Source organism: Nitritalea halalkaliphila LW7 (assembly GCF_000265075.1).
GTDB lineage: Bacteria > Bacteroidota > Bacteroidia > Cytophagales > Cyclobacteriaceae > Nitritalea > Nitritalea halalkaliphila.
This window is the reverse complement of the sequence record NZ_AJYA01000015.1, coordinates 1-57,671: the sequence shown is the minus strand read 5'-3', so window position 1 is coordinate 57,671 and position 57,671 is coordinate 1. Positions and strand designations below refer to the sequence as shown.

Below are 57,671 nucleotides of genomic sequence, written 5' to 3'. Positions count from 1 at the left end.
CAGCTCAAACTGGCCGCCCGCGGAGACGATGAGGCCATGGCCATGGATGAGGACTTCCTCCGTTCCCTGGAGTACGGCATGCCTCCTACCTCTGGTTTGGGCATCGGCATCGACCGCCTGACCATGTTGCTCACCGATAACAGCACCATCCAGGAGGTGCTTTTCTTCCCGCAAATGCGTCCGGAGAAAAAGGTAGAAGTGGCCAGCGATGCCCAGCTGCAGGAAATCGGCGTCCGCGCGGAGCTGATCCCCGTGCTGCGCAAGCTCAATCTCTACACGCTACAGCAGATCGCCGAAGCAGAGCCGAACAAGTTGTTTAATGACAGCTGCGGCATGCGCAAGAAGCTGAAGCTCAGCATCGATAATCCTTCTAAGGAGGAGGTCGCGGGCTGGATCGCGGCTGCGGCGGGTCAGCAGGCTTAAGTTGAATGCGAGCGCCTTTTGGGGGCTTGCTAAAGCGGCGTTGCTTTTAGGGGCGCCTGGGCGCAAAGGTTGGTTTTTCTCACCAGTTTTTGCGTCCTTTACCTATATTTTTGTTTGTAGTTAGAGGAAACGCATACCGGCTAAGAGGAGTGAAAAGGCTTTTTAGCTGATTCTCTCTTGGAATAGGCATCCAAAGCTATTTTAATCTTCGTTTACTAAAGTATGAGTCTGTATCGTGTTGCCTGTTTGCTGGCTGTCGTATTTTTCTTGTTTGTTTCCGAGATCTATGCTCAGAACCTGTATGGCTACCGTTTCCGCAAGCAGGAATTTGTGGGAGTTCAGACCGGAATCGGGATTCCCTATTCTGCTGGATTGGGGCACTACAGTCCACTCCGTTTGCCCGTCGCACTGGCGGTGAGTGTTTTTTATGAGAAGGAGTGGACGCCTCGTGTGTATTACCGCTTTCAGTTCTCTGGTCAGCAGCTTCGTTCATTGGCGGAAAGACGATGGGACCCAGATGTTTTAGCTGAGAAAAAAGCGGCTGGTGATCCTTTGCGCGTTCGGGGTTACATGCAACAGCTGGAATTTAATGTACCTATTTATTTGCTTCCAAAGTCCCCCTACTACGGCGGTAATAAATGGAACATGTTCCTGGCACCAGCCGTGGGGGTGATGGGGGTTTGGCGCTCCTTTGAGGTGAGCGGCGTAGATGAGCGGCAGCGCGCCTCTGAGGGACTGGCCTTTGCAGGACTTCGGCTGGGTGCCTGGTGGCAAGTGCCCGACAGCCCTTGGCGCATCGGTTTCGAGGGGAATGTGCAGGTATTAAGCCGAAATGGCATGGGAGGTATAGAAAGACCCACCCGCCTAGGGCCGGATATGAACGGCACCTTTCAGGTAACGCTACGCCGCAAGGTGGATTTTGGTAGTGAGCCGCTGCGCAATCAGTTTTATTACTTTTTCAGTCCACAGCAAAACCCAGGGGCTCAGGAAAAGCGCAAGCCTTCTATGCGATAGATACTTATTTATTACGGTTCTTTTCCACGTGGCTAGGATAGCTTGGATTTCGCTTTTAAAATGGCTTTCTTTGTGGTGTTAATTTTTTAACATTGTTTATGTCAGTACATTTAGAGAAAAAAATCTACATCGCCGGACATCGGGGCATGGTAGGTGCAGCCATTAAGCGCGCGCTGGAGCGCAAAGGATACCAAAACATCATAGGAAAAAGCAGTCAAGAGCTGGACCTCCGCAATCAAGCAGCAGTAAATGCTTTTTTTGCCACTGAAAAGCCGGACATCGTCTTAGATGCTGCCGCCCGGGTAGGAGGGATTTTGGCGAACAACAGCTACCCTTATCCCTTTCTTATGGAGAACATGCAGATTCAGAACAACCTGATCGATGCCTCCCTGAAATCGGATGTAGAGAAGTTCATCTTCCTCGGCTCTTCTTGTATATATCCCAAGCTCGCTCCGCAGCCTTTAAAGGAGGAGTACCTGCTGACCTCTTCTTTAGAGCCCACGAATGAGTGGTATGCGCTAGCCAAGATTTCAGGTGTAAAAGCCTGTGAGGCGATTCGCAAGCAGTACGGGAAGGATTTTATCTCACTGATGCCCACCAATTTATACGGTCCTTTTGATAATTTTGATCTGGAAACATCGCATGTGCTGCCTGCCATGATGCGCAAGTTTCATGAGGCTAAAGAAAACGGGCATGCGCCAGTGACGCTTTGGGGATCAGGAACGCCTATGCGCGAATTCCTCCACGTAGATGATATGGCCGAGGCCACAGTTTTTGCGATGGAAGAGCGTTTCGATGACAATTTATATAATGTAGGCACGGGAACAGACGTTACCATTAAGGAACTGGCCTTGCTCATTCAGCAGATCGTCGGTCATGAAGGACGTCTGGTCTGGGATGCGAGCAAGCCTGACGGCACGCCGCGTAAGTTGATGGATGTCAGCAAACTGGCCGCCAGAGGCTGGAAAGCAAAAATCGATCTGGAAACAGGTATTCGCGAGACCTATGACTGGTTCCTCGCCCATAGCGATCGCTATAAAGAAGTGAAAATTTAACACAATCATTTTTTTGATTCGATAAACACATGAAAACTGCATTAATTACCGGCATCACCGGACAAGATGGCGCCTATTTGGCCGAACTGCTTTTAGAAAAGGGCTACAAAGTACATGGCATCAAGCGTCGTGCTTCTCTTTTTAATACCGATCGTATCGATCACTTGTACCAGGATCCACATGAAAAAGATCCACGTCTGGTCCTCCATTATGGCGACTTGACAGATTCCATGAACCTGACACGTATCATTCAGGAGACGCAGCCGGATGAGATCTATAATTTAGCGGCCATGTCGCATGTGAAGGTGAGTTTCGACACGCCGGAGTACACGGCAAATGCGGATGGTATCGGGACACTTCGTATCCTAGAGGCTGTACGTCTGCTCGGCATGGAGAAGAAAACCCGCATCTATCAGGCCTCTACGTCTGAGTTGTACGGCTTGGTGCAGGCTGTTCCTCAGTCGGAGACCACTCCTTTCTATCCACGCTCTCCTTATGCCGTGGCCAAGTTGTATGCGTACTGGATCACGGTAAACTACAGAGAAGCCTATGGCATGTTCGCCTGTAACGGGATTCTCTTTAACCATGAGTCGCCACTGCGTGGGGAGACCTTCGTGACCCGTAAAATTACACGCGCGATTTCTAAGATTGCCCTGGGCATGCAGAAAGACCTGTACATGGGGAATTTAGATGCCAAGCGGGACTGGGGCCATGCGAAGGACTATGTGAAAGCCATGTACCTCATCTTGCAGCAGGATGTAGCAGAAGATTTTGTCATTGCCACCGGTGTGACCACGAAGGTGCGTGATTTTATCAAGATGGCAGCCGCTGAAGTAGGGTTGATGCTGGACTTTTCCGGAGAAGGCGTCGATGAAATCGGTGTACTTGTGGGGATTAATGAGCCGGTCTTCGAGCGGGCTACCGGTTGTGGTAGTGATGAAACGGGCGCACGTGCACGTATCGGAGAGACCATCGTACGTATCGATCCACGCTATTTCCGTCCTACGGAAGTAGATTTATTAATTGGTGATCCGACCAAGTCGAAAGAAAAATTAGGCTGGGTGCCGGAGTATGATTTGAAAGGTCTGGTAGAGGACATGATGCAGGCAGATGTGAAGGCATTCCGTCGGGATCGGGATCTTATTCGGGCGGGTCACAGTATTCTGAATCAAGCAGAGTAAGTATTTTAAGGCCATGAGGGAGTTGGTATACCCTCATTCCTTACGGTCTTCTTAAGTGAAAAATTAGTTCGGGTCACTTCTCTAAGAGAAATAATGTCCTTACCTATAATGTCTGCTTTTAAGTGAAAACAATCCATGATCTGCTCTATCGAGGGGTTTAAAAAAAATTAGGCTTCGCCTTTGTTTTGATGAGAAACCTCTATATTTGTGCGATGTATATTTTTCCCATAGGTTCGTTTGCTTTTTAACTCTTCAGATAATTACCCAAAATCTACTTCGCAGTTAAAGAGTAAACGTACGATAGCCCTGTTTGTTCAGGTAGTCCAGTAGGTCTTGGTTTTCATCCATTAGTAAAGTTGAAAACTGGGACTGAGAGGGCGAAGCTTTGGGAACTGTTGAAACCACCGATTGAACTAAATTTCTTACTCAATAATTGACTTATTACCCTCTATCATGCCCAAGCGCTTTATTCCAATAAACTTTATCCTCTTTGCAGGATTGCTACTGCTAGGAAGTAGTTGCATTTCCAATAAACGCATCATTTACATGCAAGACCTGGGTGATGCTAGGCCTGTTGCTACCGAAGGTCCCATGGCTGTAAACAAGGAAGAAATGTATAAGCTCCAGTATAACGATGTAGTAGATATTCAGATTCAGACTACCTCGGAAGAGTTAAATGCAATATTTGGAATTTCCGTACAGCAAGGCCAGATGGCCATGGCCGGTGTACAAGGGGCTAATAACGGTGGTGATATTTTCTTTATGCAAGGGTACACCTTGGATGAGGAAGGTAATGTGGATTTACCGCTAATAGGTGCAGTAAATTTGTTAAGTCTCACAGTACAAGAGGCTAAGCATAAAATTGAAGAACTTATGCTCGCTTACATTCGAAAAGACGATCTTTACGTTAGGGTTCGTTTAGGTGGGATACGATTTGCTACGTTGGGTGAATTCGTCTTTAATGGAAATCATACGATTATGGCGAATAGAGTCAATATTTTTCAAGCCATAGCGCATGCAGGTGATATGACACCTGTAGCTAAGCGACATGAAATCGTTTTAGTTCGACAGTACCCAGAAGGCACTAAATCCTTTAGGATTAATTTAAATGATAAACGAATAGTCGAATCTGAATTCTTTTTTTTACGCCCTAATGATATGTTATACGCTGAACCACTGCGCGTCAGAGAGTTAGGAGCAGGCGTGAACTTTGTTCAAACCCTACAGTTTACGGTTTCCATTCTTACGGCAGCCTTATTAATCATTAATACAGTAAATTAACCCTTCCATGCAAGACAATATCAATCAACTCCCGACACAAGAAGAGGATTTCGAGCTTGGTCAATTACTCCGAAGAATTGTGGAAATATGGCCTTACATTCTGTTATCCATCGTATTTGCGCTGGGTTCCGCCTATCTTTATTTACGTTTTCAAGTACCTACCTATCAAGTAGAAAGCAAGTTCTTCGTGAAAGAGAAGGAGAATTCACTTGGACTATTTGAAAGTAGTCTTGACTTTATGCAGGATATGGGACTAAATAATCAAATGATTATTATGAAGTCCAGGCCTGTAGCAGCGGCAGCGCTAGATAAGGTTGACTTCTCTGTTGAATATCATCGGCAAGACTTCTTTCAGCGAAATGAACTTTACCCGTCATCTCCCATTGGAGTGGAGGTAGATTGGACACATCCTCAGCTGTGTAACGGGGATATAGTCATCAGCTGGTCGGATGTGAAAAAATTCCAAGTCCGCTATACGGATGAAGAATACGCACAGGTGTGGCAGAGCGAAAATCGTAGACAGACTGTGGAAAATCCGATTTCACCTGAAGGAACTTTTCCATTTGGGGAGTTTATCACATTAGCTGGAAACAAGTTTAAAGTGGAGCTTACAGGAGTACAAGAAGAAGGCGAGATAATTCTTCGTTTGCGTGATAAGGAGTCCTTAACGAATCAGTATGCTAAAGCACTTCGCGTAGAGCCAGAGGAAAAACAAGCGAGTATCGTTATCATCTCGTTAGTTACCCAGACACCTGCTAAAGGAAGAGCATACTTGAATGCATTACAGGAGGTTCTACTAGATCGTGAACTTTCAGAGAAAAATGCTGTGGCAGGTAACACAGTGGAGTTTATAGATAAGCAGCTTTTACTCTTATCGGATTCTTTATTGTTTACAGAAAACCGCCTACGTGACTTTAGATCGACGAATGCCACCTACGACTTAAGCTCGGAAGGCTCTCTTCTTTTCACGGAAATGTCAGCACTTGAAAGACAGCTGGGAGAGGAGCGCCTGAAGCGTAACTATTATCGTCAGTTAAAAGATTATTTGGTCCGGGAGAATTACGATAACATCGTTGTTCCATCTGGTATAGGCATTCAGGATCCGATTTTGAACTCGCTAATTATGAACTTGATCGATTTACAGGCTGATAAGTCGATGAAGTTAGCTAAACTAACAGAAACTTCTCCACCAGTTCGAGAGGTAAATCAGAAAATAAGAGACTTAAATAACTCCATCCGCGAGGTGCTTAATAATGTGGAAAGTAATGCCGAGTTAACAATTAATGATTTACAAAGTCGAATTAACCGGATGGAAGGGTCCTTTACAGCCTTACCAGAAACGGAACAAGGTCTTGTTCGGATTCAGCGGGAATTCGCTTTAAATGAAGGACTTTACACGTACCTTTTACAGAAGCGTGCGGAAGCAGCCATTACTAAAGCCTCGAACATGCCTGCTAACAAAGTTATCGAAGAAGCCAGAATGATGGATGGATTCGTATCTCCTAGACCGGTTCGTATTTTCGCGTTGGCACTGTCACTGGGAATGATAATTCCAGTAGGTTTTGTATTTGGTAAGATGAAGTTAAATACTAAAGTTATAGAACCCAAAGAGCTCGAAAGACAACTAAAAATACCACTGATAGGTTCTGTAGGGCGTGGTAAGGATAAGGAGCCTCTAGTAGTAATGAATAGTCCAAGATCTGTTGTGACAGAATCATTTAGGTCATTACGGGCAGATATGAGTTATTTAGTACCTAGACAAAAAGAAAACTTAACACTGTTGTTTACATCTACCATTTCAGGTGAAGGGAAGACATTTTGCTCCATTAATATGGCTTCCGTATATGCCTTGTCTGGTAAAAAAACGATTGTGGTTGGGTTAGACTTACGAAAGCCTAGAATTGCAAATGAGTTTGGTCTCTCAAATGATAAGGGCATGTCAAACGTGCTAAGTCAGCAAGCGGACTGGCGTAAATTGGTAAAGTCCTCCCAGTATGATAATCTTGATTTACTTCTTTCCGGACCAATTCCTCCAAATCCAGCTGAATTAATTTTACAAGATTATATGGCTGAGGTTTTAGATGAAATCAAAGCTGCCTACGATGTTGTTATTTTAGACTGTCCTCCTGTGGGTCTTGTCTCTGAAACACGTGATCTCTTTAAGCTAGCAGATGCATCCATTTTCGTTTTCCGACAGAATTATTCGGAAAAAGCTGCTATTGAACTTCCGAACAGCTTAGTAGAAAAAGGAGGGGTCAAGAAGCTATATGCTGTACTTAACGACGTGCACCTAAATACTGGCTATGGTTATGGTTATGGTTATGGTTATGGTTATGGCTATGGTTATGGTGAGAAATCCGGTTATTACGAAGAAACTAAAAAATAATAAGGATTCATTTCAGTTCTATAATAAAAATAGAAGTGCAAGTCACTTCTATTTTTATAATTTAAAGTCCCTATTTTAAATTAACTAAATAAGTGATAAAAGACTATCTGAAAAAAGCCTTTACTAATTTCTATTGGTTTTTTACATATTTAAACTATAAAATTTTTATAGGAGTTCTACTTTCCTTATTAGTCGGGGTTTTGGACGGTTTTGGGCTTACCATGTTCTTACCCCTTTTACAAATGGTAGATGGGGAAAGTAGTATTTCTGGTGAGAGTTTGGGGAATTTAGATTTCGTTCTAAACTTTATTGAAGGGTCTGGCCTGCAGTTAACGCTTAGTAGCGTATTAGCCTTCATGGTCTTGTTTTTTGTCGCTAAAGGAGCAGTAAAATACATAAGTTTGATTTATCGCGTAGCTTTACAGCAAGAGCTGATTCGTAAGATTCGACTACGCATGCTACATGCCTTAAATCATGTGAAGTATACTTACTTTGTAACATCCGATGCTGGTAGAATACAAAACACCATGACGGGTGAGGTCGATAGGATTCAACGCGCATACGATAGTTATTTTAAAGCGATGGAACAGCTTATCCTTGTCTTTGTATATATTGGATTTGCTTTCTTCGTTGATTTTCAATTTGCTGTTTTGGTAACCATTGGTGGGGTAATCACTAATTTACTTTATACTTCCGTCTACAAGCACACGAAGGGAGCTAGTCAAAAGTTTACTGACGACAGTAATGTGTACCAGGGTCGCGTTATTCAGCATGTAGCTAATTTTAAATACTTACGTGCTTCTGGCACGACTGAAAAATTTGCGAATCAACTTAAATCGGTGATCATTAAGATTGAAGAAAGTAGAAAAAAGATAGGTGTACTTAGTGGTTTGCTCGAAGCATCTCGGGAGCCAATTTTAATCGTCGTTGTAGCGCTGGTTATCGTTATACATGCCCTTGTTTTAGGTGGAAGCTTGGGGCCCATACTACTTTCACTTTTGTTTTTTTTATCGGGCCCTTACAGCATTGACTGGGATGCAGTATGCTTGGAATAAATTTTTAGAAGTTTCCGGTTCTCTTGTTAATCTTCAAGATTTTCAAAACTCATTGAAAGTAAACCAAGAATATAGCGGAAAGCTTGACTTTTCTAATCTTAAGAATGAGATAAACGTTAAAAACGTTTCTTTTAGCTATGGTGAAAATGGAATTTTAAACAATATAAATCTTTCTATCCCTAAAAATAAAAGTGTTGCCTTTGTAGGAGAGAGTGGTAGCGGTAAAACCACTTTAGTAAATCTGCTTTGCGGTTTAATTCCTCCCACCTCTGGTCAAATATTAATCGATGACTTGAATCTAAATGAATTAAATAAATTGCAGTTTCAGCAGCGAATCGGGTATATAACTCAAGAGCCTGTAATTTTTAATGATACTATTTTTAATAATATCACATTTTGGGCCAAGCGAACTCCTGAAAATGAAATGCGCTGCATAGAAGCCTTAAAAAAGGCTTCAGTTTACGAGTTTGTATATGCACAAGCTGGTAAACTAGATACCGTGTTGGGAAATAATGGTATCAATCTAAGTGGGGGGCAAAGACAGCGTATATCTATTGCGAGAGAATTGTATAAAGAAATTGATATTTTAATTATGGATGAGGCTACTTCGGCTTTAGATAGTGAAACAGAGCGGGCTATACAAGAAAATATTGATGCTTTGAAAGGTCAGTACACTTTGCTTACCGTGGCGCATAGACTATCTACCATTCGGAATGCTGATACTATCGTTCTTTTAGAGCGTGGCGCTATAAAAGAGCAAGGTAATTTTTCCGAGCTTTTAGAGCGAGTACCTAAGTTTAAAAAAATGGTACAGTTACAAGAAGTATGAAATTTGGTTATCACGCGCACAAATTGGTTTGTTTTTCATCGCAAATCTTACATTCTAGTATCGGGTGTGCCGCTTTAGTTTAATCATGAAAAAAAAGAGTATATTAATTATTTGTAAGGGATTTTATCCAGATGAAAGCCCAAGATCCTACAGAGCTACTGAGCTTGCTAAGGAATTAAAGCGCCAAGGCATCGGGTTACAATTATGTGTCCTTCGAAACCGGGTTTAGTTGATTTTCTTAATCATTGGGAAATGGACTTCATTTCGTTAGGAGAGATGTCTTGGAAACCTATTAACTTTAGAAGTAAAGTAAAACTTGTTTATACGATTGAAAGACTAATCTATCGATTTTTATCGCTGGGTTTTGATTATCCGGATAGTGAACTCTTTTTGAAAGTGAAGAAGCAAATTACTTCATGTACAGACAAATTTGATGCAGTCATTTCTATAGCTGTACCTTATGCCATCCACTGGGGTGTGGCTAGCGTGTGGAGTAAAATCCCAGCAAAAAATGTAGCACCTGTCTGGATAGCAGATTGCGGCGATCCATTTTATGGTAGTGAAAATGATTCTTTTAAGCTTCCTTTTTATTGGGCCTGGGTAGAAAAGTGGTTTATGAGAAAGGCGGATTTTATCGCGGTTCCTACACCTACCTCCCACCTTGGATATTTTCCTGAGTTTCATCCAAAAATTAAAGTTATTTCTCAAGGGTTTAAGTTTGAAGATTACTCATTCCAAGTAATTACAAAAAAGAATACCACCCCTGTTTTTGCGTATGCTGGTCTTCTTATTCCAAATAAACGAGATCCTAGGGCTTTCTGTGAGTACCTTTTGTCTACGGGTAAAGATTTTCGTTTTCATATATACACTAAAAATTATACGCTATTAAAACGCTTTAATGAACTGGCACCTGATAAGTTTATCCTTCATAGCTTTATGCCTAGGGTAGAACTTTTAAGGAAACTAAAAGAAGAGGTTGATTTTGTGGTGAACTTTGAAAATTCAGGTCCGCGACAAACACCAAGCAAACTCATTGACTATATTCTTATTGATAAACCTATATTATCTGTGAATTCGTCTGAATTGGATTTTCAAACCATTAACGAGTTTCTTGAGCACGACTATGGTAATGCGCTAAATATTCCAGATAGGGATCAATATAAAATAGAAAACGTGACCTCTAAATTTTTAGATTTAATAGATTAAATATGTGGTTTGTCTATTTAATGCATCCTTTTTCGGCGTTTATTTGGAGTTTTCAAAATCTAGATAAACGACATGCTGATAATATATTATGGATGTTTGTTACCTTCGTAGGGCTTACGTGGTCTCTTGTTCCAGGCTCTACCTCAGATAGCGTGCGCTATATGGCGAAAGTTCAGAAGTATCATTATTCTACTCTTTCTTTTTTTGAGCTTTACATGCAGGGTGATGAAATTGATGTTTTTTCCGAGCTACTGATTTATTCCGTTTCCCGTTTTACATCTTATGGGTGGGTGCTGATGGTCTTTCAAGCCGTGGTTTTTGGATTTTTCTTTTCTCGTAATATGGCCTATGTATTTAGAAAGTTAGAAGGTGAAATGAAGCCACTAGTTTGGATTCTTTTTCTTACCTTTTTCGTGATCGTGCCTATTTGGAGTTTTAACGGATTTAGGTTTTGGACTGCTACGCATATTTTTGCCTATGGCTTATTACCCTACCTGTTCGAGGGTAAAAGGAAGAATTTAATCTGGTGTTTTGTTACTCCATTTATATTCCATTATGCGTTTACCGTCCCATTATTTATACTTTTAATCTTTTTTGTTTTTCGAAACAGACTACATATATATTTTGGATTGTTTGTTTTCTCTCTTTTTTTCGTTTGAATTCGATCTTGAAGTTTTTAATAATTTTGTTGAAGCCTATTGCTCCTCAGCAGTTTCAAGATAGAAGTATTAGTTATCGATCTGAGGCTAGCTTAGAAAAATTTGAAGAGGGAAAACAAGAAGATGAGCGATCACTACATGCGGTTCTTTATGAAAAAGCCTTATCCTGGTCTATTTATATATTTATTTTTTGTTTTTTATTTTAAAAACAAAAAGATTTCGACTTTGAATCCTCGGTTGGTTTATTATCTAAGCTTTATTTTACTCTATTTGGCCTTTGCGAACTTTTTATCTAACCTCCCTTCGGGTAGTCGTTACTTAGTTATATCCTACTTTCTGATTTTTCCTTTGATTTTATACGTAGTTACAAATGTTGAGTACGATAAATGGATTTACAGAGTTAATTTGCTTACATCTCCGCTCTTGTTATTCTTTTTTCTGGTTAGAGTAAGAGAAGGTTTTTACTTTGTAAGCTCCACTACCATTTTTGGTAATCCTATTGTGGCCCTCTTTACGATGGGAGATAATGTTCCATTGGATGTGTTGATTAAGTAAGGAATAGGATGAACGCACTAAAATCCACACTGTGGAATTGGATGGGTGTTAAAGTTCCATCTAAGATTATTGTTATTGAAAGCGATGACTGGGGTGCTATGCGAATGCGTGATAAACATTCGTTTACACACCTAATTAAAGAGGGGTTCGCTGTTGATCGTACGTATTATAACTCTTTAGATTGCCTCGAAAACAAGGAGGATTTACAAAACCTTTTTAGTGTTATTGGGTCTTTCCAAGATTTTTTAGGTGCTAAACCAGTATTTACGTTTAATACGGTCCTAGCAAATCCTGACTTTGAGCGGATAGCAGAAGAACAATTTGAGAAGTACTACTATAGAGATCTTTTTTTCAAGCTATGTGTATTATCAGGGAGCGGATCTGCGCACTATCTGGAAATATGGTATAGCTAATGGCTTTATAAAGCCTCAGTTTCATGCACGAGAGCATCTTAATGTACAACTTTGGATGAGGGATCTGAAAAGTAACTTTACTACCGTTCGAAAAGCTTTTAAATATCATTTTTTTGCTCAAAATGTAGTGACTTCCTCTGCATTACAAAAACATTATTTAGCAGCTTACGCTGCCGAAACTGACGCTGAATTTTTAGTCCTTAAAGATATTATAGCTGATGGTCTTAATCTCTTTCAAAGTTTTTTCGGGTTTAGATCAGAATCTTTTATTGCAGCCAACTATGTTTGGCCTCAGGAATTAGAATCATTTCTAGCAAATAAGAAAATTCGGTTTATTCAAAGTCAAAGAGGACAAATAGCTCCTGTTCTTAATCTGAATAAACGTAAAAATCTTTATCATTACTTTGGTCAAAAAAATAAATACAACCAGCGTTTTTTCTTGCGTAATGTGCTTTTTGAACCTTATATCAATCAAGACTATGACTGGGTTGATGCAGCTTTAAAGGAAATAGGTAATGCTTTTCTTTTTAATCAGCCTGCGATTATCTGCTCGCATAGAATAAACTATGTAAGTGGTATGTCCGTAGAAAATCGCGATAAATCCTTGTTTAAATTGCGATCACTTCTTAAAGCTGCGCTAAAAAAGTGGCCAGATGTGAGGTTTATGAGTAGTGATCAGTTAGGTAGGCATTGTTTTCCTAGTTCAACCGTTTAATTATTTCCTGTGTTTTCTAATAATTCTTCTCCTTTATTAATTGCAGAAATTGGTGGTAATCATGAAGGTAATTTCGATTACGCACTTGAACTTACCCGGCTAGCACTGAAGTCTGGTGCTGATGCAGTGAAATTTCAAATCTACACGGGAGACACTCTAGTCTCTTCTGTGGAAAGTCCTGATCGGAACTCACATTTTAAAAAATTTGAGCTTAGTAGGGATCAGCATTTAGCGCTGGCTAAGATGGTTCTAGATGCAGGTAAATTTTATGTTGCTTCTGTCTGGGACCTTACCAGTCTGGATTGGATTCATCCCTATATATCTTTCTACAAGATTGGTAGTGGTGATCTTACTGCCTATCCTATGATAAAAGCGATTGTTGCAAAACGTAAACCGATCTTGTTATCTACTGGGTTGGCTACGGAAGATGAGGTTAAAAAATGTGTTCAGTATATTAGCGATAGTGACACTTTTTATAAACTACCAGGTAATTTAGCCGTGTTACAGTGCACAAGTATGTACCCTATAACTCAAGGTGACGCTAATCTCCACGTGATGTCTCGTTTTCAAACACTTTTCAATTTACCTGTTGGGTATTCTGATCACACGGAAGGTTCCCTAGCGCTTGAAGTGGCTGTCGCCATGGGAGCTCAAATCTTAGAGTTTCATTTTACTGATTCAAGGGAAGGTAAATCCTTTAGGGATCACCGTGTGTCTTTAACATGTGAAGAGGTTATAGAACTCAGAGCAAAAATAGACAGTATTCAAGCGTTAAAGGCTCTTATGAAAAAGTGCCCCTACCAATAGAAGTCGACAATGGTCATGTAGTATCTTTCCGCAGAGCTATTTACCCTCTAGAGATATTTCAGAGGGGGAGATTTTAAATGAAGAGAATTTAACCATTCTACGTCCTTGTGTGGGTATTGATGCTCGTGACTTCGATAAACTTATTGGACGGAAAACGCTTCGTAGTTTTAAAAGGCATGAAGCCTTAGATTGGAATTTTATTCAAGAGTAAAAACATTTGTCATGCAACCTGCCATTACCGTATACATTACCTGTTATAATTATGCTGCTTTTGTTAGTCAAGCAATTCAGAGTGTTCTAAATCAGACTTTTCAGGATTTTGAGCTTCTTGTAATTGATGATGGTTCTACTGATGGTAGTAGAACTGTGATCGAACACTATCGTGAGCATCCGAAAGTCAATATTATTTATCAACAAAATAAGGGTTTAAACGCTACAAATAATGTCGCTATAAGTTTAGCCAAAGGAAAGTATATTGTTAGATTAGATGCCGATGACTATTTCGAGCCGGAGGCGCTAGGTATCATGTATGCTATCATGGAAAGTGATGAAAAACTCGGACTTGTCTTTCCTGATTATTTCTATGTGGATGCTGCTGGTAACCGTATTGGGTCCCACAGAAGGCACTTTTTTGATGACGAAGTCACCTTATACGACCAGCCCGCCCATGGAGCGTGTACGCTGGTAAGATTAGATTATCTAAGAAGGTTAGGGGGATATGATGAAGCCTTTTCTTGTCAAGATGGTTTCGAATTGTGGATTAAGTTTATCACCTTTCATAAAGTGACGAATATAAATCGCCCTTTGTTTTCCTACAGGCAGCACAGTGGTAGCCTGTCTTCAGATAGCGATAAAATTCTGAAAACCAGAAGGCAAATTAAACGCGGATTTGTTGAAAAATACCTTTCATCACCGAATACATTAGCGATCATTCCTGTCAGAAATAGAGTGTATAATGGTGTGAGCTGGCCCTTATTTTCTTATAACGGTAAAACAGTGCTCCAGCATAGAATTGAGAGTTGTTTACAGTCTAAAAATATCGATCACCTCGTCGTGACTGCATCTGATTCGGCCATTCTTGCGTACCTAAAGGAGAAGTATTCGGCAGAGTCTACTATTTCGATTATGGAGAGGCCTGAGGCACTTTCTGCATTTGACATCAAGCTTGATGATACGATCCAGTTTGTTTTTAGAACGCTTTGAAAAAGAACCAGAAGCTATTGCGATAGCATCTTTAGAGTACCCTTTTTTAAGTACAGCGCTTATCGATGAAGGTCTCGATACGCTTACTATTTTTAACTCGGAATCGGTTATAAGTGTAACGTCCAATAAGGGGCCTTTCTATAGACATACAGGTAAAAGTTTGAAGGCTATCTTCGATCAAGATAAGTACACCTCTTACGAGCGTGAGTCGCTGTATCAAAGTGTCGGTGGTCTTATGGTAGCTACTTACCTCGGTTTTAAAAAACACAATCGCTTAATTGGCGAAAGAGTTTCACATTTATTAGTGAATGAGGAACATAGTTTTGGAGTTTTGAGTAACTTCCAGTTTGAATTGTTTAAGCGTATTGTTGATAGCGAAAAAATGAAACATCAGGGTACTGCGGACCTCTTATCTTTACACTCTCTTTAAAGCTTTTAGCCACTTTGTAATAAAATCGTAATTAAATTAGTTAAATGAATATTTTAGGCATTCGATATGGCGGACATGATTCCGCCGCTACCTTAATGGTAAACGGTGTCATCGTAGCAGCTTCTTCACAGGAGCGTTTCGATCACCAAAAGCACTCTCGTGCATTTCCCTTAGATGCTGCCAAAGATTGTCTTAAAATGGCAGGACTTTCTATGGATGACGTTGATGAAATTGCTTTTGCGAATGACTCTCTTTTTCACGTCAAGGAGTTTTACCTTAAACAAGCCTTGGAAAGCGACGAGCGCATCGGCTTTTTAATTCGTGATATAGATCGTCTGAAGCAGGCCTATGAAATGGAGAGTATTGTACGTGAGTATACGGGCTTTAAAGGACCTATTAATTTTTACCGGCATCATCTATGTCACATGGCCAGCGCTTATTATCCTTCGGGCTTCGAAAACGCTATCTTGATGAGTCTGGATGGAATGGGAGAAATCGAGACGGGCATGTACGGATTAGGTAAAAGTGGAGAGATAGAAATACTATATAAGGATACTATTTATCCAAACTCCTTAGGACTCATCTATTCTGCCATGACGTTTTATCTCGGATGGCGTAACCATTGTGATGAAGGTATCATCATGGGACTTGCCTCTTATGGTGATCCACATGCCACCATACCGAACAGCGACAGGACGTACTATGACTTATTTTCTGAAATAATTCAGGAAGAAGGAGACCTAGGGTATCGCATCAATAAAGATTGGATCGTTTACGATAAAGTCCGAAATAAGTGGGTAAGTGATAAGTTCTATGACCTCATGGGGCCTAAAAGAAACTGGGAAGACAAGATCACACCACATCATCAGCATATTGCCGCAGCGCTTCAACTTAGACTTGAAACGATCGTTTTAAAGCATCTACGTTTTTTAAGAGAAAAAACAGGTGTAACCAAATTATGTATCGCTGGTGGGGTAGGGCTTAACTGTTCCTTGAATGGCGTAATCGAGCGCTCCAGGATTTTTGATGAGATCTTTGTTCAGCCAGCCAGTGGAGACGATGGTTCTACGTTAGGCGCTTGTTTTATGGCAGCTAAAGCAGCTGGTCTGCCTATTGTTCCAGAAAAAAATCACAACTATTATCTAGGAAGCGGTGCTACAGATGAAGAAATACTCCAGGCGTTAGAAGAGTCAGGAGCTAAGTACACCAAACCAGTTGATCTTTATGCCACGACTGCTCGACTGCTGGCAGAAGGTAATATCATTGCCTGGTTTCAGGGAAGAGCTGAGTTCGGGCCAAGAGCTTTAGGCAACAGAAGTATCCTCACTAGACCTTTTCCTGCTTCTATGAAGGACTATGTGAATAATAAGGTGAAATTTAGAGAAGAGTTTAGGCCATTCGCTCCAGCGGTTCTAAAGGAACATTGTTCAACGTATTTCGATATTCGTCAGGAAAGTCCCCACATGCTGATCGCCTGTAAGGTTCAGCCAGATAAAAAGGAGCTTATTCCCGCGGTGGTCCATGTAGATAATACATGCAGAGTTCAAACCGTAGGAGAAGAGAACAACCCGCGGTTCAGAAAGTTGCTCGAAGCCTTTCAAGCAGAAACGGATGTTCCTGTTTTAATGAATACTTCTTTTAACGTGAAAGGACAGCCGATTGTAAATACTCCTGAAGAAGCGATTAAATGCTTTCAAAATACGGCCATAGATCACTTGATTGTGGGCGATTATTTACTAAGTAAAAGTTAAATCCTAAAGCTGTTTTTTGATGTCAAAGAAGCCTGCTATAGATTCTAATCAAATAACGAATTGTCCACTTTGTGGGAGTGAAAAGCATGCTTTTCACTCCCATTCACTCCCTAATCTGTACTCTGAAAAGATAGCGGGTATGATCGGTTTGTCCGAAGAGTCCGTCATAGATGCTTACGTAAATGTTTCTTGTTCGGACTGTGGACTTATCTATAAACAAAACTGGTTTACATCCGCACAATTGGACGCTCTTTTCAAACAGGGGGTGCCGATGCACCCCAAAGGATGGGATGTAACCTCAGGTAGATTTTCAGCAGATAATTTTTTAAAAGAGACTAAACTCTTCGAAAAAGCGATAAATGACAAGGATAAAGAAAATATCAACCGATACAAGCGCGCTTTAAGCTCTATTCTTGACTCTGTAGACGGTTTCTTAGAAACGCCGGAAGGGTCTCAAATATTGCAAGCTATTCAGCAGGAACGTCCCGAAGCTATCTATCCGTTGGAAGACCTTTTGCAGCGCGTCATTCAAACTCCCGCACCTTTCAAGCGGTTTTCTGGCTTTTCCGCAGTTTCTCTTTGGAATTTTATAGAGAAAAAATGTGGTCCTATTCGTAATTATGCCGAATTAGGCTGTCCCTTGTGGGGACTTCTGCCTCTCGCTGCTCAAAAACAAATCCCTACAGCGTTTTTAAAACGAAATGAGGTTAACTACTGGAGCGACAACTGCCAACAAGGGGGACAACACTGCACTGCCTTTTTGAATTCCAAATTTCAAGTACCCTTAAAGCCTTGGACGGAAAATCCTAAGGATAAACAGCATGTTATCGGGTTTTTTCAATACTTGGATCACTTGGAAAAACCGATGGAATTTATGGAAGAGGTTTTCGAGTACTATGAGGTGGCCGCAGTTATTTTAGATGGTGTCGATCAACCTCTCGCTATTCAGCATTTTACTGGTTTTACCGAACAGTCGCTGCAGTACATAGCAAATAAATTTGGTAAACAAATTCACACAGATTTTAAGGATATACAAGCTAGTGGTAATGTTCTTTACTTATTTACTTAGGTAGAGCAGCTCCTGATTTTATGTTAAATGTAGCAGTATAATTTTGGAAGAAACGAAAGAAAATAGTGTTTGCATGCTCGCGCTGATGGAGCGCCTATGGCCTATTAATAGAAGTATTACCGGAGCTGGCTTAAGAGAAACCCTGCAGATAATAGCAGAGTACCTACCAGGACTTAGAACAATAGAAGTGCCGAGTGGACAGCAAGTTCTAGACTGGCAGATCCCAGAGGAATGGGAAATTACCGATGCTTTCCTAAAAGATCCTGACGGAAATATAGTCGCTGATTTTAAAGAGAATAACCTCAGCGTGTTAGGTTACAGTACTGCGATAGATGCTAGACTCAGCCTAGAAGAGTTACTGCCTCATCTGCATACCCTACCCGAGCAGCCTGATGTGATTCCTTATGTTACCTCCTATTATCAAAAAAACTGGGGTTTTTGCATAGCGGAATCAAAAAAGCAAGGCTTGAAACTTGGAACTTATCATGCCTGTATCAAAGCGAAGCACTTTAAAGGTAGCTTAACGTATGGAGAACTTATTTTGCCAGGAACTTCAGAAAAAGAAGTGCTCATCTCCACTTATTGCTGTCATCCTTCTATGGCAAATAACGAGCTTTCAGGTCCATGTGTGGCAGTAGGCTTAGCATCTTGGTTGCAGGGGTTATCTCATCGACACTATACCTATAGATTCGTTTTTATTCCGGAAATGATTGGTTCAGCGGCCTACCTCGAGGCGAACAGCATACACTTAAAAGAGCACGTCATCGCCGGATTTAACCTAACCTGTGTGGGTGACGAGAGAACTTGGTCTTTTTTACCTTCGCGATTAGAGAATACGTATGCAGATAAAGTCGCCTTATATGCACTTCAAACGTACTGCGGTAGTTATGACCGCTACGGTTGGAAAGATAGAGGCAGTGACGAAAGCATGTATTGTGCCCCCGGAATAGACCTGCCCGTGGTTTCTGTGATGCGTTCTAAATATGGAACATATCCCGAATATCATACGTCCTTAGATACCATAGGAGGAGTAGTTACGGCCGAAGGGCTTAATGGGAGTCTTGACCTGCATAAACACATCGTGCGAATCCTAGAAAATGACTGTTATCCTAAAAGTTTAGTCCTTGGGGAGCCGCAGTTAGGAAAGAGAGGCCTGTATCCGATGATTAGCGCTAAGGGAAGTACGGCTCCTGTTAAAAATCGACTCAACCTAATCTCCTATGCAGATGGAAATCATTCTCTGCTGGATATAGCAGTTAAGTGTGACATACCCTTTGAAGAACTTATTTCGGAGGTCGCACTGTTAAAAGAAAACCACATTTTAAGTTCGCTGCCAGTATGAATGAAAGGGGAGTTAAGCAGGGCATAATCGTATTTTCAAGAATGACATCCTCACGATTACCGGGTAAGGCTATGCTTCCTGTACTTGGAGACACGTTAGTGGCGCGAGTTGTTCGGCGGGCGCAATTGACAGGATACGAGGTGATAGTAGCCACCTCGACAAATCAAGAGGACGACATTCTGGAAGCAGAAACGAAACGCCTACAGGTGGGCTGTTACAGGGGGAGTGAGTTAGATGTGCTGAATAGAGCCGTAGAAGCAGCAGAGGCATTTGGCTTCGATGCATTCGCCCGCTTATGTGGAGATCGTCCGCTTTTTTCAGTAGATGAGATGCGCTTTGCACTTCAGGAGTGGGAAACCAGGGCGCCTGATCTGATAACCAATAACTATTTAACCAAAGCCATTCGAGGGCTTACCACGGAAGTGATTCGGACGGAGAGCTTAAAAGAGCTCTTAAAGAACGAACCCACTGCAGCGCAGCGAGAACACATTACTTCCGGTCTTTTAGAGCATCCAGAAAAGTATGAAATCCTAAATCTTAAAAAGCGTTACCACATCTGGAATAATCATCCTGGATTTGCGGTAGATACTTCAGATGATTATAAATCCATCGTAAATTTTATCCAGCAGTTTCCTGCTCTCGACTATGAACTTGACCAAGAAAGCCATCCAGGTTTTACTCTTTAATCTTATTTAAGCTATAACCATGTCTTTACACCAATTTACTGCCACTCAGCCCGCCCAAACGAATTTACAGCTGTACATGCAAATGCTTCGAGAAGGCTACTCAGAAGCTGATGTTCAGCAAATTAATGAGGCCTATTTCTTTACGCTGAAGAAAGTAAACGGGATGTATAGGGGTTCGGGCAAGCCTTTTATCTGCCATTTGGTGGGTACAGCTAGTTTGATGGTACGCTGCCGGCGTCCCCTTGATGTGGTACTAGCAGCTTTGATGCATGCACTTTATCAGGATAGGGTGCCTTTCGAAGGCTGTGCCTCTATTTCCGAACGTCGTACCCAGCTTGCAAGCTTGTTTTCTGCTGAATGCGATAGACTGGTGCACCTGTATACGCACTTCGAAATGACACGTATTACTGAAATAGATCCCGCTGACACCAGTTTAGATGAAGATGTATTACTCCTACGCTTAGCCGATGAGTTAGAAGATCTCGTTGATTTTTCTCTTTGTCTGCATGGGAAACTCGGAGATACAGAGAAAGTGGGTGGAAGCTTCTTATCTAGAAAAGCAAGAAAGCAGCAGGAACTCGCGGTCCTAAAACGAATCGCTAAGCAGCTTGGTGTGGACGAGTTATACGATGCGCTGGATTATTGGATGGATTTTAGCAAATACGAAACCTATCCTGCTCCAGTGAAATCGGGCTATTACAGTAGCTTTGAATTGTAAAGGCAAAATAAACACAAAACTTAAGCGAATTATCTTTTCATGCCTTCTAAAAAAAGTATCATCTTAGAATTAGATTCATTCAGGATTCACAATGTGAAAAAGTGGCTTAGCCAGCATAGATTTCAAGATGATTATACCCTATACATACTCACACAAGCACCTAGCAGCCGCGCCTGATGCGAGAGCTAGCCGAGGTACCCGGAATTCATTTTATTACATACGATACGATTTTTGAGTATCAGCCTATGCATAAACTGGATCCTGAACGCTATCATGAGTTTGTGAGTGGTTATCTGAATAATCACCTGACAGCTCGTTTACTAGATCGGGAGGGATACTTACCTAAGTATGGAATCGGTATCCATAATGCTTTTACGTATTACACGCAAGCGGCCTATCATATTCTCTCCTTTTTAATAGAAAAAGAAATCTCTTTTATCTACTTTCGCTTTACTCCTCATGAGTCCATCGAGTGGATTTTAGGAAATGCAGCAGAGTTTCTTAACATCGATGTCTATGCTACAGAAGTGTTTATATTTCCGTGGCTGTATACCTTAAAAAAAGGCTTTATGCGTCATACAGTGGATGTCTTTAAAGAACTTCACAGTGAAGATACCGAAGAGAGCTATCGTGCGCATATAAGGAAGTACGTAGGCATCATTAAAGGTAACTACGATAATGCAATGCCCTCTTATGAGAAAAATCGCTTTGGAAAGGGACCCTATAAATATTTTAACCCCTTTAATGACCCCAAAGGAGTGATAACTAAGCCACATAAATTTTTAAATACCGCCTACAATTATGCTTTTTATAAAAAAAGAAGTGAGTTTTTAGACTTAAAGAACACGAATTACGCTGTATTTTTTCTGCATTATCAGCCCGAAAGAACCACAATGCCTGAAGGATATGAATTTGTGGATCAAGTGTATGCTGCAAAAATGATTAGCTTACTGCTTCCAGAGGGGACTCGTTTACTTGTTAAAGAACACCCTTCCATGTTTACTCGGCAGTCGGAGCCAAAGTTTCGCAGTGTTAAGAGTTATCAACTACTGGCTGACTTACCGAATGTTTCTTTATGTCCAATGGAACTGGATAACTTTAGCCTAGTCGATAACAGTCAAGTGGTGATAACCATAAACGGTACCGTGGCACTGGAGGCCTTTATTCGAAAAATACCAGTGATTACACTGGGAAGAAGTAACCTGAAAGTCGAAGGGGTGCATAGCTTCAGCACTATTCCCGAGCTTCAAAAATTCGTTCATGCAGTTTTTTCAGGAAAAATTCGCATTTGGAATATCGAAGAACAATTACTAAGTTTGACGTTTGGAAATAGTATATCTGGACTAGAATCTTCAGCAGAAGACACGGCAGATTACTATCTTAAATATGATTTCCAGGAGGTTGCGAATTATAAATTACTTACAAAGTTGTTGACGCAAGAGGTAAAATGGCCCGAAACAAGCTAGTAAATCATGGTCAAGTGACAGAACGCGCAAGCTTAATTGTCTTACATGTTTAAAAATTCTCAAGAAGAAAATATACTTTATTTGATTCTAAATCTACTTTTATTGAACCACTCTAAGCTGTTTCGTATTAATGCCTAATGATTTTATGAATTTTCTAAAAAAAATTAAAAAATAGCGCGGACTTCGAACGCATGACCATGAAATTTGTTCGATCTGTTGAGTTTGATACAAATAACCTACTGAAAGCGAACGCATTCGATCATGAGGCCGCACTCAATTTATCTAATGGAATAGCCACAGAATGGATGGATTGGCACACACAGGCGCAGACGATGAATCTTCCAGAAACTGCCTTAGGGGTCAATCCCGGTGATCGTCGTGCACTTTTTTCGCTGATTCGTTATTTTAAACCTAACTCGGTTCTGGAGGTTGGGACACATATTGGGGCGTCTACCTTGAGTATTGCTACAGCACTCGATGAAAATTTCAAACAGTCGAATCGAAAAGCGAAATTCAAGACCATCGATATTAGGGATGTAAATTCGGAGGAAATGAAACCTTGGCTCAAGTTTGGTGCTCCTTATTCTCCTCGTGAAATGATGCAGCGTTTGTCGATTAAAACAGAGGTCACTTTCGTTAGCGGCGATTCCTTAAAGTTTCTTAGACAGACTCAAGAAACCTTCGATTTTATTTTTCTCGATGGTGATCACTCCGCGAAAAACCTTGTACAAGAAATTCCTGAGGCCCTTAAAAAACTTAATCCTAACGGGGTTATCGTGTTACATGATTATTACCCGAAAGGGGAACCGATTTGGCCTAATAAACCTTCTATCGTAAACGGTCCATACATTGCGCTAGAAAGCATCATGGAAAGTAATACGACCTTAGGTGTCCTACCCCTTGGAAATTTACCTTGGGAAACAAAGTTAGGCTCTCAGGCAACTAGTTTGGCTCTACTTTTGAGAAAATAGCTCTTCAATTAGGTTTGGCCTGATTTTTAAGTTATTTGGTGTTTAATTTTAATCAAAACTCTATAGTTCACACATACTTTTCAACTCTATCACTCTCTCCGCAAACTAATTACGTTTTAGTATGAAAAAAATTGCCATACACGATAGTCCCAAAGGGTTTCATCCAAGATGGATCAGCTATTGTGAAAAAAATGGAATACCTTATAAACTAGTGAATTGTCATGCAAACGACTTAATCTCGCAGTTAGATGGCTGCAGTGCGCTTATGTGGCATTTTAGCCATGAAAACCACACGGATAATATCATTGCGAAGCAGATTATGTTTGCATTAGAGCATACCGGTTTTATCGTTTTTCCTGATTTTAGAACGATGTGGCACTTTGATGACAAGGCAGGTCAAAAGTATCTTTTTGAGTCCATCCAAGCGCCCTACGCGAAAAGCTACGTGTTTCTAGAAAAAGAAGAGGCCCTTAAATGGGCCAGTGAAACGAAATTCCCAAAAGTTTTTAAACTGAGAGGGGGAGCGAGCTCAAAAAATGTACGTCTTCTAGAAACACGTGAGCAGGCAGCGCGCATGATTCATAAAGCCTTTAGTAAAGGTTTTTCCAAATACGATGGTCTCGGTAGTTTACGAGAAAGATGGTATAAATACCGTAAAGGCAAATCTGATTTTTTTGATGTATTTAAAGGGGTTGTACGCCTTATCTATCCTCCTGCTTTCGCTAGATTGGGAGGACACGAGTCGGGCTATGTCCTATTTCAAGAGTTTCTTCCCGAAAATGATTCGGATACGAGGATTATCGTGATAGGCAGCAAGGCCTTCGGACTGAAACGCTATGTGAGAGATAATGATTTTAGAGCTTCCGGAAGTGGAGATTTTGCCTGGGATAGATCTCTCTTTGATGAACGCTGCATTCAAATTTCATTTGACTTGTGTAAAAAATTAAATCTTCAAATCGGAGCCTTTGACTTTGTCTTTGATGCCCAAAATAACCCACTCGTGATCGAGCTGAGTTATGGGTTTGTCTCCGAGGTATATGATCCATGTCCTGGATATTGGGATGAAAGTTTAACCTGGCATGAAGGTACGACTACCAAAGAGGATTTTATGGTGGAAGTGGTTCTTGAAAAAGTCAAACGGGATGGCTTACTTAATTCTTCAAATTAAAACCTACTTTTTCCCTAATGCTTTTAGGTAATCTAAAAAATGCAGTGCGGCAAACAAAAGCCGCTATCGCAAATATCCCAGGCTTTCGTACGAATAGGAAAATTATTGTTTTTGAAAGTGATGACTGGGGAACTCTTCGCATGAGGGATAAAGATGCTTTCAAGCTACTTTTAACAAAAGGATACCCCGTCGATAAATGTCCTTATAATCGTTTGGATAGGCTTGAAAATAACACAGATATCACGATGCTGGCGGAAACACTTCTCAAGCATCGTGATAGCAGGGGGAATCCCGCTAAATTTACGCTAAACTATATCAGTGCAAATCCTGATTTTGAGAAAATTCGTGCTGCGGATTTTACATCCTTTCATTTCGAACCATTTTTGACCACCTTGAAACGATATAGCGATGCGGATAAAGTGGAAGCTCTGGTAAAAGAAGGCATTCACAATCTGGTATTTCAACCACAGTTTCATGGTCGTGAACATGTAAATGTGCCACTTTGGTTAAGCCGCCTACAAGCAAAGGAAAAGCGCTTCCTAGACGCTTTTCAGCAGGGCATGTTTACAGTAGCAGGAAATGAAGTTGTCTCGGGAAGAAAAGATAACCTAGATACCTACGGACACGTGAAGACCGATACCTCATTATACGACCTTGAGCAAAGCATTCGAGAAGGGCAAATTATATTCTGTTCTACCTGGGGCTTCCATGCGACCACATTCATCGCTCCCTGTTATGTATGGCATCCGAATTTAGAACCCTTTCTCTTAAAGCATGGCGTAAAAGGAATTCAAGGTACACATGTACAGTGCGTACCGCTTTCGAGCGGCTTTGCCATCAAAAGGAAGTATCATTTTACCGGACAAAAAAATACACTTGGGCAAACCTATCTAGTTCGGAACGTTTCTTTCGAACCAGCAGAACGTCCCCAGGCTGATCAAGTAGATCGTGTACTTAAAAGCATCCAAAATGCTTTTTTCTGGGGTAAGCCTGCGATCATAAGTTCACACCGCCTAAACTTTATAGGTAGTTTACATAAAGAAAACAGAGAAAAAAATATTGAAAAATTAGATATGCTGCTAAGTCAAATACGTAAAAGATGGCCTGAAGTAGAATTCATGTCCTCTGATCAACTTTTAAGCACGATTAGCGCATAATATGTGCGGAATTGTAGGGTTTGTCGATCTTAAAAGACAAACAAAACGGACTCACTTAGCGTCTATGGTTGCCTCCCTCACGCACAGAGGACCAGATAGTCAAGACCAAATTATTTTTGAGGAAGAGCATGTGGTCCTTGGATTGGGACACACCAGACTTTCCATTATAGATCTCTCCAGTTTCGCTAACCAGCCCATGCAGCTAGGGCCCCTCTATCTCGTGTATAATGGTGAAGTGTACAATTACCCCGAAATTAAACAGGAGCTGAGTCTTCTAGGACATCAGTTTACTACGAACTCGGATACAGAGGTTATTTTACATGCCTATCAGCAGTGGGGACAGGAAGCTGTAAAAAAATTTAGAGGCATGTTTGCCTTCGCTATCTACGATAAAAATAAAAAGGAACTGTTTTTATGCAGAGATAGAGCAGGTATTAAACCTCTTTTTGTCTACCATAAAGACAACGTGCTGCTTTTTGCCTCTGAATTAAAAGCGTTTCATCAGCATCCACACTTTCAGCCTGAAATCAATCCAGATGCCGTTTATTCTTTTTTTAATTTTGGATATGTGCAAAGCCCACATTGCATTTTTCAGCATTGCTATAAAGTGGAGGCAGGTCAATCCATCACCTACTCATTAGATTCTTTAACTGCCCAAAAAAATACGTACTGGACGTTAGACGCTTTTTTCACTAAAGAAAAACTAGATGTCCCCTATAAACAAGCCAAAGAAACACTACGAGAATTACTCTTTACGGCTTGCCAGTATCGGATGGTGGCAGATGTTCCAGTGGGAGTTTTTTTAAGCAGTGGCTATGACAGCACATTAGTGACAGCGATGCTGCAAAAGGAAGCCGATCGGCCTCTCCAAACATTTACAATCGGGTTTAATGCGGGCAACAATGAAGCCCCTTTTGCAAAAAAAATTGCACAGCATCTAAAGACGGAGCATCACGAGTATATCTGCACAGAAAAAGAAGCAGAAGAATTAATTCCTCAGCTACCTTATTACTTTGATGAACCCTTTGCGGATAGCTCTGCCATTCCCACGGCGCTAGTCAGCCAGTTCGCTAAGCAGCATGTAACGGTGGCCTTATCCGCGGATGGTGGCGATGAGGGGTTCGCTGGCTATCCGCGCTATGTAGATATTCCTAGTAAGTTGGAAAAACTGCAAAAGACCTTTTTCCTAAACAAAAAGGGTCTGGCTACCTTTTACGATGGAATTAACACGCTTATTCCTCCTCATTTGGAAAAATCTAAGCACGTCTTAACTGCCTTTTCTAAAACTTTACGTGTCCCCGCTAGCCATCAAAATAGTAAACTTTGTGAATCCTTGCGGGTAACTCCGGAGTACCATACCAGAAGACTTTTAAAGGGATCCTTTGGCTTTATCGGTTTCACGGAAAAAGTACACCAACTGGACCCCATGGACGAACTGATGCTGGCAGATTTTAACTTTTATCTGCAGAATGATATCCTGACGAAAATAGACAGGGCTACCATGATGTTTTCCCTAGAGGGTAGAGAACCTCTGCTTGATCATCACTTACTCGAGTATGCCGCACAGCTGCCAAGTAACTTTAAGTTCAGAAATGGTATCTTGAAATATATTCTAAAAGACATCCTGCATGATTATGTTCCTGAACCACTCATGCAAAGAAAGAAAAGCGGTTTCGAAGTTCCTGTTATGCGCTGGTTAAATGGTGATTTAGCCCATCTCCTCGATACCTACTTTGAAAAGGCGAAGTTAGATGCTATTCCATTTATCGACTCCGAATATGCGCTATATCTGCTAGGTAGATTTCGAGCAAATAAACTTTATTACAAAGATATTATCTGGAAACTACTTATGTTTATCATGTGGTGGGAAAGGTGGTTAAAGCATGAAGCAGCTTAAAAATTTGTTGCATCATATAGTCTGGGCCTAGGAGAAATGGAAAGGCTTATGGCGCTTTTGATTAAAAGCTTTGCTAGCTCAGCCTCTCACTCAGGTGCATGTACTGCTAATCGGAAGAGATAGAGAAGTAGTACTTGAGCTTCCCTTCAGCTCGGTGTTCTGGTCTATATTTCAGATAGAAGCATCCTTAATAAAAATCTCGGGCGCTTACAAAACGGCCTATGAAACAGCTTATATCCGACCGGGGCCGTTTTTGTTTTTGCTTTTTCCTCAGTTTCTGAAAGTTTCCCGAACGTGCTTGCAGAAGCTATGGCTGCAGGATGCGCCTGTATCGCTTACGATTGTATAGCCGGTCCATCGGACATGATCGATGACGGTGAAATTGACTTCTTGATTTCTGAAGGAAACGAGACAGCATTTAAAAAAAAACTTTACCTGCTCATGCAGGATCAACAGCCGCGCGTGTCTTTCGGGCAGGTAGCGAGAGTAAAAATGCAGCAGTTTGAAGCAGCTGAAATAGCGAAACGCTTTCATACCTTTATTCGCCCTTTAGGAAAATAGCCCGAAGCGGTTGCTGTATAGATCGGTACTCGCTCGGGTATCCGAATAACCTTATTTTTTATGAAAATACTTATCAATACTGCCCACCAGCGGTTTGGAGGTGCCATTCAGGTCGCATTATCCTTTATTCATGAATGCAAGAATTTCCCCGAAAATCAGTACTTCGTCTGGGTAGGGCAGGGAGTAGGAAAATCTATCGATGTATCCACCTTTCCTAAAAATTTTCATTTCGAATTTTTTGATTTTGGTGAAATCGGTTTTTCCACAATTTCACATATCCAAAAAACCTGCGCCCAATCGAGGAGCAGTTACAGCCCGACCTGCTGATTTCCACTTCTGGCCCCACCTATTACCACTCCCTTGCTCCGCAGATTATTGGGTTTAACCTGCCACTCTACATTTATCCAGAGTCCCCATTCGTGCGTGAGCTCCCCTGGAAAAAAAAACTCAAACTGTGGATCAAAAAACAAGTGCATTACTACTACTTTAAAAGAGATGCAGTGGCCTATGTCGTCCAGACAGACGATGTAAACACTAGGGTCCGAAAGGCACTACGTACGCATGATGTCCATACTGTGACCAATAACCACAGTAGCTTTTATCTTCAGAAAAACCTCCCCCAAGTCCGAAAACTACCTAAAAAAATACCGTATGAGTTTAGGCTGCTTACACTTACCTCTTATTATCCCCATAAAAACCTAGAGCTGATCAATGCGCTCATTCCACTTCTTCTGAAAAAAGGATGCACAAACATTAAGTTTATCCTAACGCTGAAAGAAACTGACTTCCAAAAGTACATGCAGCCGCACCCAAACCTAGTGAATGTAGGCCCTCTATTGCCGCAGGAATGTCCTGCCTTGTATCAGGAATGCGATGCGATGTTTCTTCCTAGTCTCGCGGAGTGCTTCTCCGCCTCTTATCCAGAGGCAATGGTCATGCGTAAACCCATCATCACCGCAGATTTAGGCTTTGCACGCAGCATTTGTGGTGATGCAGCCCTGTACTTCACTCCCAAAGATGCCGCCGCCGCCGCCGAGGTGATCCTCCAGCTGTACGCAGATGAGGCACTTCAGCAAGATCTGGTAGAAAAGGGAATAAAGCAATTACCGCTTTTTGATCAACCAAAAGAAAGAGCACAAAAATATCTAACTCTGGCCAAAAAGTATATAAAAAAGAATTGATGAACTGCGAAGCTCTCTCAAAGAATATGCGCAGCCTCTTCTGCCCCAAATAGCGTAACCTTGAAAAAGAAAATTACCGATAGAAAAATCGTCGTTATCAATCAGGCCTCGAACTACCTGACCATCGGCTTCACTAATGCCTTCTACGCGCGCTTCGAAGACGTAACCCTAATCACAGGGTCCATACGAACTCAAGAGGAAGCGTTAAACCCAAATGTGAAGGTGCAGTATATCAACCAGTGGTATGAACGTCCCGCCCGAAAAAAAGCACTATCCTATGCGCAGGCCCTTCTGCGCATGTGGTGGCTACTTTTCTTTAAGTACCGAAAACATGAGGTATTCTTCGTTTCTGTACCACCTATGGGCTACTTATTAAATCTCTTCCTGCCACATCGCTTTAGCATGGTGATCTGGGACGTCTATCCTGATGTGTTTAAAATTACCGGCATGAAAGAGTCCCATTTCGTGTACCGTGTGTGGAGTAGATTAAACAAGAGGTCCTTTAAAAAAGCCTTCCGTCTCTTTACCATAAGTGAGCGCATGGCAGACTTATTGGAAAAATATGTGGAAAGGGAAAAAATCCGGATTCAACCGATATGGGCCATCTTTCAAGCGAATGGAAAAGTAGCCAAACAAGAAAATCCCTTCGCCCTGGAGCACGGCATCCAAGATAAATTTGTAGTCCAGTACTCCGGAAATATCGGACTCACGCATAACGTGGAAGTACTCGTAGAGGTAGCCGAACAGTGTAAGGAACACACAGACATTCTGTTCCAAATAATAGGGAGAGGGCCTCGAAAGCCAGTCTTAGAAAGATTGGTAAAGGAAAAGCAACTTCCCAACTGTACGTTCCTGCCTTTTCAGTCAAATGAAATGTTTCCCTACTCCCTGTCTGCTGCCGATCTGGGTGTCGTTATTTTAGACGAGCAGACCAGTAAAGGAAGCGTGCCCAGTAAATCATATAACTTGATGAGCTATGGCATTCCCTCGCTGTACATCGCCTCCGCAGACAGTCAGCTGAATATATATGCAGAAACGTATGCGCATGGCGGCTGTTTCTCGAAAGAAGATATGCAGTCCATCGTGACCTTTATTGTAGACTTAAAAAATGACCGTGCCGCCTATCGGCAAATGACAGAAAATGCGCTGCGCGCAGCGCAAGACTTTAGGCGTGCTAATGCGGATAAACTTATCGAAATGTACCTCTCATGAAACAATTTTTAGCCAATCACTTAAAAAATATAAAAGGCTGGAAGACCAAAAGGAAGTTGGTGGCCTTTGCTGTAGATGACTATGGAAATGTCCGCCTGGCGAATCTACGTGCTAAAAAGCGCCTAGAAGACAGCGGTGTAGCACTCATCGGTCGATTTGACCGATTAGACGCCCTAGACACACGAGAGGATTATGAAATGCTCTTTGATGTTTTGGATTCCGTAAAAGATCATAAGGGGAATCCAGCCGTTTTTACCCCCTACGCACTCCCTTGTAATGTGGATTTCGAGAAAACAAGCGAAGCAAATACCTACATCCCTGAGAAGCTGACCGTAACCTATGAAAAACTGTCCGCAGAAGATACCGCTTTCGCGGGTGCATACCCTTTGCTCTTAAAAGGAATAGCGAGTAAAATGATTAAACCCCAGTTTCATGGCAGAGAGCATTTAAATATCAACGTGTTTAATGCTCATCTACGGGATAAAAATCCCATCGTCATGGCAAATCTAAATCAGCACTCGCTGGTCAGTGTTCCCATGCACCCAGATTTTCCCGGAATCCGTTTCTCTTATGCCTACGCGTTTTGGAAAAACCATGAAAATGAAGCGCATAAAAAAAACATAGCCGAGGGCCTGAAGCTTTTCGAAGAAGTTTATGGCTATTCCTCTCTAACCTTTACCCCACCTGCACAGCAGCTTGCTAGCGATCTCTATCCTTATATCGCTAGCCTGGGTGTAAGAGGCGTTGATAAAATGCGCCAAACCAAGCGTCATAAAGGAGAAGGTGTCTACGTGAGTGAAAAAAATCGTTTAGGAGAAAAAGGTCCCGGTAATACAATCGCCATTGTACGGAATTGTGTTTTTGAACCGAATCAGCGCCCCATCGACTGGGTGAATTTCACGTTTAAACAAATAGAAGCTGCCTTCTTCTGGAATAAACCCGCCATTATTAGTTCCCATAGAGTGAACTTTAGTGGGCATATAGACCCAGCAAATCGTAAAAAAGGTCTCGAAGACCTTAAAAACTTACTGAACGAAAGTAGTACGTACCTGGCCTGATGTGGAATTTGTCGCTATCGATGATCTCGTGCAGACTATTCAGGCCGAAAACTTGTGATCCCTTGAATTTTCCTTACCTTTGCAGGAGAGGATTTTCGGCTAGAAGTAAGGTATACATTTTGTTTTTATTTTTTTTAAAGTGATGTTGAAACGAGTAGCGTACTTAGGGTATTATATCAAACAGCTGGACCGTAACCAGTTTGATACATTCGCCAACCATGTGGCGAAAACTAAGGGCAAATCTACCTTTTCGCTAAAGGCAGATGCGCTCTCCTCCGTGTTTCGCTATAATGTTTCTCTAATGGAATACTTTCAATTCCGATTTTTCGAGAAGACAGCCGCCGAAAGAAGCCAGTGGGCAGGGACAGGGTATATGTATGAATTTCAGCTCCACATGAATCCTAAGGCTGCGAGGAATATCCTGGATGATAAAACGCTATTTTATAAAGCATATACGGAATTCTTTAAACATCAAGTGGCTGACTTAACCTCCCTAAAAGAAAATAAAGAGAAGGTGCTAAGCCTTTTAACTAATCCAGCAGGAAAAGTAGTACTCAAAGTCTCCGATGGAAAATGTGGAAAAGGTGTTCTCATTCGTGAAACGAAAGATTTTACAGTAGACAGCCTGATTACTTTTATGGAAAAAGAAGGCTACGAGCTGGCTGAGCAGTTCTTAATCCAGCACGAGCGCCTACAGGAGCTTTCACCATCGGCAGTTAATACGGTACGGATTTTTACACAGTTAACTCCCGATAATCAAGTTGATCTATTAGGCTGTCGTTTGCGTATATCTGTTAACTCACCTGTAGATAACATGGCCGCAGGTAACCTAGCAGCACCCATAGAGGATGCCACGGGAATCGTCTCTGGGCCTGGTGTGTATAGCGACATCACGAAAAAAGAAGCGCATGTGCATCCCGTTAGTAAAGTAGCCATAACAGGTTTTCAGGTTCCCTTTTGGAAGGAAACACTCGAAATGGTAAAAACGGCAGCGCTTAAGCATCCACAGAACCGCTCCATTGGATGGGACGTAGTCATCACAGCAGATGGCCCTGGACTAATCGAAGGAAATCACGATTGGTGTAAATTACTTTGGCAGCTACCCGTGAATAAGGGACTTAAAAATCAGTTAGAGCGATATAAATGAGGATGATGTACCGTGATTACAGTAAAAGAGGGTTAGATATCTTGCTTTCTTTAGTGGTGCTTTTCATTACACTCCCTATTTTAGCTGTATCCATCATAGGATTGGCTGTGCAAAATAGGGGAACACCTTTCTTCTTCCAGAAAAGGCCAGGTAGACAGCAGCATCCCTTCTTCATCATTAAGCTGAAAACGATGACAGATGCGAAAGATCCACAGGGAAACTTACTGCCAGATGCCATGCGTATTACCGCACTAGGAAAAGTGATACGAAAGCTGTCTATAGATGAACTTCCTCAGCTCATAAACGTCCTTAAAGGAGATATGAGCCTGATAGGACCGCGACCACTCCTTTTTAAGTATGTGCCACTGTATTCTAAAGAGCAAAATCGAAGACACGAGGTTCGACCGGGTATTACAGGATGGGCACAAGTGAATGGTAGAAACTCTATCTCATGGACGAAAAAATTTGAACTAGATGTGTATTACGTTGATAATGTGTCATTTCTTCTAGATATGCATATATTTTGGCTCACTATATTAAAAATACTGAAACGCGAAGGTGTGAATCAGTCCGAAATGACGCCTATGCAGCCCTTTAATGGTCATAATTAACTCGTGAACGCTCCGAATAAAAGGATATGATGAATATATTGTTTACAGGTGTAGGAGGTCCTACCCCGAGAAGCTTTGCTTACGCTTTACAGTCCGTGCTACGTTCTCTTCGGCGAATTTTTACGGTACCGATATTAACCCTTTGGCCATCGGTTTATATCAAAAGCATCTTTTTAAGGAAACCTATCTCATAGCCCCTGCTAATGATGTGGAGGCCTACTGGCAAGATATCGAAGAGCTCATCGAGCGATTAAATATCGATTATGCCGTCATTCTTCCCGAGCTAGAAGTTATCGAGTGGCGAAACGCCAAGAAGCCGGCACGCTTCCATGTCCTGCGCTTATACCGAGCCTTCAGGTGGCTGAACTCCTCGTGGATAAAAGCATCATGACAGAGGCATTAGCAGAATTACACGTCGTGCCTAAATCTGTCGCCTTTACCCGGGAAGAAGAAAACCTTTCTGCCATAGGCCACATCCTGGGATACCCGTACTGGGTACGCAGTAGCTCAGGTAGCAGTGGTCTAGGCTCTCTTAAAATATCCAATGAGGTCGCCCTACGGAACTGGTTGGTACTTAATCCTGATGTGGAATTTTTCCTCGCCAGCCAGTATCTCCCAGGTAGAAACCTAGCCTGTAAACTCTTATACTGGAAGGGTAAACTCGTTCGGGCTGCCTCAGCCGAACGCGTGAATTACATCATGGCCAAGGTGGTCCCTTCAGGCATTACAGGAAATACCTCCTTCGGTAGACTCTTAAACGAGCCTCAGCTGGTAGAGATAGCGGATCGAGCGATGCAGCATATCTTTAAGAAAACAGGGTGACCCCCCACGGTTTTTACACGGCAGATTTTAAAGAAGATGCCGACGGAACCCCCTACATAACGGAAATTAATGTACGTCACGTAGCTTTTACGCAGTGCTTCGCCGCAGCTGGCGCGAATTTTCCGGCAGATACCTTGCAGCTCCTAACAGATCCTGCATCCTTTGATGCGAAATTTAAAATGTATCAGTTCCCAGAAGAAACGATCTTTCTAAGAGATGTGGACGAGCGCCCTATCCTTATGAAAGAATCTCAACTCCTGGCGAAGAGACTAGGCCTAAAAAAGGTGTAAGCGCTTCTATTTCTTTATTTCCTATAAGTAAAACCATGATACCCGCTATTCTAAAAACGCCTTCTCTATTCCTTAGTCAAAAAATCAAGCATATTGGGAAATACGTGTACCGTAAAAGGGGCGTGAAAAAAAGTTGGGCGAAACGGTTTAAAGGAATTCAAGAGAAGCATCCCGAATACTTCCATCCAGTGGATGCAGTGCTAGAAAATGAACATGCAGCCTACTGGAAGGTCTTACATAAAAAGCCCAATCTGGCGACGCTGAGACTCTGCAAGGCTATCTCTGGGAAAGCATGTAGGGAAATTGTTCCAGAAGAAATCTTCGTAACCGATATAGAGCCTACATTAAATCCCGATACGAGAACTTCGCTTCTCGCCAACAAAAGTTTTAATGCGGTCTGGTTTGGTGCAGACCTATTCCCTACAGACTACTTTCATAAGATAGAAGGCCTCTACTACGATGCCACACTTACGCTTATTTCCGAAGAACAGTTCGAACAAGGAATGCAGCAGCTGTCCTTCCCTTTGATTATTAAACCCAATAAGGATTCCTTTGGAGGGAACGGAGTGCAGACTATCACATCAGCCCTACAGCTTAAACAAGAGGCCCAGAGGCGAAAAGACTTTGTGCTGCAAGAGAAAATTCAACAGCATCCTTTTTTTCATAAGTTTAATGCGCATGGAATTAACACCCTAAGGGTATATGTGTACCGCTCCGTTCTGACAGATGAGTTTCATTTCCTTCATGCTGCCCTAAGAATGGGAGTAGGGGGGTCTTTAGATAATGAAACCTCCGGGGGGATCGTCGTTCATATCCAGGAAGATGGGCGTTTAAATGGTTTCGCAGTGGATAAATATGGAACTAAGGTGACGCAGCATCCTGATACCCACCACACTTTTGACGAACACATTCCCTCCTTCGATAAGCTCAAAGAGGAGTCCCTTAAAGTCGCTAAAAAAATATTCTTCTGTAGGGTTATTGGCCTAGATGCTGTGCTCGATAAAGAAGGCAAATGGAGGTTTTTAGAATATAACCCCCTTGGGCATACGATTCGATTCTCGCAGTATGCAGGCCAGCCTTTTTTCGGTAAATTTACCGATGAAGTGCTCACGTACTGCGCACAGAAGCACTGGACACAGCAGTCTGTTTAGCGTGCAGCAGCCCTTGTTTTAGCTTCTTTAGCTCCTTACAGAAAGCGTCCCCCAGACCCCGCTTACCGGTAAGAGCATAGGCGGCCAAAACCTATTTATTCACCCTTCCCCGCTAAAACTTTTTTTTATTTTCTTTAGGGCTGTCTAAACGAAATGGTTACTTTTGTGGAGGTAAACCTTTTACAATAATAAAACTTGTTTTTTAATCGCCCATTTCGTCCCTACACAGTTCTAGTTCCTATGTTTAAGTTTTCTATCCAAACCCTCTCCCTTCTAGTCGTTTGTATACTCCTGCTAGGTAGTAGCTGTGTTTCCAATAAACGCATCGTGTACCTACAAGATTTGGGAGATGCCTTTCCTTTAGTCACAGAATCTCCCCTCCTCGAAAATAAGGCCGAAAGTTACCAGCTCCAGTATAACGATGTCGTGGACATTCAAATTCAAACCACCTCAGAGGAACTCAATATGATCTTCGGAGTTTCGGCCGCTCAAGCGCAAGCAGCCATGGCAGGCGTACAGGGGGCTAACCAAGGGGGGGACATCTTCTTCTTACAGGGTTATACCATAGATGAAGAAGGAAATATAGACCTACCCTTAATCGGTTCGGTAAGCCTCCTAAATCTTACCATCCCAGAGGCGAAAGAAAAGATAGAGGGTCTCATGATGGAATATATCCGTAAAGAAGATCTCTACGTACGCGTGCGATTAGGTGGTATTCGCTTTGCGACACTCGGTGAGTTCTTTCGTAATGGAAATCATACCATCCTAGCGAATCAAGTAAATATCTATCAAGCGATCGCGCATGCCGGAGACATGACCCCCATAGCGAAGAGAGATGAGGTCGTCCTGATCCGACAGTATCCGGAAGGAACTAAATCGTTTCGGTTAAATCTAAATGATAAACGCCTCATGGAAACAGAGTTCTTTTTCTTGAGACCGAATGATATGCTTTACGCGGAGCCTCTTAAAGTACGGGAACTGGGCGCTGGTGTGGACTTCGTCCAAACGCTACAGTTTACTGTTTCCATCTTGACGGCCGCACTGCTGATCATAAATACCGTAAATCAATAAAATGAAGTATTGCGGTCTTTTTATCTTGATACAGCGTTAGCTAGTTACCTTACGTAAGACAAGTTTTTGTTATGCTCGCATGTATTGTTCAGGCTAGACTCGGTTCCTCTAGACTGCCGAATAAAATTTTACTGCCTTTTTATGAGGGAAAAAGTGTACTCGAAATTCTTCTGACGAAAATTTCTGCTCATTTCCCTTCTCTTAAATTAATCGTGGCCACGACCGTAAGCCTAAGCGATCAGCCGATCGTGGACCTTTGTGAAAAACTACAGGTATCCTGCTTTAAAGGGGATGAAGCTGATGTGCTCAGTAGATTTATCGATGCAGCTGAGGCATTTCAGGTGGAAAAAATAATTCGAATCTGTTCGGATAATCCACTTCTTAACCTGATGGCTTTACAAGAACTCATCCAGATAAGTGCTTCCTCAGCTGCTTCCTACGTTTCTTTTAAGACGTCTGCAGGTACGCCCACTATAAAAACACATTATGGCCTGTGGGCAGAATACGTTACGGTAGAAGCACTTAAACAAGTAAAGCAGCTTACCCAAGAATCCCTCTACAGGGAACATGTAACCAATTATATCTACGCTAATTCAAACGTATTTAGTACGTACCTAGCGCCTATCGCCAAGCAAATCGAACAATATCCGCAACTGCGAATGACCCTCGATACGAAAGCTGATTTTGAGCTGCTGCAGCAGATTTATGCAGAAATACCTAATTTCGATGGCAGCCCAGAGCAACTTATAGAAAAAATCGCAGCGAATGAGGAATGGTTACAAATTATGCACAAGCAAATAATTCAAAATGAGAAATAATATGTCCCACACGTATGTTATTGGTGAAATCGGACAGAATCATAACGGATCTGTCGATATAGCTAAACTTTTAGTAGATGTGGTTTCTAGGCCGATTTACGATAAGCTTTTTAATAATACGCTCCCCATTATGGATGCTGTAAAGCTTACCAAACGTGATCTCAAACAAGAGCTCTCACATTCACAAATGTCCCGGCCTTATGACAACCCGAATTCCTTTGGAAAAACTTATGGAGAACATCGTGAATTTTTAGAACTCAGCGACGAGGAGCACTTCGAAGTGTACCAGTACGCCAAAAGTAAGGGTCTGGACTTCGTCGAAACGCTATGTGCTATAGGATGTCTTTCCTTACTAAAGCTTTTTACACCGGATAAGCTAAAAGTGGCTTCCAGAGATTTAACAAATCTTCCACTGCTCGAAGCGTTAGCAGAAACTAAAATTCCGCTTATCGTGTCCACTGGTATGGCGGGTAAGAAGGAACTGGACGATGCAGTTGACGTTATCACGAAATACCATAGTGACTTATCCATTCTACACTGTGTCTCGGAATACCCTACCCGGTACGAAAACGTGAACCTACGAACGATTACCTACCTGAAAAAACACTATCCGCAGTTTACTATAGGGTACTCCGATCATACGATAGGGATCGCCACTCCTATAGCCGCCGTGGGTATGGGGGCAGAAATTATCGAAAAACATATCACCCTAGATAGAGGGATGAAAGGTACCGATCAGGCAGGCTCCCTCGCTATCGATGGAATCTATAGAATGATGCGCGATATACGAAACTTAGACCTATCCCTAGGTAAAGAGGAAATCTATATAGAGCCCTCCGTACAGGCTGCACGTGAAAAGTTAGAACGCTCGATCGCTACGAAAAGTCACTTGCCTAAAGGTGCCATAATCCAGGAAAAAGATTTACACCTGCTAAGCCCAGGAGATGGGTATAAATGGGCCCAGCTGAATGAGCTAATCGGTAAAAAAGTGCTGCAGGATATTCCTAAAGATGAAATTATCTATAAAAATATGATCGAGTAAATGGAACTACCTGCTACACTTCCGAAGCTCGTCATTACAGATATAGACGGCGTGTGGACCGATGGGGGTATGTATTACGACCAAACAGGAAACGAATGGAAAAAATTTAACACCGCTGACAGTGCCGGTGTATTATTCCTAAAATTATTAGGTATCCCTCTCGCCATCATCACAGGGGAAGAGACACAAATCGTCCAAAATCGCGCCTATAAACTACAAATAAAATATCTGTACATGGGCGTGAAAGATAAAGTGGCCGTAGCGCAGAACCTCTGTAAGGAACTAGGCATCGAACTGAACGACGTAGCCTTCATAGGCGATGACCTGAATGATATGCAGCTACTGCAGCAGGTAGGCTTTTCTGCTGCGCCTATGAACGCACCCTTCTATGTGAAAAGTATCGTACACCATCGCTTAGAACGGAAAGGGGGGGATGGAGCCTTTAGGGAGTTTGTGGAGTTTATCCTCCAGCAAGCAGGTGCTTTAGATACTGCCTTAGCGATGTATTTTGAAAATACGCAGCGCCTAAGACAGTAAGACTGTTCCTGCTTACTTGTTTACTTTTATCATGACTAAAAGATGCTAAATACCTTAGATAATATCAAAAGTGCCTATTCTCCTCAGAGACATAAACTCCATAAAAGTCTGGTACAGCAACTCGCAGATACGCTCAACCAGTTTCACGGTGTGAATTTTTCCATACGCTTCTGGAATTTGTGGCTTTCCCCTTACGCCGGTTACATTATCAATAATTATGCGGATTTTTCACAGGAATCCTTTACCCCTCCCGTGAAAAATACTGTTGAGGAGCTTAGAGCTAACTGGAAAACTGAGGTTGTTAAGCTGCTAAAGAAGATAAAAGACTATCCGAACTACCTGGCCTTTAAAAAGATCCTAAAAGAAAATAATGAACTGCATATCGGATTTCCACAGGTGGCTGCTGTCGATCAGGATCTCGGTACGCGACTGCCGCTGCTAGATAGAAGCTGGAACTTCGCACGCTCAAACTCTAAACGCGATAAATTACTGCGCCAGTATGCGCCAGCACAGGATCCCTTTTATCGCAATGTGCTCAGTGGGCTCCCTAAACTCTATGTAGAGGCTTCCGTGATGCCCTGAATAGTATTCCCTTACTGAATCCTGCCGAAAAAAAACTTCATTATCATGTCGGGAATCATTACATGGAGCTTGTAATTGCTACGTATATAGAACACGGAGCGAAATTACACTGGTACCAGCATGGAGCCTACTACGGCGAGCTAAACCATGGAGCACAAGTGCGTGAAAGAAGAATAGCAGATGTGTACAGAACCTGGGGCTGGAAAATAGAACCCAAAGATGAACCCTGGAAAGCATATCGCCTCATGCGCTTTCAGCAAGATTACGCAAAGCAACAAAAATCAAATCGCTATCCACTTCTAATCGTCTTCGGGGTCATCAACTCCGCTTACACCGATACAGAGTTTTTTACAGCGTATTTTAAAGTATTCGATCAGAAAATCGATAAAAATAAGTACCCAGTAATCGCAGCGAGACCAAGACCCTTTTCTAGATTGTTTTCGAACCAAAAAGAAGTGGAGTTTCTTAAGCGCTACGCATACTTCACGATTTGCTCTGACCTAGAACCGATTACCCAAAACATAGCTGAGTCTGAGCTTATCTTTCAAATAAGTGTCCCAGCAACAAATTTCCTAGAGTGTCTGGCCGTAAAAAAACCGGTGGTAGGCATTTTATCTAATGACCAAGAGACAGAGATCGTAAAACCCTTTTATGCCTTCTGTAAGGAAAAAAAGATTTTGCACGACTCCTTAGAATCGGTGTTAGCGCACATTAATCATTTAGATGTAAGCAGCTGGTGGCAAGAGGTGGTGAGCGACCCACGTTATCATGAATTTGAAAAGCGCTTCTTTAATACCTAACCCTTCCAAATAGTGTCTCTGCTAGTACTGCTGATTATTTAAGGCCCTTCGGGCCTTTTTTTATGCCCTTATGGCTAATAGCCCAATGCATGAATCACAACGGGAGGTTTATGCCGCTCGTCCTATTCTTTTTGCTTTTGATAGGGTGAATTTTGCAGGTAGGCATTCTTTTTGAAAGAATTTTTTGGGGCATTACCTCGTTTCCATGGGATTCATTTATCTTTGTGAAAAATGCGTTTTTACGCAGAACCACAACTAATACGTAATTTTTCATCTCATTTGGCCATTTCAGGTCGGTCGTGTTTTGAATGTAGTAGGAGTAGCGGTATGTGTAGGAACCCCTAACCCAGTCTGATCGCTACGTCACTATGCTGTCCTTCCTGAATGAGGAATGTGCACCGCATGGGACCGAGAGGGCGAAGCTGTATCGGATACGAACTGGGACTTTTTATTTTGTACCAAGCACTGTCATTTTCTTCTTAATCGTTTTGGTGAACGCGACTATCTTAATCACAGGTGGCGCCGGTTTTATCGGTTCTAATCTCTGTGCCTACTTCTTACATCTGGGTGCCAAAGTTACCTGCTTGGATAATTTGGCTACTGGTCATCTCCATAATTTAAGTGCTTTTATAAAGCATCCGAATTTTACCTTTGTCGAAGGCGATATCCGGGAGCTTCAAGTCTGCCAGGAGGCTTGTGCCGGACAAACCTATGTGCTGCACCAGGCAGCCCTGGGATCTGTGCCTCGCTCCCTGCAAGACCCCATTACGTCAAACGAAGTAAATGTCTCCGGGTTTTTAAATATGTTGGTCGCTGCCAGAGATGCGAAAGTGAAACGCTTTGTCTATGCGGCCAGTAGTTCCACCTATGGAGACTCCGAGGTCCTACCGAAAGTAGAAGATACCATCGGGAAGCCACTATCTCCCTAAGCGGTGACCAAGTATGTGAATGAGCTGTACGCCGATGTTTTTTACCGTAGCTATGGATTACAGAGTATCGGATTACGCTATTTTAATGTAATTGGTAGGCAGCAAGACCCGAATGGCGCCTATGCTGCCGTCATTTCCCTATTCGTAAAGCAAATTATGCAGCATCAGAGTCCTGTGATTAATGGGGATGGGACGTACTCGCGCGACTTCACCTATATTGATAATGTGATTCAGATGAATCACTTGGCCCTTGCTACAGAAAATGAACAGGCGCTCAATCAAGTATACAATACAGCCGTAGGCGATAGAACTACTTTATTAGCCTTAACGCAACTACTAAAGAAGCATTTGAGTCAGTATGACCCAAAAATAGCCGAAGTAGAAATCCTTCATGGTCCGGATAGAAAAGGGGACATCCCACATTCTTTAGCAAGTATCGAAAAGGCAAAGTGCTTATTAAAGTATAGGCCAAGTCATTCGCTAGAAGTTGGAATTAAGGAGGCAGTAGCCTGGTATTGGGAGAATTTAAAATAGCTTTCCAACGTATCCCAAAGTGTTGTGTTATGCCAGTATTTTAAATGCAGCTAGACTTCTCTTTATATGCATACCACCTATGCCCGCTTACAGGCAAATTAATCATAACGCGTGTTCGAGGCTTACGCAATGTCCTATCACATGTGAATTTAGCCTCTCAAATTTCAGTAGGATGTGAAGTGTCCTTGGTCTTCAAGCAGTTTAGTAGGAAATGGTTAAGTCCTCTTACTGTGAAAACTTAGATGTGCTTCTCTTAGGTCCTATTCTTCCTAACCCGGCAGAGCTTATTCTGCAAGATTACATGGGGGAGGTGCTAAAAGAGATTAAGATGGCTTATTATATGGTGGTTTTAGATTCCACGCTAGTATGGTTGGTTTCCGAGACACGCGATTTTTTCCAGTATGCAGATGCTTCTATTTATGTCTTCCCAGTAGCCTGGTCGAAAAAGGCGGGGTGAAGAAGCTCTATGCCGTGCTGAATGATGTGCATTTGAATTCGGGCTATGGCTACGGGTACGGTTATGGAGCGAAGTCGGGGTATTATGTGGAAAATAAATAAATAATAAATGTTCTTTATTATTTATTTAGTATGTTTTAATGAGTTATTTAATTAAACAATATAGCAATATAGTATTTTATGATACCTGTTACTAAGCCTTTTTCACCACCAATAGAAGAATATATTAAGCTAATTGAGGGGGTTTGGAAACGAAATTGGTTTACAAACAACGGTCCACTAGTTAATGACTTAGAACTAAAGCTAAAGGACTTTCTTGAGTTAAAACATATTTTGTATGTTACAAATGGAACAGTAGCCCTTCAACTGGCAATTAAGGCGTTAAATCTAACAAAAGAAATTATTACAACCCCATTTAGTTATGTTGCAACTACAAGCTCGGTGGTATGGGAGGGGTGTAAACCTATATTCGTTGATATTGATAGAGAAACGTTAAATATTGATCCAAATAAGATTGAGTCTGCAATAAATAATAATACTGAAGCCATTTTAGCAACACATTGCTTTGGAAACCCTGTGATGTAGAAACTATTGAGAAAATTGCAAGAAAGTATAAATTAAAAGTTATATATGATGCTGCGCATTGTTTTGGTACTAAATTTAAAGGGAGAAGTATCTTTGAGTGGGGAGATATTAGTACTACCAGCTTTCATGCGACAAAATTATTTCACACCATTGAAGGTGGCGCTCTTTTTTCAAAAGATCCTGAATTAATTAAACAGTTAGCTTGGAGGAGAAATTTTGGTCACGATGGTCCAGAAAATTTCCATGGCGTGGGAATAAATGGCAAAAATTCAGAATTTCATGCAGCTATGGGTATTGTAAATTTAAATTACATTAATCAAATATTGGATTCACGAAAAAAACAGGCTTCGTTTTATAATCATATGTTAGCCGAAAAAAATATTGTAATGCCCAAGATTCACAGTGATGTAGAATTTAACCATTCATACTTTCCAGTAGTTTTTGAAAATGAGGATGTGTTGTTGAATGTAAAAAAAGAGCTTGAAGTTGCTGGTATTTTTCCAAGACGATATTTTTACCCTACATTGAGTTCACTGAATTATGTTCAAAATTACAATACTCCTGTAGCAGATCATATAGCAAAAAGCATTTTGTGCCTTCCAATGTATTTTGAATTAGGCGAATTTGAAATTGAAATGATTTGTAGGCGAATTCTAAGAGTTCTTAATAATTAATTAACGTGAAAACACCTTTTTTGATAATATAATTCGTGTTATTTATAAAATGAAAGAAGTAAATATCTTACTTAGCGCAGTTGGTAGAAGAGACTATTTAATAGACTTCTTTAAAAACTTGACAGATTATGATGTGCGAATTGTAGCTGTTAACTCTATTGAAGATACCACTGCTATGTGGAAAGCAGATGTATCTTATGTTAGCCCAGAGATTCGGTCTAAGGATTATATACCTTTCCTTTTACAAGTGTGTGAAAAAGAGTCGGTTGATATCATTATTAGTCTTTTTGATTTAGATACCTTATTCCTGTCATACAGTAAAAGCAAATTTGATGAGATTGGTGCTAAACTTATAATGCCTGATTTTAATATTGTTGAAATCTGTTTAGATAAATTAAAAATGTCTAACTTTTTAACTGATAATGAATTTGATACGCCAAAGATTTTCTTTAGTTTAGAGGAGGCAGAAAAAGCTTTAAAAAATAAGACGATAGCTTTCCCATTGGTAATAAAACCAAGATGGGGACAGGGTTCTATTGCCACAGAGATAGTTTATAATAGAGATGAATTATTTCATGCATATAAATTGCTGACTAGCAAAATCAAGAACACAAGTATTTCTCATATTGAAACACTCAATTTTGAAAACACCTTGCTAATACAAGAATTCATAAAAGGGCAAGAATATGGAGTAGATTGTATAAACGATCTAAAAGGATTCAATAATGCAGTTGTTGTCAAGAAAAAAATAGCTATGCGTTCTGGCGAAACTGATGCTGCGGTTACAGTAATGGATAAGTCAATAACTGAAGTGATATCAAAGCTTGGTAACTTGTTAAAGCATGTTTCTATTATTGATATTGATGTAATTAAGAGGGAGAATAAAATTTACATTATTGATATTAACCCAAGATTTGGTGGTGGTTATCCTTTCTCTCAAGCTGCAGGTGTTAATTTGCCAAAGGCAATTCTTGATTGGCATTTTGGTGAGGAAATCATTAAAGAGTGTTTTGATTACAAGCCCAATATATTATCATTAAAAGGGATTGCGTTAGCCACCAAACTTAAAGATGAGGCCTAAGCTTTTGTTTATCAACAATATGGCAGCACCCTATCAGGTTAAGTTCTGCTATGCTTTGCAAAAGTATTTTGATGCCGAGATGTGGTTTTATACTCACTTAGAATCTAATAGGCCTAAGTGGTGGGCACTACCGCTTGGCGATAAATGTAGGGTTTTAGAAGGCTCGACATTTCATCCGATTTTTAATTACAGCAACCCAAATTTATTTGAGCTTGTTAAAGAATATAATCCAGATATTGTAATTGCTGGCGGCTTTTTTTTTCCAAGTCAGTGGAATGTAAAAAAAATGGTGCAAATCAAATAACAAAACATACATTACACTTGGCGAACGAGTATCCTATAAGGGTTACAACCCTTTAAGTAAAGCTTTAAAGAAAATTATCAAACGTTTTTTTGCCTTTCTATACCGTGATATTGACTTGTTTCTTGCTATGGGTGAAAAACCAATGGAACAAGCGATTGATGAGTTAGGTTTTTGTGCTCAAAAAGTTATTTTAGCTCGATATCCTCAGGATATAGATGTAAATTTAACTCATCTTTTGAGAAAAACAACTGATTCTCCTATCCTCATTTTTCCTAACCGCTTAGATGAATCATATAATCCTTTGTTTGCGCTCGAAGTTTTTTCGGAGTTTTTAAAAAAATATCCGAACAGTATTCTCAAGATGAATGAAATGGGTGAGTTGAAGAATGAGTGTCTCACTTTTATAGACCGCAACAACTTGTCAAATAATGTTGTATTTTTAGAAGGGATAAGTTCATGGGATGATCTTCCAAAAATTTATGCTGAGGCCCATGTCGCTTTGTTTACTGCTACCGATTCTAATGGTCCTAATTCTTTGATAGAATGTATGGCATCTGGTACTGGTGTTGTTTTAAGTAACCTCATCTTCAATACCGACAAGTATTGCAAACATGAGATAAACTGTTTTAAGCATGATTTGCATGTTAATGATTTTGTTTCAGCTTTGATAAAATATGTCGAGGAGGAGGGACTTATTGAACAACATGGATCAATAAGTAAAAACTTAGTAAGAGAACGCTCTGTTTCAAATACAGCAAAATTCTACGCTGAGATAATTCGTGAACACACTAAGCATCATATAAATATTGATTAGTAGTTTTTATATCATCATTTGCAATAGAAAAAAACAGTTAATGAATATTTTAAATCTCATAGCCCGAAACCAGCTTTTATTTACTCAAGATATTGGCTTTCATGAGAAGGAATTGAGTGAAGTGGTTTCTTCATCCCGTTTTTTGGTGATTGGTGGAGCGGGTTCCATTGGGCAAGCCGTTACTAAAGAGATTTTTAAGCGTAATCCTCTTAAACTCCATGTTGTAGATATCAGTGAGAACAATATGGTGGAGTTGGTTAGAGATATTAGAAGCTCTTTTGGTTACATTGATGGAGATTTTCAAACTTTTGCCCTTGATATTGGCTCGGTAGAATATGATGCATTTATTGAAGCTGATGGTGAATATGATTATGTGTTGAATCTTTCGGCACTTAAACATGTGCGTTCTGAAAAGGATCCGTATACACTCATGCGAATGATTCAAGTTAATGTTTTTAATACGGATAAAACCATTCAGCAATCCAAAAAAAAAGGGATTAAAAAATACTTTTGTGTATCTACGGATAAAGCTGCCAACCCTGTTAACATGATGGGGGCTTCTAAGCGCATCATGGAAATGTTTCTGATGCGCAGAAGCACAGACATTGAAATTTCAACCGCTCGCTTTGCCAATGTTGCATTTTCAGATGGGTCTTTACTACATGGGTTTAATCAACGCATTCAAAAGCATCAACCTATTGTAGCACCAAATGACATTAAAAGGTATTTTGTCGTACCCCAAGAGTCTGGTGAGTTGTGTTTAATGTCTTGCATTTTTGGTGAAAACCGCGACATCTTCTTTCCTAAATTGAGTGAAAGTTTGCATTTAATCACCTTTGCAGAAATTGCAGTCAATTATCTACGACAACTAGGCTATGAGCCTTACATCTGCTCTTCTGAAGAAGAGGCTCGTCACTTTTTCAACACGGATCACAGATCACATATCACAGGTCACAAATACTGGCCTTGCTTATTTACCGCAAGCGACACAACCGGCGAGAAAGACTTTGAAGAGTTTTTTACGGATAAAGAAGTGCTCGATATGGAGCGTTTTCAAAATTTGGGTATCATTAAGAATGTTTTGAATATAGAAACTGATAAACTTGCTCATTTTGAAAATACTATTCTTGATTTACGAAATAGAGGCGGGTGGACAAAGCAAGAAATTGTAGACTTGTTTCACTACATGATTCCTGACTTCGGTCACAAGGAAACAGGTAAATATTTAGATGCCAAAATGTAATCATGGAGTTCAAAGAGACAATTAACTTTTTTCAGGATAAATTCAATTCCAAGGATTTCATACCTCTACACGCTCCGGTTTTTAACGGAAATGAGCGTGCTTATGTGATGGATACTTTAGATTCTACTTTTGTTTCTTCTGTGGGAGCTTATGTGGATAAAGCAGAGCAGATGATGGCTGAAATCAGTCAGACGCAAAAGGCTGTAGCTGTGGTAAATGGAACATCAGGTTTACAAATTGCCATGCAATTGGCCGGTGTCCAACGAGGCGATGAGGTGTTTACCCAAGCTTTGACTTTTGTAGCTACAGCCAATGCAATACATTATACCGGTGCAGAGCCTGTTTTCTTGGATGTGGATTATGATACGATGGGGCTTTCGCCCAAGGCTGTATCGGAATTTTTAGAAGAATTTGGAGAAAAGCGTGAAAACAGCGCCTATAACAAGAAAACCGGAAGAAGAATAGCTGCTTGTGTACCCATGCACACCTTTGGGTTTCCAGTTCATTTGGATGCATTGATGGCTATTTGTAGTGAATGGAATATTCCTATAGTTGAAGATGCTGCTGAGTCACTTGGAAGTTATTATAAAGGGAAACACACCGGATCTTTTGGGCAATTGGGTGTATTTTCTTTTAATGGAAATAAAATAGTTACTTGTGGGGGTGGAGGTATGATTGTTACTCAAAGTGAAGATCTTGGAAAGCTTGGTAAACACTTGACCACAACGGCTAAAGTTCCTCATCCTTATGAATATGTGCATGATTATGTAGGTTACAATTTTAGAATGCCCAATTTGAATGCGGCTTTGGTTTGTGCGCAGTTGGAGCAGTTGGATACTTTTGTAGCTAATAAACGTACTTTGGCTCATGACTATGCTGCATTTTTTTCCGGACAGAACATCAAGTTTAGAACGGAATTAGAAGATACGCAAGCCAATTATTGGTTGATGTGTGTAGAGTTGGAAAATGTAGAAGAGCGCAATGCATTTTTGAAAGCCACCAATGAAGCTAAAACCATGACGCGCCCTATCTGGCAATTGATGTATCGCTTACCCATGTACCAACATTGTTACCGCGATGCTCAAAAAAATGCAGAGTTTTTAGAAGAACGAATTGTTAATATACCGAGTAGTGTCAGACTCTAAGAAGGTTTTTATCTTTGGTTATTCAGGCCACGCTTACGTGATTATTGAGTCATTCATGGCTGCTGGTTATACAATTGCAGGTTATTTTGATTATCATGAGGCAAAAACAAACCCCTATCAAATACCCTATTTTGGTTTTGAAGGCTCTGTAGATGTTTCCTCTATTGTAAAAAGTGATTACGTTTTTCCGTCAGTTGGAGACAATATTATAAGAGCCAAATTGGTATCATTTTTTGAAAAGCATCACTTAAACCAATGTGTGCTCATTGATCCTAGTTCAAAAGTCTCTCATAGTTCAAGCATAGGTTTATCAACTTATGTAGGGGTCAATACAATTATCAATGCACATGCACAGATTGGTAAAGGTGTTATTATTAACACAGCAGCTGTTGTTGAACACGAATGTGTAGTTCAAGATTTTAGTCACATAGCACCCGCTGCCGTACTTTGTGGAAATGTAAGCGTAGGGAAAAGTACTTTTATAGGTGCTAATTCGGTTGTCAGAAATAATATTTCCATTTATGAGAAATCTACTGTTGGAGCAGGAAGTGTAATTGTAAAAGATATTATTACGGCTGGAATTTATTTTGGTAATCCTTGTAAACAGCAATTTTAATGAAATATAAAAATAGATTTATTGAATCATCAGCTACATTACTTGACTGCCTAAAAAAAATGGATCAGCTTGATAAAAAACTATTATTAGTTTTTGAAAAAGAACTTTTTATCGGACTTGTCAGTATTGGTGACATTCAAAGGGCAATCATTAAAAATCAAAGTTTAGATAGTCCTGTTAAGTCTGTTCTTCGAGGAAGCATCCGTTATGCAAACACTTCTATGTCTATTGAGGAAATTCGCGAAATGATGATTCAGCATAGAATGGAAATGCTTCCTGTGCTAGATAAGGATAAGAATTTGGTTGAAGTGTATTTCTGGGAAGATATTTTTCGAGAAAATGAACAAGAATTTGATTCTTTTAATATCCCAGTGGTGATCATGGCCGGCGGATTTGGAACGCGTTTAAGACCTTTAACCAATGTTTTACCTAAGCCATTGATTCCGATAGGTGAGAAAACCATGTTGGAGGAGATTTTTGATCGCTTTCATCGGCATGGCTGCACTCAGTTTTATATATCAGTGAACTATAAAGCAGAACTGATTAATTTTTACTTACAATCGTTAAATCTACCATACTCAACAGACTGTTTTTTAGAAGAAAAACCCTTGGGAACTGCGGGTAGTTTACATTTGCTTAAGGGAAAAATAAATGAAACTTTTTTTGTAAGCAACTGCGATATAATCATTGAAGATGATTATGCAAATATTCTGAAGTATCATCAAGAAAATAAGAACGAGATTACCTTAGTAGCTGCTCTAAAGCACTTTCCAATAGCATACGGCACTTTAGAAACTGGGGTAGATGGGGAATTACTAGAATTAAAAGAAAAACCAGAGTTGACATTTAAAATCAACAGTGGTATGTACGTATTGGAACCTCATCTTATTGATGAAATTCCAGAAAATGAGTTTTTTCATATCACTCATTTGATTGAAAGGGTAAAACAAAGAGGAGGAAAAGTAGGTGTGTTTCCAGTAAGTGAAAAATCTTGGAAGGACATAGGGGAGGCCCATTTATTAGCAAAGTATTTTAATGCAAACTAAGAAAGTTTTAATTGTATCTGAGTCTCACTTGATTAAGACTTTCGTGAGTCCAACTTTAAGTCGTTTAAAAAACGAACATAATGTTTTATTTGACTGTTTTATTATTTCACCTATTTCTAACGAAGACAGGTTAGCACATAAACGAACTTTTAATCATGTTATTTCTAATGAATATATTAATGGGCCACTAACAAAAATTCGCAAGATTGGCATTTTATTTTCTTTCTTTAACTTATGGAAGATTTCCAGAAATTTACCTAAATACGATATTGTTCACATCCATTACCACCACTGGTATATAGCATTAATTAGTAAAATTTTACGCAGAAAATGTTCAAAGTTAATCATTTCTTTTTTTGGCTCTGACTTTAACGAAGTAAGTAAATTTCATCACTTTTTCAATAAAAGAAGTATTGGTTTGGCAGATACTATTTGTGCAACAAACCCTGTTTTCCTTTCAAAAATATTTAATTTTTATTATTTAGACGCAAAGCGTAAAGCGAGCTCCGTTCTTTTTCCGTTAATGAGTTCTTTTTCTGAATTCGAAGACTTCCTTAAAAATAATGATTCTATTATGGCAAAGAACGCATTAAATCTTGATAAAAAAATTATTACTTGCGGTTATAACGGAGCGAGAATTGTTCAACACCAATCCATTTGGAAGTCGATCGTTGAAAGTAAAATAAAGAAAGAAGAATATAAAGTTATTTTTCCAATGACGTATGGAACTGGAAAAGCGGAGTCTATTAATAATTTGAAACAATCAGTAGCTGGAAATAATTTTGATGTTTCAATAATCGAGGATTATTTAGAAATTAATGATTTAAGAAGGCTAAGATTGTCAACAGATATTTTTATACATATACAAACAAGAGATCAGTTCTCAGCGAGTATGCTAGAGCATTTAGCAGCTGGATCCGTATCAATCATAGGTAAGTGGTTACCGTATGACTTACTCAGAGAAAAAGGTGTTTATGCAGTTTGGATCAATAGTCCAGATGAGTTAACTGAGGCACTAAATAATGTGATCTCCAATTTTCAAGTGCATAAAGATAGAACTTCTGTAAACCGTCGAATCATTCTTGACTTGGTTGATTGGAATAATATCAAGAAGGATTGGGTAAAAGTGTATAGTCTGAACTGATGAGCGGATTTTCTGGTATATTGATTTTTAACGATGCGTATCATGGAAAATTGAATTCAATTGATTTTCCTCGTTATGTAAATCGATTTTACAAAAAGAAAAAGGAAATTAAAGAAGATGGATTTATTGCTTGCCATTATGCAAATGATAAATTTTCTAATGATAAATTTTTAAAAGAGAGTAACATCTGTGCTGTAGGTTTTGATGGGGTTAGATTGGAAGGTAACGAATGTGATCCTAATTCCTCAAAGGATGATATGCTTAATTCCATTATTAATGTAAAAGGATCGTTTACTGCTTTACATTATGATAAAAATAGTAAGGAGCTCTTCTTATTTGCAGATCAGATGAGTTCACGCCAACTCTTTTACTTTGTTAATGATGATTTTGCAGCTTTTTCATCCTCAATCTTTTTATTATCAGATTTACTTAGACACTTTGAAGTAAAATTATCCCTATCTGAACAAGCCTCTTATATGATGCTTTCTTTAGGTTATATGCTTGAAGATTTTACTCTGGTAAATGAAATCAAAAAGATTAAAGCTGGCGAATATGTGCATATCGCAAAAGGTAAATCAATCAATCATAGATATCATGATTATTACAGAGATATAGCATATACGAAAATTAATATAGACTTATTATCAGAGTTAGATCACTGGTTTAAGAAGTCAATAGATTTGGAGTATTCAAAAGATATGCATTATAATTACGAACATATTGCTACTTTAAGTGGTGGATTGGATTCCAGATTGAATGTAATGCTTGCTCATGAGTATGATTATAAAGATATCACAGCGCTCACTTTTAGTGAGGGCTTTAAATCAGATGAACTCATTGCACGTAAAATATCTTCTGATTTGTCGTTGAAACATATTGTACTATTACTCAATAATGGGTTTCAACTATATGACCTTGAAACGCCCTTATGCTTAATAATTGTGCAGTGTATTATTTTGGAGCTGCGCAGACATTTGCCGCTGTGCGTCGCTTAAATCTAAGTAGCTATGGATTGTTTCATAATGGAGGTTTAGCAGAAAGCAGTAAAGGAGCTATTTAGGAGCGCCACATCACGAAACCCCAAATTTGAGAAGAAGATACGTGGTTTCAGACAAACTTTTTAATAAGATAGATGAAGCGATGCTCAAAAGCATTCTACAGTCGTATCAAAATGACGAAATGTTTATAACCTATAATCGAGGATTTAATGCCATTCACAATGGCGCTTGGATGACATTGCCATTTACCGATACAACATATACTTATATGGATTTAGAGTTTGCTCATTTGGCTTATTCTATAGATCCAGCATTAAGATTTGACGCAAAACTTACAATTGATTGGATGCAAAATAAACATCCTAGGCTTATGAAGTATCCATGGAAATATGGAATTAAGCCTACGAATAGCAGGTCTAAATTATTGATAGGTAAAGTTGTCAATAAACTCAAAAGAGAATTATTAGGTGATAATGACGTGCCAGTACCTTTTGACGATTGGTATAATAATGACATTAAGCTTCAGACTTTTGTAGATGGGCAGTATAATAGCAGTCTTAGTTGGCATTTCCTCCCCAAATCTGTGATTAAAGACATTCAATTTCTTTTCAATCAAGGAACTATTTTTGAGAAATTTTTATGCATATCATTTTTGAAATCTGTTGAAATGATTTTTGTTAGGAATGCTTGAGTTATTCTCAAAATCACTTGGTGAGCTCAAAAACGTGGCTCAAAAAGGCTTGTTTCACTTACTTTCAGCCAATGGCTTGATATTCATTGCTGGTTTTGCTTCACAGTTATTTGTTGCTGGGTTTTTAGATCCAATAGAAATTGGGCAAATAAAAATTATGCAGACCTATATTGGATTCGCAGGTATTTTAGGAGGACTTGGATTTAATGTTGCTCTCATTCAAATAGCTTCCAAAGATGGAGTTTCTGAGATCGAAAGAAATCAATATTTCAATATTTCCTTGTTTATTGGATTTATTTCTTTTATTGTATTATACGGTATTCTGTTTATAATTAATACGTTAGGTTTAATATCAAATGATATTGAGATTAAGCGCTTGTTTCCTTTGTACGCTATTTTTATACTTCCACTCATTCTTCAGTCTTCGTATTTGTCATTTTTTCAGGCCATAAAACAAATAAAGAAGATGGCATTTGCACAGTCATCAACAAAAATTTTATCAGTTTTAGCTATTGTTTTAGCTACATGGCGTTTTGGTCTATTAGGATATATTTGGGCAGTAGTGATTAGTTCATTCATTGGTATTCTTATTTTTGAGATGCAAATTAAGGCTAGCATATTTAGAAGGGTTAAAAACTACTTCATTAAAGAACAGGTAAGAACGATGTGGTCTTTATCTGGATATGCTTTGGCTGCAAATATTATTGGAACTATATTAACCACATTGGATATATATATGATCAATTATTTTGTGAGTAATCGATCTGTTGTAGGATTCTATATGTTTGCTCTAACTTTAGTTTCAATTTTTCAGTTATTCCCTACAAGTATTCAGCAAATAGCTATGCCTTATTTTTCAAACAAGTCAAATAATTTTAGTGAATGGCTACGGATATATAAAAAGTACAATATTATAAACCATTTCGCTATTCCTATTTTCGTATTTATTGGTGCATCAACTATTGTTTTTTCAATACCTTTCCTGTTTAAAGGAAAATATGATGAATCCATTCCATTTTTTATATTGATATCAGTAGGTTGGGGGATACGTAACATGAACATTATGAAAGGTATAGCGCTAATGGGTAGAGGAAAGTTTAATTTAAATTTTCGATCTTCATTTATTTCATTGCTAATTTCATTGCCCATAGTCTTTTCCATGATTTTTTATTACGGTATTAGAGGTGCTATATTCTCTCATATTGTTATTGGCATAGTAAGTTATATAGTTACGCTAGCCATTTTCACAAGTTATATAAAAAACACAAAAAATAGTCCATGACTAAATTTAATATTCTATATTTCGCTTTTGTATCAGACCATTTTGGAGGAGTGGAACAAAAAATTATCGGTCAGTTTGATGCGCTCAAAAAATATAATGATAATACATATCTTTATTTTGTTTCATCAAGTGTACCAAACGCAAAACTCAAGAGTGTAATTGATGCAAGAGATAAAGTATATTCCTTTGTAAATACAACAGTTAGCAATGCTTTTTCAAGAAGGAAAGAAAAATTTGATTTTATAACAAACGAATTAAAAAAATTCTCACCATTAGATACCGTAATTTACTTTAGATATCCCAATGCGGATTTTTTATTTCTAGATTTTTTAAAGAAAAATTCTGATTATAAAATTGTTACAGAGCATCAGGAGTTTGAAAATACATTTTTWAAAATATAAATTTAATGGAAATTATTTAAGGAATATTCTAGAATCATTTTATGGTAAAAAAGTTAGAAAGTATATAAATGGATTTGTTGGTGTTACTTCTGAAATTATAGATTTTCAATTTAGAATTTTAGGAAATAGTAATGTTAAATGGTTATACTTAGGAAATGGCATTTCTGTAGATAAATATAATTTAAGAAATCCAGCTGAGAATAATAAAATAAAAATAAATATACTTTTTGTAGGAGCTGGGTACAAAACCCATGGACTACACAGAATTTTTATTTCTTTAAAAAAAGTACATAAGTTTAGCAAGACCAACAGAGAAAATTCAAATTTTTATTGTCGGTGACAGCAAAGAAATGACTTATAATAAAAATTTAGTAAGACGATTAAATCTTCAAGAATATGTTACATTCAAGGGCTTTTTACAAGGTGAACAGTTAGATGCATTATATGATTGGGCTACTATTGGAATTGGAAGTTTAGCTATTGGACGTAAAGGTTTAAAATATACATCCGAATTAAAAGCTAGAGAATATATTTCCAGAGGTTTGCCTTTTTTTTGGTCAACTATTGATGAGGATATCCCAGAAAGTACAGGGTTTATTTTATTTCTCGAAGAAAATATTCCTTTAGAATTTCAAAAAATTTTGCAATTTAATCGAGGTATTAATCAAAATGAAATAGCACCACAAATGAGAGCGTTCGCTAATGCCAATTTAGATTTTAGAGTAAAGATGAGCAAGTTAAATAAATTTTTATATGAAATCTTACGAAGTTAACTACTTTGCCCATGAAACAGCCGTAATTGATGATGGTTGCAATATTGGAGCAGGAACAAAAATATGGCATTTTTCGCATATTATGTCAAACTGCATTTTAGGTGAAAACTGTAATATAGGTCAAAATGTGGTGATAAGCTCTGATGTGGTTTTAGGCAGGAATGTAAAGGTTCAAAATAATGTCAGTATCTATACTGGTGTTACTTGTGATGATGATGTGTTTTTGGGTCCCTCTATGGTATTCACTAATGTTATTAACCCTCGTTCAGCAATAAATAGAAAGAACGAATACATGAAAACACATGTAGGAAGAGGTGCAAGTATCGGAGCTAATGCTACAATAGTTTGTGGACACGATATAGGTAAATTTGCCTTTATAGGTGCTGGCGCTGTAGTAACCAAGCATGTACCTGATTATGCACTTGTTGTAGGTAATCCTGCTAAACAAATCGGTTGGATGAGTGAATTCGGTCAGCGCCTAAATTTTGATACAGATGGAAAGGCACAATGCTCAGAGAGTAAGGAATGGTATCAACTTGAAAATAATAAAGTAATAAAGCTTTAGTATATGGAAATCAAAATGGTAGATTTAAAATCTCAGTATGAAGCCATTAAAACTGAGGTTGACAAAGGCATTAAAGAAGTTATTGATACGACTTCTTTTATCAAAGGTGAGGCCGTGCATGCCTTTCAAAGAGAACTTGAGCTATATTTAAACGTAAAGCATGTGATTCCTTGTGCTAACGGAACTGATGCTTTGCAGATTGCTATGATGGGATTGGGTTTAAAGCCTGGTGATGAAGTAATCACCTCATCTTTCACTTACGTAGCCACTGCTGAAGTTATCGCGCTTTTAGGATTAACACCTGTATTGGTTGAGGTGCATGAAGATACTTTTTTAATCGATCCAGCAAGTATAGAGGCAGCCATTACAACCAAAACCAAAGCTATAGTACCCATTCATCTTTTTGGGCAGTGTGCAAATATGGAGGCCATTTTGTCTATTGCGGATAAACACAATCTCTTTGTTATCGAAGATACAGCGCAGGCAATAGGAGCAGAATATCGCTTTTCGAATGGAGAAGTAAAAAAAAGCCGGTTGTATGGGAAATGTTGGATGTACCTCCTTTTTTCCATCAAAGAATCTCGGATGTTATGGTGATGGAGGAGCTATGTATACCGATGATGATGAATTAGCTAAAAAGTTAAGAATGATTGCAAATCATGGCCAATCAATACAATATCATCACGATATTATTGGGGTGAACAGCCGTCTTGACAGTATCCAAGCGGCTATTTTACGCGCAAAGTTACCGAATTTAGATTTATATAACCAGAATAGAGCCCGTGCTGCTGCATTTTATGATGATGCTTTAGCAAGTGTTAATTGGCTACAAACACCTAAGCGTTCAGCAAAATCTACCCATGTCTTTCATCAATATACACTAAAGCTTAAAGAAGGAGTAAATCGCGATTCTTTACGTAATTATTTGTCTGATAAAGGAATTCCAAGCATGATTTATTATCCAGTTCCTTTACATCTTCAAAAAGCTTATAAAAGTCCTCTATATCCTGATGGACACTTTTCAATTACTGAAAAGCTGTCAAAAACAGTACTTTCTTTGCCAATGCATAGTGAGTTAGACGAAAAACAATTGACCTACATTACACAAACTATTCAATCATATACAATAGAATAACAATGGAACAGAAGAAATTTGGCTTAATTGGTGCGGCAGGTTATATAGCACCAAGACACATGAAAGCGATAAAGGATACCAATAATGATTTATTGGCTGCATTCGATCCTTATGACGGCATAGGAATTATGGATAGCTATTTCCCAAAAGCTTCTTTTTTTTGTAGAGTTTGAAAGATTTGACAGACATATTGACAAGCTAAGAAGGAAAGGACAAAAGCTCGACTACATCAGCGTTTGTTCACCGAATTATCTGCACGATAGTCATATAAGATTTGGTCTTCGCTCTGACTGTGATGTTATATGCGAGAAACCTATTGTATTAAACCCTTGGAATATTGATGCCCTTGAAGAAATTGAAAGGGAAACAGGCAGAAATGTTTATTGCATTCTTCAACTTCGATTACATCCATCAATCATTGCCTTACGCGATAAAATCTTATCAGGACCCAAGGATAAAGTTTACGATGTCGATTTAACATATCTTACCTCTAGAGGAAGTTGGTATTATACCTCATGGAAAGGCGATATAACCAAATCAGGAGGGATAGCCACCAATATAGGGGTTCATTTTTTTGATATGCTCACCTGGGTATTTGGTGACGTAAAGGATTTGATAGTTGAAAAGCATACTGTTGATGTAGCTAAGGGGTTTTTGGAATTGAGTCAAGCTAGAGTTAATTGGTTCTTGAGTATCAATGAAGACTACCTTCCTGAAAGCGCTAAACTTCAGGGCAAAAACGTTTAGATCCATTACAGTAGAAGGTGAAGAACTCGAATTTAGTGAGGGTTTTACAGATCTTCATACAATTACTTATCAAGATATTTTAATAGGAAAGGGTTTTAAAATTTCTGAAACTAAAAAAGCCATTGAAATTGTTCATTCTATCCGAGTGTAAATTTTTTAAATCTGCATGAAATTACTTAATTCTTTTA

62 protein-coding genes and 4 pseudogenes (1 of these 66 running past the window's edge) are annotated in these 57,671 nt (G+C 39.8%); all 66 read left to right on the top strand.

Annotated elements, in window-relative coordinates:
* Positions 1–423: pseudogene (gene lysS / locus A3SI_RS05560) on the top strand (lysine--tRNA ligase) (it extends 1,316 nt beyond the left edge of the window).
* 222 nt (positions 424–645) lie between these two features.
* Positions 646–1,437: a hypothetical protein gene (locus A3SI_RS05555; RefSeq protein WP_009054215.1), complete on the top strand. Its 792-nt coding sequence runs from the start codon at positions 646–648 to the stop codon at positions 1,435–1,437.
* A 98-nt stretch (positions 1,438–1,535) separates the two neighbouring features.
* The gene (locus tag A3SI_RS05550; RefSeq protein ID WP_009054214.1) at positions 1,536–2,492 is read left to right on the top strand and encodes a GDP-L-fucose synthase family protein; all 957 of its coding nucleotides are present in this window, start codon (positions 1,536–1,538) and stop codon (positions 2,490–2,492) included.
* Positions 2,493–2,521: 29 nt separating this feature from the next.
* Positions 2,522–3,673 (top strand): GDP-mannose 4,6-dehydratase, encoded by a 1,152-nt coding sequence (gene gmd, locus A3SI_RS05545; protein ID WP_009054212.1) that lies wholly within the window; start codon positions 2,522–2,524, stop codon positions 3,671–3,673.
* Positions 3,674–4,219: 546 nt separating this feature from the next.
* A complete protein-coding gene (locus tag A3SI_RS05540) occupies positions 4,220–4,954 on the top strand; it encodes a polysaccharide biosynthesis/export family protein (RefSeq protein ID WP_009054210.1) in 735 nt (244 codons plus the stop codon).
* Between the two features lie 7 nt (positions 4,955–4,961).
* Positions 4,962–7,340, top strand: a complete 2,379-nt coding sequence (locus A3SI_RS05535; RefSeq protein WP_009054208.1) for a GumC family protein — start codon at positions 4,962–4,964, stop codon at positions 7,338–7,340.
* A gap of 92 nt (positions 7,341–7,432) precedes the next feature.
* On the top strand, positions 7,433–8,395 hold the full coding sequence (locus A3SI_RS19635; RefSeq protein WP_202946847.1) for an ABC transporter ATP-binding protein: 963 nt from the start codon (positions 7,433–7,435) through the stop codon (positions 8,393–8,395).
* Positions 8,376–9,224 carry an ABC transporter ATP-binding protein gene (locus A3SI_RS19630; RefSeq protein WP_202946846.1) on the top strand — a complete coding sequence of 283 codons (849 nt, stop codon included), beginning with the start codon at positions 8,376–8,378 and terminating at the stop codon, positions 9,222–9,224. Before A3SI_RS19635 ends, A3SI_RS19630 begins: the two co-directional genes overlap by 20 nt.
* Positions 9,225–9,476: 252 nt before the next feature.
* Positions 9,477–10,430, top strand: a complete 954-nt coding sequence (locus A3SI_RS05525) for a glycosyltransferase family protein (RefSeq protein WP_156810186.1) — start codon at positions 9,477–9,479, stop codon at positions 10,428–10,430.
* Positions 10,431–10,432: 2 nt separating this feature from the next.
* Entirely contained in the window at positions 10,433–11,089 is a 657-nt protein-coding gene (locus tag A3SI_RS05520) for a hypothetical protein (RefSeq protein ID WP_040670269.1), read from the top strand.
* A 563-nt stretch (positions 11,090–11,652) separates the two neighbouring features.
* Positions 11,653–12,057 (top strand): hypothetical protein, encoded by a 405-nt coding sequence (locus A3SI_RS19300; RefSeq protein ID WP_009054200.1) that lies wholly within the window; start codon positions 11,653–11,655, stop codon positions 12,055–12,057.
* The gene (locus A3SI_RS05505) at positions 12,005–12,772 is read left to right on the top strand and encodes a hypothetical protein (protein ID WP_162098423.1); all 768 of its coding nucleotides are present in this window, start codon (positions 12,005–12,007) and stop codon (positions 12,770–12,772) included. Before A3SI_RS19300 ends, A3SI_RS05505 begins: the two co-directional genes overlap by 53 nt.
* 9 nt (positions 12,773–12,781) lie before the next feature.
* On the top strand, positions 12,782–13,579 hold the full coding sequence (locus A3SI_RS05500; protein WP_009054196.1) for an N-acetylneuraminate synthase family protein: 798 nt from the start codon (positions 12,782–12,784) through the stop codon (positions 13,577–13,579).
* A gap of 22 nt (positions 13,580–13,601) precedes the next feature.
* The gene (locus A3SI_RS23165; protein WP_083836449.1) at positions 13,602–13,790 is read left to right on the top strand and encodes an SAF domain-containing protein; all 189 of its coding nucleotides are present in this window, start codon (positions 13,602–13,604) and stop codon (positions 13,788–13,790) included.
* 11 nt (positions 13,791–13,801) lie between these two features.
* A complete protein-coding gene (locus A3SI_RS05495; RefSeq protein WP_009054194.1) occupies positions 13,802–14,782 on the top strand; it encodes a glycosyltransferase in 981 nt (326 codons plus the stop codon).
* Positions 14,763–15,212, top strand: a complete 450-nt coding sequence (locus tag A3SI_RS05490; protein ID WP_009054193.1) for a glycosyltransferase family protein — start codon at positions 14,763–14,765, stop codon at positions 15,210–15,212. The genes A3SI_RS05495 and A3SI_RS05490 overlap by 20 nt, the downstream gene beginning before the upstream one ends.
* A gap of 44 nt (positions 15,213–15,256) precedes the next feature.
* Positions 15,257–16,963: a carbamoyltransferase family protein gene (locus A3SI_RS05485; protein ID WP_009054192.1), complete on the top strand. Its 1,707-nt coding sequence runs from the start codon at positions 15,257–15,259 to the stop codon at positions 16,961–16,963.
* A 139-nt stretch (positions 16,964–17,102) separates the two neighbouring features.
* Complete coding sequence (locus tag A3SI_RS05480; RefSeq protein ID WP_009054191.1) at positions 17,103–18,032, top strand: hypothetical protein; 930 nt, start codon at positions 17,103–17,105, stop codon at positions 18,030–18,032.
* 43 nt (positions 18,033–18,075) lie between these two features.
* Positions 18,076–19,374 carry a DUF4910 domain-containing protein gene (locus tag A3SI_RS05475; protein WP_202946845.1) on the top strand — a complete coding sequence of 433 codons (1,299 nt, stop codon included), beginning with the start codon at positions 18,076–18,078 and terminating at the stop codon, positions 19,372–19,374.
* The gene (locus A3SI_RS05470; protein ID WP_083836448.1) at positions 19,371–20,060 is read left to right on the top strand and encodes a cytidylyltransferase domain-containing protein; all 690 of its coding nucleotides are present in this window, start codon (positions 19,371–19,373) and stop codon (positions 20,058–20,060) included. The genes A3SI_RS05475 and A3SI_RS05470 overlap by 4 nt, the downstream gene beginning before the upstream one ends.
* A gap of 19 nt (positions 20,061–20,079) precedes the next feature.
* On the top strand, positions 20,080–20,778 hold the full coding sequence (locus tag A3SI_RS05465) for a DUF6817 domain-containing protein (RefSeq protein ID WP_009054188.1): 699 nt from the start codon (positions 20,080–20,082) through the stop codon (positions 20,776–20,778).
* Between the two features lie 176 nt (positions 20,779–20,954).
* Positions 20,955–22,244: a capsular polysaccharide export protein, LipB/KpsS family gene (locus A3SI_RS05460; RefSeq protein WP_009054187.1), complete on the top strand. Its 1,290-nt coding sequence runs from the start codon at positions 20,955–20,957 to the stop codon at positions 22,242–22,244.
* 197 nt (positions 22,245–22,441) lie between these two features.
* Positions 22,442–23,215, top strand: coding sequence for an O-methyltransferase (locus tag A3SI_RS05455; RefSeq protein WP_238531612.1), 774 nt, complete (start codon positions 22,442–22,444; stop codon positions 23,213–23,215).
* Between the two features lie 121 nt (positions 23,216–23,336).
* Positions 23,337–24,383, top strand: a complete 1,047-nt coding sequence (locus A3SI_RS05450; RefSeq protein WP_040670261.1) for an ATP-grasp domain-containing protein — start codon at positions 23,337–23,339, stop codon at positions 24,381–24,383.
* A gap of 17 nt (positions 24,384–24,400) precedes the next feature.
* Positions 24,401–25,540, top strand: a complete 1,140-nt coding sequence (locus A3SI_RS05445) for a hypothetical protein (RefSeq protein ID WP_009054184.1) — start codon at positions 24,401–24,403, stop codon at positions 25,538–25,540.
* Position 25,541: 1 nt separating this feature from the next.
* Positions 25,542–27,437, top strand: a complete 1,896-nt coding sequence (gene asnB, locus A3SI_RS05440) for an asparagine synthase (glutamine-hydrolyzing) (protein WP_040670259.1) — start codon at positions 25,542–25,544, stop codon at positions 27,435–27,437.
* A 267-nt stretch (positions 27,438–27,704) separates the two neighbouring features.
* Positions 27,705–27,998, top strand: a pseudogene (locus tag A3SI_RS18095) (glycosyltransferase); the annotation flags it as partial.
* Positions 27,999–28,058: 60 nt separating this feature from the next.
* On the top strand, positions 28,059–28,325 hold the full coding sequence (locus tag A3SI_RS19625) for a hypothetical protein (RefSeq protein ID WP_009054180.1): 267 nt from the start codon (positions 28,059–28,061) through the stop codon (positions 28,323–28,325).
* 143 nt (positions 28,326–28,468) lie between these two features.
* Complete coding sequence (locus tag A3SI_RS19620; RefSeq protein ID WP_009054179.1) at positions 28,469–29,179, top strand: glycosyltransferase; 711 nt, start codon at positions 28,469–28,471, stop codon at positions 29,177–29,179.
* 60 nt (positions 29,180–29,239) lie between these two features.
* Positions 29,240–30,391: a glycosyltransferase family 4 protein gene (locus A3SI_RS05420; RefSeq protein WP_009054177.1), complete on the top strand. Its 1,152-nt coding sequence runs from the start codon at positions 29,240–29,242 to the stop codon at positions 30,389–30,391.
* Entirely contained in the window at positions 30,388–31,449 is a 1,062-nt protein-coding gene (locus tag A3SI_RS05415) for a hypothetical protein (protein WP_009054175.1), read from the top strand. The genes A3SI_RS05420 and A3SI_RS05415 overlap by 4 nt, the downstream gene beginning before the upstream one ends.
* A gap of 142 nt (positions 31,450–31,591) precedes the next feature.
* Entirely contained in the window at positions 31,592–32,596 is a 1,005-nt protein-coding gene (locus tag A3SI_RS05410; protein WP_009054173.1) for a sugar-transfer associated ATP-grasp domain-containing protein, read from the top strand.
* Positions 32,593–33,207 (top strand): sugar transferase, encoded by a 615-nt coding sequence (locus A3SI_RS05405; RefSeq protein WP_009054171.1) that lies wholly within the window; start codon positions 32,593–32,595, stop codon positions 33,205–33,207. Before A3SI_RS05410 ends, A3SI_RS05405 begins: the two co-directional genes overlap by 4 nt.
* 142 nt (positions 33,208–33,349) lie before the next feature.
* Complete coding sequence (locus A3SI_RS05400) at positions 33,350–33,598, top strand: hypothetical protein (RefSeq protein ID WP_009054170.1); 249 nt, start codon at positions 33,350–33,352, stop codon at positions 33,596–33,598.
* Entirely contained in the window at positions 33,565–34,029 is a 465-nt protein-coding gene (locus A3SI_RS05395) for a hypothetical protein (protein ID WP_162098421.1), read from the top strand. Before A3SI_RS05400 ends, A3SI_RS05395 begins: the two co-directional genes overlap by 34 nt.
* On the top strand, positions 34,026–34,319 hold the full coding sequence (locus tag A3SI_RS05390) for a hypothetical protein (protein WP_009054164.1): 294 nt from the start codon (positions 34,026–34,028) through the stop codon (positions 34,317–34,319). Before A3SI_RS05395 ends, A3SI_RS05390 begins: the two co-directional genes overlap by 4 nt.
* A gap of 122 nt (positions 34,320–34,441) precedes the next feature.
* Positions 34,442–35,470 (top strand): sugar-transfer associated ATP-grasp domain-containing protein, encoded by a 1,029-nt coding sequence (locus tag A3SI_RS17195; RefSeq protein WP_162098420.1) that lies wholly within the window; start codon positions 34,442–34,444, stop codon positions 35,468–35,470.
* A gap of 327 nt (positions 35,471–35,797) precedes the next feature.
* Entirely contained in the window at positions 35,798–36,541 is a 744-nt protein-coding gene (locus A3SI_RS05380; protein WP_009054159.1) for a polysaccharide biosynthesis/export family protein, read from the top strand.
* A 71-nt stretch (positions 36,542–36,612) separates the two neighbouring features.
* Entirely contained in the window at positions 36,613–37,359 is a 747-nt protein-coding gene (locus tag A3SI_RS05375; protein ID WP_009054158.1) for a cytidylyltransferase domain-containing protein, read from the top strand.
* 1 nt (position 37,360) lies between these two features.
* Positions 37,361–38,401 (top strand): N-acetylneuraminate synthase family protein, encoded by a 1,041-nt coding sequence (locus A3SI_RS05370; RefSeq protein WP_040670248.1) that lies wholly within the window; start codon positions 37,361–37,363, stop codon positions 38,399–38,401.
* Positions 38,402–38,938: a KdsC family phosphatase gene (locus A3SI_RS05365; protein WP_009054155.1), complete on the top strand. Its 537-nt coding sequence runs from the start codon at positions 38,402–38,404 to the stop codon at positions 38,936–38,938.
* Between the two features lie 42 nt (positions 38,939–38,980).
* Positions 38,981–39,520 (top strand): hypothetical protein, encoded by a 540-nt coding sequence (locus A3SI_RS05360; protein ID WP_009054153.1) that lies wholly within the window; start codon positions 38,981–38,983, stop codon positions 39,518–39,520.
* Between the two features lie 62 nt (positions 39,521–39,582).
* On the top strand, positions 39,583–40,320 hold the full coding sequence (locus tag A3SI_RS05355) for a hypothetical protein (protein WP_009054152.1): 738 nt from the start codon (positions 39,583–39,585) through the stop codon (positions 40,318–40,320).
* Between the two features lie 368 nt (positions 40,321–40,688).
* A pseudogene (locus A3SI_RS05350) lies at positions 40,689–41,783 on the top strand (SDR family oxidoreductase).
* Positions 41,784–41,994: 211 nt separating this feature from the next.
* A complete protein-coding gene (locus A3SI_RS05345) occupies positions 41,995–42,240 on the top strand; it encodes a P-loop NTPase family protein (protein ID WP_009054149.1) in 246 nt (81 codons plus the stop codon).
* 179 nt (positions 42,241–42,419) lie between these two features.
* Positions 42,420–43,498 (top strand): annotated as a pseudogene (locus A3SI_RS23160) (DegT/DnrJ/EryC1/StrS family aminotransferase).
* A 49-nt stretch (positions 43,499–43,547) separates the two neighbouring features.
* Positions 43,548–44,579 (top strand): ATP-grasp domain-containing protein, encoded by a 1,032-nt coding sequence (locus A3SI_RS05335; RefSeq protein WP_009054148.1) that lies wholly within the window; start codon positions 43,548–43,550, stop codon positions 44,577–44,579.
* A 19-nt stretch (positions 44,580–44,598) separates the two neighbouring features.
* Complete coding sequence (locus tag A3SI_RS05330) at positions 44,599–44,883, top strand: hypothetical protein (protein WP_156810184.1); 285 nt, start codon at positions 44,599–44,601, stop codon at positions 44,881–44,883.
* Between the two features lie 142 nt (positions 44,884–45,025).
* Positions 45,026–45,697, top strand: a complete 672-nt coding sequence (locus A3SI_RS05325; protein WP_009054145.1) for a glycosyltransferase — start codon at positions 45,026–45,028, stop codon at positions 45,695–45,697.
* A 40-nt stretch (positions 45,698–45,737) separates the two neighbouring features.
* Complete coding sequence (locus A3SI_RS05320) at positions 45,738–46,940, top strand: UDP-N-acetylglucosamine 4,6-dehydratase (protein WP_009054143.1); 1,203 nt, start codon at positions 45,738–45,740, stop codon at positions 46,938–46,940.
* A 2-nt stretch (positions 46,941–46,942) separates the two neighbouring features.
* Positions 46,943–48,085 (top strand): LegC family aminotransferase, encoded by a 1,143-nt coding sequence (locus A3SI_RS05315; RefSeq protein ID WP_009054141.1) that lies wholly within the window; start codon positions 46,943–46,945, stop codon positions 48,083–48,085.
* Positions 48,072–48,701: a NeuD/PglB/VioB family sugar acetyltransferase gene (locus A3SI_RS05310; RefSeq protein WP_009054139.1), complete on the top strand. Its 630-nt coding sequence runs from the start codon at positions 48,072–48,074 to the stop codon at positions 48,699–48,701. Before A3SI_RS05315 ends, A3SI_RS05310 begins: the two co-directional genes overlap by 14 nt.
* Entirely contained in the window at positions 48,701–49,747 is a 1,047-nt protein-coding gene (locus tag A3SI_RS05305) for a nucleotidyltransferase family protein (RefSeq protein WP_040670243.1), read from the top strand. The genes A3SI_RS05310 and A3SI_RS05305 overlap by 1 nt, the downstream gene beginning before the upstream one ends.
* A gap of 43 nt (positions 49,748–49,790) precedes the next feature.
* Entirely contained in the window at positions 49,791–50,891 is a 1,101-nt protein-coding gene (locus tag A3SI_RS05300; RefSeq protein WP_238531610.1) for a glycosyltransferase, read from the top strand.
* Entirely contained in the window at positions 50,891–51,886 is a 996-nt protein-coding gene (locus A3SI_RS05295) for an asparagine synthetase B family protein (protein ID WP_156810182.1), read from the top strand. The genes A3SI_RS05300 and A3SI_RS05295 overlap by 1 nt, the downstream gene beginning before the upstream one ends.
* A 106-nt stretch (positions 51,887–51,992) precedes the next feature.
* The gene (locus A3SI_RS05290) at positions 51,993–52,580 is read left to right on the top strand and encodes a hypothetical protein (RefSeq protein WP_156810181.1); all 588 of its coding nucleotides are present in this window, start codon (positions 51,993–51,995) and stop codon (positions 52,578–52,580) included.
* A 34-nt stretch (positions 52,581–52,614) separates the two neighbouring features.
* Positions 52,615–53,862 (top strand): oligosaccharide flippase family protein, encoded by a 1,248-nt coding sequence (locus A3SI_RS05285; protein WP_238531609.1) that lies wholly within the window; start codon positions 52,615–52,617, stop codon positions 53,860–53,862.
* Positions 53,859–54,263: a hypothetical protein gene (locus A3SI_RS05280; protein ID WP_009054135.1), complete on the top strand. Its 405-nt coding sequence runs from the start codon at positions 53,859–53,861 to the stop codon at positions 54,261–54,263. Before A3SI_RS05285 ends, A3SI_RS05280 begins: the two co-directional genes overlap by 4 nt.
* The gene (locus tag A3SI_RS05275) at positions 54,238–54,603 is read left to right on the top strand and encodes a hypothetical protein (protein WP_009054134.1); all 366 of its coding nucleotides are present in this window, start codon (positions 54,238–54,240) and stop codon (positions 54,601–54,603) included. The genes A3SI_RS05280 and A3SI_RS05275 overlap by 26 nt, the downstream gene beginning before the upstream one ends.
* 10 nt (positions 54,604–54,613) lie before the next feature.
* On the top strand, positions 54,614–55,036 hold the full coding sequence (locus tag A3SI_RS05270; protein ID WP_009054133.1) for a hypothetical protein: 423 nt from the start codon (positions 54,614–54,616) through the stop codon (positions 55,034–55,036).
* Positions 55,017–55,601 carry an acyltransferase gene (locus A3SI_RS05265; protein WP_009054132.1) on the top strand — a complete coding sequence of 195 codons (585 nt, stop codon included), beginning with the start codon at positions 55,017–55,019 and terminating at the stop codon, positions 55,599–55,601. The genes A3SI_RS05270 and A3SI_RS05265 overlap by 20 nt, the downstream gene beginning before the upstream one ends.
* 3 nt (positions 55,602–55,604) lie before the next feature.
* Positions 55,605–56,198 carry a DegT/DnrJ/EryC1/StrS family aminotransferase gene (locus tag A3SI_RS22245; RefSeq protein ID WP_316929084.1) on the top strand — a complete coding sequence of 198 codons (594 nt, stop codon included), beginning with the start codon at positions 55,605–55,607 and terminating at the stop codon, positions 56,196–56,198.
* Positions 56,140–56,736 carry a DegT/DnrJ/EryC1/StrS family aminotransferase gene (locus A3SI_RS22240; RefSeq protein ID WP_316929083.1) on the top strand — a complete coding sequence of 199 codons (597 nt, stop codon included), beginning with the start codon at positions 56,140–56,142 and terminating at the stop codon, positions 56,734–56,736. The genes A3SI_RS22245 and A3SI_RS22240 overlap by 59 nt, the downstream gene beginning before the upstream one ends.
* A 2-nt stretch (positions 56,737–56,738) precedes the next feature.
* Positions 56,739–56,909 carry an oxidoreductase gene (locus A3SI_RS22235; RefSeq protein ID WP_009054131.1) on the top strand — a complete coding sequence of 57 codons (171 nt, stop codon included), beginning with the start codon at positions 56,739–56,741 and terminating at the stop codon, positions 56,907–56,909.
* On the top strand, positions 56,869–57,483 hold the full coding sequence (locus A3SI_RS05255; RefSeq protein ID WP_316929088.1) for a Gfo/Idh/MocA family protein: 615 nt from the start codon (positions 56,869–56,871) through the stop codon (positions 57,481–57,483). The genes A3SI_RS22235 and A3SI_RS05255 overlap by 41 nt, the downstream gene beginning before the upstream one ends.
* The gene (locus A3SI_RS22230) at positions 57,434–57,634 is read left to right on the top strand and encodes a hypothetical protein (RefSeq protein WP_316929082.1); all 201 of its coding nucleotides are present in this window, start codon (positions 57,434–57,436) and stop codon (positions 57,632–57,634) included. The genes A3SI_RS05255 and A3SI_RS22230 overlap by 50 nt, the downstream gene beginning before the upstream one ends.
* Positions 57,635–57,671: the final 37 nt, after the last annotated feature.

Excerpts from the sequence above, each read along its gene's own strand:
- A3SI_RS05450 (WP_040670261.1), top strand. The coding sequence starts at position 23,337 with ATGAAAAAAATTGCCATACACGATAGTCCCAAAGGGTTTCATCCAAGA.
- A3SI_RS05415 (WP_009054175.1), top strand. The coding sequence starts at position 30,388 with ATGAAACAATTTTTAGCCAATCACTTAAAAAATATAAAAGGCTGGAAG.
- A3SI_RS05455 (WP_238531612.1), top strand. The coding sequence starts at position 22,442 with ATGAAATTTGTTCGATCTGTTGAGTTTGATACAAATAACCTACTGAAA.
- A3SI_RS05445 (WP_009054184.1), top strand. The coding sequence starts at position 24,401 with ATGCTTTTAGGTAATCTAAAAAATGCAGTGCGGCAAACAAAAGCCGCT.
- A3SI_RS05535 (WP_009054208.1), top strand. The coding sequence starts at position 4,962 with ATGCAAGACAATATCAATCAACTCCCGACACAAGAAGAGGATTTCGAG.
- A3SI_RS05495 (WP_009054194.1), top strand. The coding sequence starts at position 13,802 with ATGCAACCTGCCATTACCGTATACATTACCTGTTATAATTATGCTGCT.
- A3SI_RS22240 (WP_316929083.1), top strand. The coding sequence starts at position 56,140 with ATGGGAAATGTTGGATGTACCTCCTTTTTTCCATCAAAGAATCTCGGA.
- asnB (WP_040670259.1), top strand. The coding sequence starts at position 25,542 with ATGTGCGGAATTGTAGGGTTTGTCGATCTTAAAAGACAAACAAAACGG.
- A3SI_RS19300 (WP_009054200.1), top strand. The coding sequence starts at position 11,653 with ATGAACGCACTAAAATCCACACTGTGGAATTGGATGGGTGTTAAAGTT.
- A3SI_RS05540 (WP_009054210.1), top strand. The coding sequence starts at position 4,220 with ATGCAAGACCTGGGTGATGCTAGGCCTGTTGCTACCGAAGGTCCCATG.
- A3SI_RS05315 (WP_009054141.1), top strand. The coding sequence starts at position 46,943 with ATGGAGTTCAAAGAGACAATTAACTTTTTTCAGGATAAATTCAATTCC.
- A3SI_RS05305 (WP_040670243.1), top strand. The coding sequence starts at position 48,701 with ATGAAATATAAAAATAGATTTATTGAATCATCAGCTACATTACTTGAC.
- A3SI_RS22245 (WP_316929084.1), top strand. The coding sequence starts at position 55,605 with ATGGAAATCAAAATGGTAGATTTAAAATCTCAGTATGAAGCCATTAAA.
- A3SI_RS05480 (WP_009054191.1), top strand. The coding sequence starts at position 17,103 with ATGATCGGTTTGTCCGAAGAGTCCGTCATAGATGCTTACGTAAATGTT.
- A3SI_RS19625 (WP_009054180.1), top strand. The coding sequence starts at position 28,059 with ATGAAAATACTTATCAATACTGCCCACCAGCGGTTTGGAGGTGCCATT.
- A3SI_RS05525 (WP_156810186.1), top strand. The coding sequence starts at position 9,477 with ATGGACTTCATTTCGTTAGGAGAGATGTCTTGGAAACCTATTAACTTT.
- A3SI_RS22235 (WP_009054131.1), top strand. The coding sequence starts at position 56,739 with ATGGAACAGAAGAAATTTGGCTTAATTGGTGCGGCAGGTTATATAGCA.
- A3SI_RS05520 (WP_040670269.1), top strand. The coding sequence starts at position 10,433 with ATGTGGTTTGTCTATTTAATGCATCCTTTTTCGGCGTTTATTTGGAGT.
- A3SI_RS05470 (WP_083836448.1), top strand. The coding sequence starts at position 19,371 with ATGAATGAAAGGGGAGTTAAGCAGGGCATAATCGTATTTTCAAGAATG.
- A3SI_RS05320 (WP_009054143.1), top strand. The coding sequence starts at position 45,738 with ATGAATATTTTAAATCTCATAGCCCGAAACCAGCTTTTATTTACTCAA.
- A3SI_RS19630 (WP_202946846.1), top strand. The coding sequence starts at position 8,376 with ATGCAGTATGCTTGGAATAAATTTTTAGAAGTTTCCGGTTCTCTTGTT.
- A3SI_RS05345 (WP_009054149.1), top strand. The coding sequence starts at position 41,995 with ATGGTTAAGTCCTCTTACTGTGAAAACTTAGATGTGCTTCTCTTAGGT.
- A3SI_RS05265 (WP_009054132.1), top strand. The coding sequence starts at position 55,017 with ATGAAATCTTACGAAGTTAACTACTTTGCCCATGAAACAGCCGTAATT.
- A3SI_RS05410 (WP_009054173.1), top strand. The coding sequence starts at position 31,592 with ATGTTGAAACGAGTAGCGTACTTAGGGTATTATATCAAACAGCTGGAC.
- A3SI_RS05360 (WP_009054153.1), top strand. The coding sequence starts at position 38,981 with ATGCTAAATACCTTAGATAATATCAAAAGTGCCTATTCTCCTCAGAGA.
- A3SI_RS05460 (WP_009054187.1), top strand. The coding sequence starts at position 20,955 with ATGCGAGAGCTAGCCGAGGTACCCGGAATTCATTTTATTACATACGAT.
- A3SI_RS05555 (WP_009054215.1), top strand. The coding sequence starts at position 646 with ATGAGTCTGTATCGTGTTGCCTGTTTGCTGGCTGTCGTATTTTTCTTG.
- A3SI_RS05370 (WP_040670248.1), top strand. The coding sequence starts at position 37,361 with ATGTCCCACACGTATGTTATTGGTGAAATCGGACAGAATCATAACGGA.
- A3SI_RS05270 (WP_009054133.1), top strand. The coding sequence starts at position 54,614 with ATGACTTATAATAAAAATTTAGTAAGACGATTAAATCTTCAAGAATAT.
- A3SI_RS05485 (WP_009054192.1), top strand. The coding sequence starts at position 15,257 with ATGAATATTTTAGGCATTCGATATGGCGGACATGATTCCGCCGCTACC.
- A3SI_RS05375 (WP_009054158.1), top strand. The coding sequence starts at position 36,613 with ATGCTCGCATGTATTGTTCAGGCTAGACTCGGTTCCTCTAGACTGCCG.
- A3SI_RS05335 (WP_009054148.1), top strand. The coding sequence starts at position 43,548 with ATGAAAGAAGTAAATATCTTACTTAGCGCAGTTGGTAGAAGAGACTAT.
- A3SI_RS05365 (WP_009054155.1), top strand. The coding sequence starts at position 38,402 with ATGGAACTACCTGCTACACTTCCGAAGCTCGTCATTACAGATATAGAC.
- A3SI_RS05295 (WP_156810182.1), top strand. The coding sequence starts at position 50,891 with ATGAGCGGATTTTCTGGTATATTGATTTTTAACGATGCGTATCATGGA.
- A3SI_RS22230 (WP_316929082.1), top strand. The coding sequence starts at position 57,434 with ATGAAGACTACCTTCCTGAAAGCGCTAAACTTCAGGGCAAAAACGTTT.
- gmd (WP_009054212.1), top strand. The coding sequence starts at position 2,522 with ATGAAAACTGCATTAATTACCGGCATCACCGGACAAGATGGCGCCTAT.
- A3SI_RS05325 (WP_009054145.1), top strand. The coding sequence starts at position 45,026 with ATGGAACAAGCGATTGATGAGTTAGGTTTTTGTGCTCAAAAAGTTATT.
- A3SI_RS05550 (WP_009054214.1), top strand. The coding sequence starts at position 1,536 with ATGTCAGTACATTTAGAGAAAAAAATCTACATCGCCGGACATCGGGGC.
- A3SI_RS05405 (WP_009054171.1), top strand. The coding sequence starts at position 32,593 with ATGAGGATGATGTACCGTGATTACAGTAAAAGAGGGTTAGATATCTTG.
- A3SI_RS05330 (WP_156810184.1), top strand. The coding sequence starts at position 44,599 with ATGGCAGCACCCTATCAGGTTAAGTTCTGCTATGCTTTGCAAAAGTAT.
- A3SI_RS05355 (WP_009054152.1), top strand. The coding sequence starts at position 39,583 with ATGGAGCTTGTAATTGCTACGTATATAGAACACGGAGCGAAATTACAC.
- A3SI_RS05465 (WP_009054188.1), top strand. The coding sequence starts at position 20,080 with ATGTCTTTACACCAATTTACTGCCACTCAGCCCGCCCAAACGAATTTA.